This window comes from Amycolatopsis sp. 2-15, from assembly GCF_030285625.1.
Classification (GTDB): domain Bacteria; phylum Actinomycetota; class Actinomycetes; order Mycobacteriales; family Pseudonocardiaceae; genus Amycolatopsis; species Amycolatopsis carbonis.
This window is the reverse complement of record NZ_CP127294.1, coordinates 9,164,614-9,222,284: the sequence shown is the minus strand read 5'-3', so window position 1 is coordinate 9,222,284 and position 57,671 is coordinate 9,164,614. Positions and strand designations below refer to the sequence as shown.

Annotated in this window: 46 protein-coding genes and 3 pseudogenes (2 of these 49 only partly in view); 25 read left to right on the top strand and 24 right to left on the bottom strand. The window is 71.5% G+C overall.

All coding sequences use genetic code 11. The features are described from left to right. From gltB to QRX50_RS45445, 4 genes are all read left to right on the top strand, one after another. Positions 1 to 836, top strand: partial view of a glutamate synthase large subunit gene (gene gltB / locus QRX50_RS45460; RefSeq protein ID WP_285969238.1) — the 3' portion only. 3,706 nt of this gene lie to the left of the window's left edge; the window shows 836 of its 4,542 coding nt (coding positions 3,707-4,542); its start codon lies off the left edge, out of view; the stop codon is at positions 834 to 836. Next, a complete protein-coding gene (locus tag QRX50_RS45455; protein WP_285969237.1) occupies positions 829 to 2,337 on the top strand; it encodes a glutamate synthase subunit beta in 1,509 nt (502 codons plus the stop codon). The genes gltB and QRX50_RS45455 overlap by 8 nt, the downstream gene beginning before the upstream one ends. 322 nt (positions 2,338 to 2,659) lie before the next feature. After that, positions 2,660 to 3,805: a ScyD/ScyE family protein gene (locus tag QRX50_RS45450; protein WP_285969236.1), complete on the top strand. Its 1,146-nt coding sequence runs from the start codon at positions 2,660 to 2,662 to the stop codon at positions 3,803 to 3,805. Positions 3,806 to 3,986: 181 nt separating this feature from the next. Next, complete coding sequence (locus QRX50_RS45445) at positions 3,987 to 5,378, top strand: class II 3-deoxy-7-phosphoheptulonate synthase (RefSeq protein WP_285969235.1); 1,392 nt, start codon at positions 3,987 to 3,989, stop codon at positions 5,376 to 5,378. 4 nt (positions 5,379 to 5,382) lie between these two features. On the opposite strand, the pseudogene QRX50_RS45440 reads toward QRX50_RS45445, so the two are convergent. From QRX50_RS45440 to pknB, 5 genes and pseudogenes are all read right to left on the bottom strand, one after another. Continuing rightward, positions 5,383 to 6,641, bottom strand: a pseudogene (locus QRX50_RS45440) (wax ester/triacylglycerol synthase family O-acyltransferase). A 176-nt stretch (positions 6,642 to 6,817) separates the two neighbouring features. After that, the gene (locus tag QRX50_RS50560) at positions 6,818 to 8,488 is read right to left on the bottom strand and encodes a hypothetical protein (protein WP_434533209.1); all 1,671 of its coding nucleotides are present in this window, start codon (positions 8,486 to 8,488) and stop codon (positions 6,818 to 6,820) included. A gap of 3 nt (positions 8,489 to 8,491) precedes the next feature. After that, entirely contained in the window at positions 8,492 to 9,994 is a 1,503-nt protein-coding gene (locus QRX50_RS45430) for a flotillin family protein (protein WP_285969234.1), read from the bottom strand. Positions 9,995 to 10,041: 47 nt separating this feature from the next. Beyond that, positions 10,042 to 10,251, bottom strand: coding sequence for an NfeD C-terminal domain-containing protein (locus QRX50_RS45425; RefSeq protein WP_285969233.1), 210 nt, complete (start codon positions 10,249 to 10,251; stop codon positions 10,042 to 10,044). After that, positions 10,248 to 12,302, bottom strand: coding sequence for a Stk1 family PASTA domain-containing Ser/Thr kinase (pknB, locus tag QRX50_RS45420; protein ID WP_285969232.1), 2,055 nt, complete (start codon positions 12,300 to 12,302; stop codon positions 10,248 to 10,250). The genes QRX50_RS45425 and pknB overlap by 4 nt, the downstream gene beginning before the upstream one ends. 103 nt (positions 12,303 to 12,405) lie before the next feature. Between pknB and QRX50_RS45415 the strand changes: the two genes are divergently transcribed. Continuing rightward, the gene (locus tag QRX50_RS45415) at positions 12,406 to 12,774 is read left to right on the top strand and encodes an Rv2175c family DNA-binding protein (RefSeq protein WP_285969231.1); all 369 of its coding nucleotides are present in this window, start codon (positions 12,406 to 12,408) and stop codon (positions 12,772 to 12,774) included. A 141-nt stretch (positions 12,775 to 12,915) separates the two neighbouring features. Here QRX50_RS45415 and QRX50_RS45410 read toward each other — a convergent pair whose 3' ends face one another. The 5 genes from QRX50_RS45410 to merB all read right to left on the bottom strand — a co-directional run bounded on the left by QRX50_RS45410 (position 12,916) and on the right by merB (position 18,178). Further along, on the bottom strand, positions 12,916 to 13,704 hold the full coding sequence (locus tag QRX50_RS45410) for an LLM class F420-dependent oxidoreductase (protein ID WP_285969230.1): 789 nt from the start codon (positions 13,702 to 13,704) through the stop codon (positions 12,916 to 12,918). 3 nt (positions 13,705 to 13,707) lie between these two features. Beyond that, positions 13,708 to 14,631, bottom strand: coding sequence for a phytoene/squalene synthase family protein (locus QRX50_RS45405; protein WP_285969229.1), 924 nt, complete (start codon positions 14,629 to 14,631; stop codon positions 13,708 to 13,710). Next, the gene (crtI, locus tag QRX50_RS45400) at positions 14,628 to 16,106 is read right to left on the bottom strand and encodes a phytoene desaturase family protein (protein ID WP_285969228.1); all 1,479 of its coding nucleotides are present in this window, start codon (positions 16,104 to 16,106) and stop codon (positions 14,628 to 14,630) included. Before crtI ends, QRX50_RS45405 begins: the two co-directional genes overlap by 4 nt. After that, entirely contained in the window at positions 16,103 to 17,194 is a 1,092-nt protein-coding gene (locus QRX50_RS45395; protein ID WP_285969227.1) for a polyprenyl synthetase family protein, read from the bottom strand. Before QRX50_RS45395 ends, crtI begins: the two co-directional genes overlap by 4 nt. Positions 17,195 to 17,491: 297 nt before the next feature. Further along, complete coding sequence (merB, locus tag QRX50_RS45390) at positions 17,492 to 18,178, bottom strand: organomercurial lyase (protein WP_285969226.1); 687 nt, start codon at positions 18,176 to 18,178, stop codon at positions 17,492 to 17,494. A 101-nt stretch (positions 18,179 to 18,279) separates the two neighbouring features. Here merB and QRX50_RS45385 point away from each other — a divergent pair, with 101 nt between their 5' ends. The 3 genes from QRX50_RS45385 (at position 18,280) to QRX50_RS45375 (ending at position 22,311) form a co-directional block, all read left to right on the top strand. Further along, positions 18,280 to 19,164, top strand: a complete 885-nt coding sequence (locus QRX50_RS45385) for a methylenetetrahydrofolate reductase (RefSeq protein ID WP_285969225.1) — start codon at positions 18,280 to 18,282, stop codon at positions 19,162 to 19,164. Between the two features lie 42 nt (positions 19,165 to 19,206). Then, positions 19,207 to 20,892 (top strand): DUF885 domain-containing protein, encoded by a 1,686-nt coding sequence (locus QRX50_RS45380; RefSeq protein ID WP_285969224.1) that lies wholly within the window; start codon positions 19,207 to 19,209, stop codon positions 20,890 to 20,892. Positions 20,893 to 21,396: 504 nt separating this feature from the next. Continuing rightward, positions 21,397 to 22,311, top strand: coding sequence for a DMT family transporter (locus QRX50_RS45375; protein ID WP_285969223.1), 915 nt, complete (start codon positions 21,397 to 21,399; stop codon positions 22,309 to 22,311). Here the strand turns inward: QRX50_RS45375 and QRX50_RS45370 are convergent. Both QRX50_RS45370 and QRX50_RS45365 read right to left on the bottom strand, forming a co-directional pair. Next, on the bottom strand, positions 22,250 to 22,822 hold the full coding sequence (locus QRX50_RS45370; RefSeq protein ID WP_285969222.1) for a GNAT family N-acetyltransferase: 573 nt from the start codon (positions 22,820 to 22,822) through the stop codon (positions 22,250 to 22,252). The genes QRX50_RS45375 and QRX50_RS45370 overlap by 62 nt on opposite strands. After that, positions 22,819 to 23,343 (bottom strand): YbaK/EbsC family protein, encoded by a 525-nt coding sequence (locus tag QRX50_RS45365; RefSeq protein ID WP_285969221.1) that lies wholly within the window; start codon positions 23,341 to 23,343, stop codon positions 22,819 to 22,821. Before QRX50_RS45365 ends, QRX50_RS45370 begins: the two co-directional genes overlap by 4 nt. Before the next feature lie 220 nt (positions 23,344 to 23,563). Here QRX50_RS45365 and QRX50_RS45360 point away from each other — a divergent pair, with 220 nt between their 5' ends. The 7 genes and pseudogenes from QRX50_RS45360 (at position 23,564) to QRX50_RS45330 (ending at position 27,804) form a co-directional block, all read left to right on the top strand. Beyond that, positions 23,564 to 24,025 carry an SAV_6107 family HEPN domain-containing protein gene (locus QRX50_RS45360; RefSeq protein ID WP_285969220.1) on the top strand — a complete coding sequence of 154 codons (462 nt, stop codon included), beginning with the start codon at positions 23,564 to 23,566 and terminating at the stop codon, positions 24,023 to 24,025. Then, a complete protein-coding gene (locus QRX50_RS45355) occupies positions 24,015 to 24,782 on the top strand; it encodes a maleylpyruvate isomerase N-terminal domain-containing protein (protein WP_285969219.1) in 768 nt (255 codons plus the stop codon). The genes QRX50_RS45360 and QRX50_RS45355 overlap by 11 nt, the downstream gene beginning before the upstream one ends. A 58-nt stretch (positions 24,783 to 24,840) precedes the next feature. Further along, entirely contained in the window at positions 24,841 to 25,479 is a 639-nt protein-coding gene (locus QRX50_RS45350; protein WP_285969218.1) for a VOC family protein, read from the top strand. A 259-nt stretch (positions 25,480 to 25,738) separates the two neighbouring features. Beyond that, positions 25,739 to 26,266, top strand: a complete 528-nt coding sequence (locus QRX50_RS45345; protein ID WP_285969217.1) for a UbiX family flavin prenyltransferase — start codon at positions 25,739 to 25,741, stop codon at positions 26,264 to 26,266. A gap of 37 nt (positions 26,267 to 26,303) precedes the next feature. After that, positions 26,304 to 26,870, top strand: a complete 567-nt coding sequence (locus tag QRX50_RS45340) for a nitroreductase family protein (protein ID WP_285969216.1) — start codon at positions 26,304 to 26,306, stop codon at positions 26,868 to 26,870. Next, positions 26,855 to 27,571, top strand: a pseudogene (locus QRX50_RS50170) (2-oxoglutarate and iron-dependent oxygenase domain-containing protein); the annotation flags it as partial. The gene QRX50_RS45340 and the pseudogene QRX50_RS50170, both read left to right, overlap by 16 nt. A 5-nt stretch (positions 27,572 to 27,576) precedes the next feature. Then, on the top strand, positions 27,577 to 27,804 hold the full coding sequence (locus tag QRX50_RS45330; RefSeq protein ID WP_285969214.1) for a hypothetical protein: 228 nt from the start codon (positions 27,577 to 27,579) through the stop codon (positions 27,802 to 27,804). A gap of 20 nt (positions 27,805 to 27,824) precedes the next feature. On the opposite strand, the gene QRX50_RS45325 is transcribed toward QRX50_RS45330, so the two are convergent. The 7 genes from QRX50_RS45325 to QRX50_RS45295 form a co-directional block, all read right to left on the bottom strand. Further along, entirely contained in the window at positions 27,825 to 29,522 is a 1,698-nt protein-coding gene (locus QRX50_RS45325; RefSeq protein ID WP_285969213.1) for an NAD(P)/FAD-dependent oxidoreductase, read from the bottom strand. 60 nt (positions 29,523 to 29,582) lie between these two features. Further along, a complete protein-coding gene (locus QRX50_RS45320; RefSeq protein WP_285969212.1) occupies positions 29,583 to 30,938 on the bottom strand; it encodes a carboxylesterase/lipase family protein in 1,356 nt (451 codons plus the stop codon). Positions 30,939 to 31,074: 136 nt separating this feature from the next. After that, positions 31,075 to 33,828, bottom strand: coding sequence for an alkaline phosphatase family protein (locus QRX50_RS45315; RefSeq protein ID WP_285969211.1), 2,754 nt, complete (start codon positions 33,826 to 33,828; stop codon positions 31,075 to 31,077). A 4-nt stretch (positions 33,829 to 33,832) separates the two neighbouring features. After that, complete coding sequence (locus QRX50_RS45310; protein ID WP_285969210.1) at positions 33,833 to 35,191, bottom strand: ABC transporter permease; 1,359 nt, start codon at positions 35,189 to 35,191, stop codon at positions 33,833 to 33,835. Beyond that, the gene (locus tag QRX50_RS45305) at positions 35,188 to 36,099 is read right to left on the bottom strand and encodes an ABC transporter ATP-binding protein (RefSeq protein WP_434533208.1); all 912 of its coding nucleotides are present in this window, start codon (positions 36,097 to 36,099) and stop codon (positions 35,188 to 35,190) included. Before QRX50_RS45305 ends, QRX50_RS45310 begins: the two co-directional genes overlap by 4 nt. A 185-nt stretch (positions 36,100 to 36,284) precedes the next feature. Beyond that, on the bottom strand, positions 36,285 to 37,673 hold the full coding sequence (locus QRX50_RS45300; RefSeq protein ID WP_285969208.1) for an amidohydrolase family protein: 1,389 nt from the start codon (positions 37,671 to 37,673) through the stop codon (positions 36,285 to 36,287). Positions 37,674 to 37,794: 121 nt separating this feature from the next. Further along, positions 37,795 to 38,001, bottom strand: coding sequence for an IclR family transcriptional regulator (locus tag QRX50_RS45295; RefSeq protein ID WP_285969207.1), 207 nt, complete (start codon positions 37,999 to 38,001; stop codon positions 37,795 to 37,797). A gap of 128 nt (positions 38,002 to 38,129) precedes the next feature. On the opposite strand from QRX50_RS45295, the gene QRX50_RS45290 reads away from it, so the two are divergent. Then, entirely contained in the window at positions 38,130 to 38,996 is an 867-nt protein-coding gene (locus QRX50_RS45290; RefSeq protein WP_285969206.1) for a nuclear transport factor 2 family protein, read from the top strand. Between the two features lie 326 nt (positions 38,997 to 39,322). Here the strand turns inward: QRX50_RS45290 and def are convergent, their stop codons facing one another. Continuing rightward, a complete protein-coding gene (gene def / locus QRX50_RS45285; protein ID WP_285969205.1) occupies positions 39,323 to 39,823 on the bottom strand; it encodes a peptide deformylase in 501 nt (166 codons plus the stop codon). 860 nt (positions 39,824 to 40,683) lie between these two features. Then, positions 40,684 to 45,360: an ATP-dependent helicase gene (locus tag QRX50_RS45280; RefSeq protein ID WP_285974732.1), complete on the bottom strand. Its 4,677-nt coding sequence runs from the start codon at positions 45,358 to 45,360 to the stop codon at positions 40,684 to 40,686. A gap of 225 nt (positions 45,361 to 45,585) precedes the next feature. Here QRX50_RS45280 and QRX50_RS45275 point away from each other — a divergent pair, with 225 nt between their 5' ends. From QRX50_RS45275 to QRX50_RS45260, 4 genes are all read left to right on the top strand, one after another. Next, positions 45,586 to 47,436, top strand: coding sequence for an Hsp70 family protein (locus QRX50_RS45275; protein ID WP_285969204.1), 1,851 nt, complete (start codon positions 45,586 to 45,588; stop codon positions 47,434 to 47,436). Between the two features lie 75 nt (positions 47,437 to 47,511). After that, complete coding sequence (locus QRX50_RS45270) at positions 47,512 to 47,706, top strand: DUF3046 domain-containing protein (RefSeq protein WP_285969203.1); 195 nt, start codon at positions 47,512 to 47,514, stop codon at positions 47,704 to 47,706. Between the two features lie 246 nt (positions 47,707 to 47,952). Next, a complete protein-coding gene (recA, locus tag QRX50_RS45265; RefSeq protein WP_285969202.1) occupies positions 47,953 to 49,002 on the top strand; it encodes a recombinase RecA in 1,050 nt (349 codons plus the stop codon). Positions 49,003 to 49,431: 429 nt separating this feature from the next. Next, a complete protein-coding gene (locus tag QRX50_RS45260) occupies positions 49,432 to 49,959 on the top strand; it encodes a regulatory protein RecX (RefSeq protein WP_285974731.1) in 528 nt (175 codons plus the stop codon). 141 nt (positions 49,960 to 50,100) lie between these two features. On the opposite strand, the gene eda is transcribed toward QRX50_RS45260, so the two are convergent. The 3 genes and pseudogenes from eda to QRX50_RS45245 form a co-directional block, all read right to left on the bottom strand. After that, entirely contained in the window at positions 50,101 to 50,727 is a 627-nt protein-coding gene (gene eda / locus QRX50_RS45255) for a bifunctional 4-hydroxy-2-oxoglutarate aldolase/2-dehydro-3-deoxy-phosphogluconate aldolase (RefSeq protein ID WP_285969201.1), read from the bottom strand. After that, positions 50,724 to 52,648 (bottom strand): annotated as a pseudogene (gene edd, locus QRX50_RS45250) (phosphogluconate dehydratase). The gene eda and the pseudogene edd overlap by 4 nt, the downstream one beginning before the upstream one ends. A gap of 193 nt (positions 52,649 to 52,841) precedes the next feature. After that, a complete protein-coding gene (locus QRX50_RS45245; protein ID WP_285969200.1) occupies positions 52,842 to 54,068 on the bottom strand; it encodes a cytochrome P450 in 1,227 nt (408 codons plus the stop codon). A 193-nt stretch (positions 54,069 to 54,261) separates the two neighbouring features. Here QRX50_RS45245 and QRX50_RS45240 point away from each other — a divergent pair, with 193 nt between their 5' ends. The 5 genes from QRX50_RS45240 to QRX50_RS45220 form a co-directional block, all read left to right on the top strand. Beyond that, a complete protein-coding gene (locus QRX50_RS45240) occupies positions 54,262 to 54,618 on the top strand; it encodes a YciI family protein (protein ID WP_285969199.1) in 357 nt (118 codons plus the stop codon). Between the two features lie 6 nt (positions 54,619 to 54,624). Further along, complete coding sequence (locus QRX50_RS45235) at positions 54,625 to 55,881, top strand: RNA polymerase sigma factor (protein ID WP_285969198.1); 1,257 nt, start codon at positions 54,625 to 54,627, stop codon at positions 55,879 to 55,881. Between the two features lie 230 nt (positions 55,882 to 56,111). After that, the gene (locus QRX50_RS45230; RefSeq protein ID WP_220238087.1) at positions 56,112 to 56,399 is read left to right on the top strand and encodes an Rv0250c family protein; all 288 of its coding nucleotides are present in this window, start codon (positions 56,112 to 56,114) and stop codon (positions 56,397 to 56,399) included. Further along, positions 56,396 to 57,226 (top strand): succinate dehydrogenase subunit SdhC, encoded by an 831-nt coding sequence (gene sdhC, locus QRX50_RS45225; protein ID WP_285969197.1) that lies wholly within the window; start codon positions 56,396 to 56,398, stop codon positions 57,224 to 57,226. Before QRX50_RS45230 ends, sdhC begins: the two co-directional genes overlap by 4 nt. A 64-nt stretch (positions 57,227 to 57,290) precedes the next feature. After that, positions 57,291 to 57,671, top strand: partial view of a fumarate reductase/succinate dehydrogenase flavoprotein subunit gene (locus tag QRX50_RS45220; RefSeq protein WP_285969196.1) — the 5' portion only. It continues 1,539 nt past the right edge of the window; the window shows 381 of its 1,920 coding nt (coding positions 1-381); the start codon lies at positions 57,291 to 57,293; its stop codon lies beyond the right edge, outside the window.

Here is a 57,671-nt window from a genome sequence, read left to right as displayed (position 1 = left end):
AGCACGCCCTGGACCGCACGCTCATCCAGCTGGCCGAGGCCGCGCTGGAGGACGCGCACCCGGTGCGGCTCGAGCTGCCGGTGCGCAACGTGAACCGCACCGTCGGCACGCTGCTGGGCTCGGAGATCACCCGCCGCTACGGCGGTGAGGGCCTGCCCGAGGACACGATCCACGTGCTGCTGACCGGTTCGGCCGGGCAGTCGCTGGGCGCGTTCCTGCCTCGTGGCATCACACTCGACATGGTCGGCGACGCCAACGACTACGTCGGCAAGGGTCTCTCGGGCGGCCGCATCATCGTGCGCCCCGACCCGGAAGCGATCTTCGCCGCCGAGCGCCAGACGATCGCGGGCAACACGCTCGCGTACGGCGCCACGGCCGGCGAGATGTTCCTGCGCGGCCAGGTGGGCGAACGTTTCTGCGTGCGCAACTCCGGCGCCACGGTCGTCGCCGAGGGCGTCGGCGACCACGCCTTCGAGTACATGACCGGCGGCCGGGCCGTGGTGCTCGGCCCGACGGGCCGCAACCTCGCGGCCGGCATGTCCGGCGGAACCGCGTATGTGCTCGACCTCGATCGCGCCAAGGTCAACGGTGACATGGTGGATCTGTCCGTGCCGGGTTCCGAGGACCTGGCGTGGCTCAAGCAGATCGTGCAGCAGCACCACGACCTCACCCGCTCGGCGGTGGCCGCGTCGCTCCTCGGCGACTGGACGCGGCGCTCGGCGGCTTTCACCAAGGTGATGCCGCGCGACTACCAGCGGGTCCTCGACACGGCGACGGCGGCTCGTGCCGCCGGCCGCGACGTCGACGAAGCGATCATGGAGGCCGCTCGTGGCTGACCCGACGGGTTTCATGAAATACCGGCGCGAAGAGCCGAAGAAGAAGGCCAAAGAGGACCGTCTCGCCTCGTGGGGCGAGGTCTACGCTGACGTGGAGCCGGCCCAGCGCAACGAAACCGTGCGCGCGCAGGCCTCCCGCTGCATGGACTGCGGTGTCCCGTTCTGCCACTCCGGTGGCTCGGGCTGCCCGCTCGGGAACCTGATCCCGGAGTGGAACGACCTCGTCCGCCGCGGCGACTGGGCCGCGGCGAGCGACCGGCTGCACGCCACCAACAACTTCCCCGAGTTCACCGGGAAGCTGTGCCCGGCGCCGTGCGAGGCGGGCTGCGTGCTGTCGATCTCGCCGCTGTCGGGCGGACCGGTGGCCATCAAGCGGGTGGAGGCGACGATCGCCGACCAGTCGTGGGAAGCCGGGTACGTGCAGGCGCAGGTGTCCGAGGTGTCCTCGGGCCGGCGCGTGGCCGTGGTCGGCTCCGGCCCGGCCGGGCTTGCCGCCGCGCAGCAGCTCACGCGCGCGGGCCACGAGGTCACGGTGTTCGAGCGCGACGACCGTCTCGGCGGCCTGCTGCGCTACGGCATCCCCGAGTTCAAGATGGAGAAGAAGGTCCTCGACCGGCGCCTCGCTCAGCTGCGCAAGGAAGGCACGCGGTTCGTCACCGGCTGCGAGGTCGGTGTGGACCTCACGGTGGAGGACCTGCGCGAGCAGTACGACGCGGTGGTGCTCGCCGTGGGCGCGCTGCGTGGCCGCGACGACCAGACCACCCCGGGCCGGGAGCTGCGCGGTGTCCACCTCGCGATGGAGCACCTCGTGCCGGCCAACCGGTTCGTGGAAGGCGACGGCCCGCCGGCGATCGACGCGGCCGGCAAACACGTGGTCGTGATCGGCGGCGGCGACACCGGCGCCGACTCTTACGGCACCGCCACCCGCCAGGGCGCGCTGTCGGTGACGCAGCTGGACCAGTACCCGGTGCCGCCGACGAGCCGCGACGACGACCGCTCGCCGTGGCCCACGTGGCCCTACATCCTGCGCACCTACCCGGCGCACGAGGAGGCCGGCGAGCGGAAGTTCGCCGTGGCCGTGAAGCGGTTCGTCGACGACGGCGCCGGCAACGTCAAGGCCCTTGAGCTGCAACAGGTCCGCGTGATGAAGGACCCGGAGACGGGCCGGCGCGAGGTCGTGCCGACCAGCGACGAGGTCGAGGTGCTGCCCGCCGATCTGGTGCTGCTGGCGATCGGCTTCGAAGGCGTGGAGCGGATGGCGCTGCTCGACGGCCTCGGTCTTTCCCTGACCCGGCGCGGCACGTTGTCGTGCGGCGCCGACTGGCAGACCGAGACGCCGGGCGTGTTCGTCTGCGGTGACGCCCACCGTGGCGCGTCGCTGGTGGTGTGGGCCATCGCCGAGGGCCGGTCCGTGGCCAACGCCGTGGACGCGTTCCTCATGGGTGATTCGGACCTGCCGGCTCCGGTGCATCCGACGGCTCTGCCGCTCGCGGTGGTCTGAGCCCCGGTTCTCCAGGCCCCACGTTCTGCAGGCCCCCAGCGCAATGGCGCGCTGGGGGCCTGTTTTTCACCGGTGCCACCGCGCGGGTGATCTACCCGGTACACACGGTGGTTTCCACTGACCGTCGAGAGTGGAACGGTCACCGGAAGCGCCAGTTCGCGCTCAGCGGCGGCGGTTTTTGGCGCTCCCCCTTTTCACCCGGTTTATCAAGCGGAGACTTTTTGGTGCCGCGAGCGCAGAATCGGGCCGCTCGGCTGCCCCGGCCAGATCCACAGTGGATCACCGGCGGCCGGCTCGCCGGCCGGGCGGAGAAGGAGTCGCCATGTCCACATCCGTGCGTACGACACTGCGGACCGCAGCGGTCTGCGCCTCGGTCGCGGCCATCGCCGTCGCCGGGGCACCCTGGTCGAGCGCCGCGTCGGCCGGCTTGAAGACCGTGGCCACGGGCTTGAGCAGCCCGCGGCACCTGACGATCCACGACGGCAAGGTCTACGTGGCCGAGGCCGGCCGTGGGGGCAGCGGGCCGTGCGTGGACGGACCGGAGGGAAAGGCCTGCTTTGGCAAGACCGGCGCCGTTTCGATCCTCGACCACGGCAAGGTGAAGCAGGTCGTGAGGAACCTGCCGTCCGCGGCGGGAATCGACGGCAGCGGTGGTGGCGGCCCGTCCGATGTGGAGTTCGCGCGGGGTGGGATGGCGATCCTCACCGAAGACATCGTGATCGACCCGAAGACCGGCGCCAACCCGTTCGGCCCGCAGGGCGAAGCGCTCGGCAAGCTCCTCTTCGCCGAGGGCAAGAAGCTGAAGCTGGGACCGGACTTCGCCGCCTTCGAGGCCAAGAACAACCCCGACAAGGGTGCCGGTGCGGGAGACGCGCCGGTCATCGACTCCAACCCGTTCGGCATGACCCGCTACCGCGGCGGGTTTGCCGTGGTCGACGCCGCGGGCAACGACCTGCTCTACGTCGACGGCCGCGGCAAGATCAGCGTGCTGGCCGTGTTCCCGGTCAAGATGGCGCCCGCGCCGCCCGCGCTGGGTCTGCCGCCGGGCACGAAGATCCCGATGCAGGCCGTGCCGACGTCGGTCGTCGTCGGTCCTGACGGCGCGCTGTACGTGTCCGAGCTCAGCAGCGTCGGCGTCGGCGTCGCGCGCGTCTGGCGCGTCGTGCCGGGCCGCATGCCGAAGATCTACGCCGACGGGCTCACCGCGCTCACCGACCTGGCGTTCGACCCCAAGGGCCGGCTGCTCGTGGTGACCTTCGCCAAGGACGGCATCGCCGCGCCACCCTCGGACGGCGTGCTGACGCGGATCGAGAAGAACGGCAAGAAGACCGTGCTCGCCTCCGCCGGCCTGGCCCAGGCCACCGGCCTCGCCCTCGACGGCGACGACGTGTACCTCGCCAACCACGGCACGTCGCCGAGCACCGGCAAACCGTCCGGCTCGATCGAGAAGCTGACGCTGCGCAACTGAGGCCCGGCTCCGGGAGGACGGATTCGCGTTCTCCCGGAGCCCGCCCTCGGCGGTGAGCGAAACGTGAAGCAGATTTCTCGTCGCGGCGTCCCGTCGCGTTGTGCCTGCCAGGACGAACCGGACGTGTGACCCGCACCGCCCTCTCGGAGCCGCGCGGGTGGCGAACCCTATCCTGGGAGCCGTGAACTGGACAGTGGACGTTCCCGTCGACACGCTTCCCGAGCTCCCGCCGCTTCCGCCTCAGCTGCGCGAACGCCTCGACGCGGCGCTGGCGCTGCCCGCCGCCCAGCAGCCCGAGTGGCCGGATGTCGAGCTGGCCAAGCGGGTGCGGGGCGTGCTGGAGAGCGTGCCGCCGATCACCGTGCCCGCCGAGATCGACCGGCTGCAGAGCCGGCTCGCGATGGTGGCGCGCGGCGAGGCCTTCCTGCTGCAGGGCGGGGACTGCGCCGAGACGTTCGAGTCCAACACCGAGCCCCACATCCGCGCCAACCTGCGCACGCTGCTGCAGATGGCCGTGGTCCTCACCTACGGCGCCAGCCTGCCCGTGGTGAAGATGGGCCGCATCGCCGGCCAGTACGCCAAGCCCCGCTCGGCGGCCACCGACGCACTGGGCCTGCCCGTGTACCGCGGCGACATCATCAACTCGCTGGTGCCCAAGCCCGAGCTGCGCGTGCCCGACCCGGGCCGCATGATCCGCGCGTACGCCAACGCGGGCGCCGCCATGAACCTGGTCCGCGCCCTCACCGGCGCCGGCATGGCGGACCTGCACCAGGTGCACGACTGGAACAAGGACTTCGTGTCGGCCTCCCCGGCGGCGCAGCGCTTCGAGGCGCTGGCCAACGAGATCGACCGCGGCCTGCGCTTCATGAACGCCTGCGGTGTCACCGACACGTCGCTGCAGTCCACGGAGATCTTCGCCAGCCACGAGGCCTTGCTGCTCGACTACGAGCGCGCCCTGCTGCGCCTGGACAACGCCGATGCGGCCAACCCCAAGCTGTACAACCTGTCCTCGCACTTCCTGTGGATCGGCGAGCGCACCCGCCAGCTCGACGGCGCGCACATCGCGTTCGCGGAGCTGCTGTCGAACCCGATCGGCCTCAAGATCGGCCCGACGACCACGCCCGAGCAGGCGCTGGAGTACGTCGAGCGCCTCGACCCCCGCCACGAAGAAGGCCGGCTCACGCTCATCTCGCGCATGGGCAACGGCAAGGTCCGCGAGGTGCTGCCCGCGATCGTCGAGAAGGTCGAGGCCTCGGGCCACAAGGTCATCTGGCAGTGCGACCCGATGCACGGCAACACGCACGAGTCGTCCACCGGCTACAAGACCCGCCACTTCGACCGCATCGTCGACGAGGTGCAGGGCTTCTTCGAGGTGCACCACAAACTCGGCACCTACCCGGGCGGCATCCACGTGGAACTCACGGGCGAAGACGTCACCGAATGCCTCGGCGGCGCCCAGGAAATCTCCGACGTCGACCTCTCCGGCCGCTACGAAACCGCCTGCGACCCGCGCCTGAACACGCAGCAGTCGCTCGAGCTGGCGTTCCTCGTGGCGGAGATGCTGCGGGGCTGAGTTCCTACACGGTGTTCAGCAGCGCCGCGGTCGACTTCAGCACCGCGTCGCGCAGGCCGCCGAGGTCGGGCACGGCCTCGGCGTTCGCCTGGAGTCCGATGTGGACGCCGTCGCGGTAGGTCGCGACGGCGATGCCCACGGCGTGGCGCGGGGCGAGCGGCACGAAGGGGTACACCTGCGCCAGCGGCGCGCCCGCGAGGGTGAGGCGGGCGGGCGGCAGGGGCACGGTGGTCACGACCAAGTCGAACAGCAGCGGCGCGGCCAGCCCGGCTGTTTTCGTGCCGACGCGGTGCAGCATCGTGGGCACGCGGTCGGCCAGCAGCGGGAACGCGCCGGCGCCCGGGCCGGGCCGGCGGCCTTGTTACGCGTCATCGCGCGGCGCACCACGTGCAGGCGCTCCACGGGGTCGTCCTCGCCGATGGGCAGGTGACACAAGTAACCGGACAGTTTGTTACCGCCGAGCTGGGCGTTCGCGCGTCCGCGCACGCTCACCGGGATCAGCGCCCGCAGCGTGCGCCCGTCGGCGCGTTTTCCGCGGTTGACCAGCCACTCCCGTAGCGCGCCGGCCAGTACGGCGAGCACGACGTCGTTGCTCGTGCCGCCGTGCGCGCGGCGGATGCGGCGGAGGTCGGCGGTGGGCAGCCGTACGAACCCCAGCCGACGCTCGGCCGACGCGGGCGCCGACACCGGCGAAAGCGGCGGCCGCGCGGCGCGGACGAGCGACGTGGCGATCCCGGCCGTCTCCCCGGCGTGCGCGAGGCTGTCCTTCACACTGTTCTTCACGCTGTGCAGCGCCGAACGCGGCCGCGGGATCGGCGCCGGCCCGGACGCTCGGGCGAGGGTGCGATCCGCGACGGCCAGGCCGTCGAGCAGGCCGACAGTCACCGCGTAGGCGCCTTCGCCGTCGGTGAGGGCGTGGTGCAGCTTGAGCAACACGGCGAAATCACCCTGAGGCAGCCCGGTCACCACCGTCAGGTCCCACAACGGACGGCCTGTGTCGAGCGGCTCGGCGATCCACCGCGCGGCGAAGTCCGCGAGCGGGTCGGGGTCGTACAGCGTGCTCAGCTCGTGGTGGTGGATGTGGTGCACCGCAACGAAATCCGGATCATCCGACCACGTCGCGGAACCGGGTGGAAACAGCTCGGTCCGCATTTTTCGGCGCAGCTGCGGCATTTTCTCCGCGCGTTCGGCCAGCAGCGCCGTGAGCTCCGCGCCATCGGCTCGCCCGCGAGAGGTGAACACCAGTACCGCACCCATGTGCATCGGCGCGGTTTCGCTTTCCAGACACAGGAACGCGACGTCGAGCGGGCTGAGCGGGGTGCGAACCATCGCGACCGTCCTCGTGCGGCGGGGGCAGGGGTGGGATGCGCCCCACGACACCACCTTGACATGACGGGAGGGTGGTTACTGTGTTTCGCCGGCGCTAACGACCCGCGGTTTCACTCACCCGGGTCACGCCACCTCCACGCCCGGCCACCCCGCCCCGGCTTCTGCGGCACGTCCTTCACCGACCTCGACGGCTGCGGCAACGGCCGCGAGGGCTGGGGGAGCGGCGCCGGCGAGCGCGGCGGCTCGGAGGTCTGCGACGACGGACCCGCCGCTGCGGGTGTGGGCAACGCGACCGTGGGGCTGTCGCCGGTGTCGACGTTGCGCTCGGGCCGCGGTGCCGGTTCGGAGGACCGCTGCACTGCATCGGCTGCTCCGGACACGGGCAGCGCGACTGTCGGGCTGTCGGTGTTGTTCTGTGGCGACTCCACGGGCTCGGCCGGCGACTCCGGTGGCACGGGCTCGGCCGCCAGCCCCGCGAGACCCGCCGGCGGTTGTGCGAGGGGCGCGTTGCCGGAACGGCTGGTGGGGGTGCGCCGAGGAAGGGGGCCGGCAGTGCCGGGTGGGCGCGGCATCGGCCGCTCGGGGCCGAGCGCGACGTTGCGGCGGGGGAGCAGCGAGGCCCCGCCGGCCAAGCGCGGGAGCAGCACCGAGGGGGACCGTTCCGGCTGAAGCTCACCGGGTGCGGTCACCGGCTGGGCGGCGTTGTCGGAGCTGTTGTTCTCGGTGGTGCCGGTGGCGTTGGGGCCTGGGAGTGGTGCTGCGCCGCCGGGATTGCGGGGTGGTTCTGCCGCATGGTCTTCGGCAGCGCCGAGGGCGGTGCGGTGGGGAAAGGCCTCGCCGGGTGGGGTCACTGGCTGCGTGGTGTTCTGGGAGTCGCTGTTCTCCGTGGTGCTCGCGGCGTTGGGGCCTGGGAGTGGTGCTGCGCCGCCGGGGTTGCGGGGTGGTTCTGCCGCGCGGTCTTCGGCAGCGCCGAGGGCGGTGCGGTGGGGAAACGGCTCGCCGGGTGCGGCGCTGTCGGCAGCGTCGCGGCGGGGAAGCGGCCCAGCGGACTCCGGGCTTCGCACCGGCAGCGCGCCGTCAGCCCCGGAAGTCGCTGAAGCCCCGGAAGCCGCTGAAGCTGTCGAAGTCGAAGTCGACGCCACACCAGAACCCGCGACCCTCACATGCCGCAGTGCCACCCCGTTACCCGGCCGCTTCGGCAGCCCCGGCCACAACTCCCCGGCCTCCACCGCGGCGGCCCGAATCGCCGCGCCGTCGAGTTCCGTGTGCGTTTCCTCGATGTCGCGGTCGAGCCACTGGACCACGAGCGTGAACGGCCCGTTGCCCGGCAGCGGCCACACGAAGATCTGGTGGTCCAGGTGGAACTGTGTCCCGCCGCCGCCCACGGCGCGCAGGATCGGCTGGGCCGGCTCGGAAGCCGACGGCACCGAGAGGGACTCCGAGCTGGCCCGGCGCCCGTCCGGGTACAGCACGCCGACGAGCAGCGCGTTGTAGTCCGGGATCCGCCGGTGGTCGATGAGCGAGCCGCTGCGGCCCTCCTGCAGGCTGTCGCGCGAGTACACGGCCAGCCGCAAAGTAAGCGCCGACGGCCAGACCTCGATGCCGCGCAGGGCGACGATCGTGCGTTCGGAACGGCCGAGCGGCCGCGCCCACGGCAGGAGCGTCGGGACGATGTGGTCGTTCGGCGGGCCCATCCACGGACGGCCCTCGTAGCCGAACAGCTCCTGCTCCCGCACGGGGAACAGGGGGCGTTCACGAGGACCGTCCGTGAAGAAGCTCATGGGCTACTCGCGCGGGGAGAGGTCGCCGTTCGACAGCGCCTGCTCCGCACCAGTGCCACCCGACGGCTTCGAGGGGCTGCCCATGGCGTCCATCAGCTGGCGGGCCAGGCCGAGGCCCGTACCGCCGAGCGACAACGCCTTGGTGAACATGTCCGACATCCCGTCCGCGCCGTTCAGGACCACCATGTGGTCGACGTTACCGAACGCCTTCGCGCCGGCCTCGACGATTTCCGGCCAACGTTCGGCCAGCTGCTGTGCTACCACAGCTTCCTGGTTCTCCGCCAGTGCCGCCGCTCGCGCCTTGATCGACTCGGCCTCCGCCAAACCGCGAGCCCGAGCCGACTCCGCCTCGGCGAGACCCTGGGCCTTCGCGGCTTCGGCCTCCGCCAGACCGCGAGCCTGGGCGGCCGCCGCCTCGGCTTCACCGGTGGCGCGCGTGGCCCCCGCCGACGCCTCGGCCCGGGCCTTCGTGGCCTGCGCCTCCGCGTCGGCGGCCGTCTTCACGCGCGTCGCGTCGGCCGCGGCTCGCAGCTCGGTCTCCTTGGCCTCGGCCTGCGCGCGGGCGATCTGGGCGTCGCGGTCGGCGTCGGCCGTCGTGCGGGTCTCGTACGCCTTCGCGTCGGCCGGCTTGCGGACCTGCGACTGCAGCCGCTGCTCGGCCAATGCGGCCTCCAGCTCGGCCGCCCGCGTCTCCTGGACCACGACTTCCTGCCGCGCCGTCGCCTCGGCCAGCGGGCCCGACTGGCTCGCCTTCGCCTTGGCCTGGTCGACCTCGGCCTGGTAGCCCGCCTGCTTGATCTGGCTCTCCCGCATCGCGCCCGCCTTCTGCGCGGCGGCCACCTGCTCGGCCTGCGTGGCCTCCTGGTCGCGCTGCGCCTCGGCGATGCGGGCCGAAGCGGCGATGGCCGCGGCGTGCGGCTTGCCGAGGTTGAGGATGTAGCCCGACTCGTCGTCGATCTCCTGGATTTGCAGCGAGTCGACGATCAGCCCCAGCTTGATCATCTCCGTCGCCGACGACTGGCGGACCTCCCCGGTCAGCGCGTCGCGGTTGTGGATCATCTCCTCGATGGTCAGCCCGCCCACGATCGAGCGCAGGTGGCCCGAGAACAGCTCGTGAATGGTGTCGTTCATGCCCTTCTGCTGGTCGAGGAAGCGGCGGGCGGCGTTGGCGATGGAGGCGTAGTCGTCGCCCACCTTGTAGATCACCACCGCGCGCACGGTCACGGGCAGGCCTTGCTTGGTCACGCACGAAACCTGCAGGTTGACGCCGCGCGTGTCCAGCGAGAGCCGCCGCGCGGTCTGGAAGCCGGGGATCACGTTGACGCCCCGGCCGGTCACGATCTTGAACCCGAGGCTGTCGGCGGTCTCGGTGCGCTCCACCCGGATCCCCCACCCGGAGATGATGAGCGCTTCGTTCGGCTCCGCGACCTTGTACAGGATCCGCAGCAGCCCGAACAGCACGATCACGGCGACGACCGCGATCACGACGATGAGCCAGATTTCCATAACTCCTCGCAGCCCGATTTTCGGTTGTTGGTAGCTCTTCGACGCCGCTAAGGCTTCAGCGGTTGCCACCGTTCGACGTAAACCGTGCGCGGGGGTTCGAAATCCACCACAAGGACCTGCGTGCCGGACGGGAAGCTCATCTCGGGGTCGGCCGCGTAGGCGTAGAAGGCCTCAGTGCCACCGCGGACGCTGAGCAGCACCTCACCGATCAAGCCGGGGCCGACGGCGCCCGTGACGCGGCCTCGATTGCCGATCATCCGCCGAAGCCCCGGATCTTCACCTTGGTGCCCTTCGGCACCAGCGAACCCGGTTGCGGATCCTGCTGGAAGACGAAGTTGAAGCCGCCACCGTGCCCACGGCCCCCGCCGCCGCCCTGCTTGTCGACGTCGAGCCCGGCCTGCTTGAGGATCTGCTCGGCCTCGTCGAACTGCTTGAACCGCACGTCGGGCACCTGCACGGCGTTGGAGACGAAGACCTTCACCTGCTTGCTGCCCGGCGAGTTCGCCGGCGGGTCCGTGCGGGTGACGCCGCCGGCCGGGATCGTCTGCGAGAACTCCTCGCCGCCGTCCACCGGCTGGAACCCGGCCTGCTGCAGCAGCTGGAACGCCTCGTCCTTCGGCCGGCCCGTGACGTCGGGCACCGGCGGGAGCGGTTCCGGGCCCTTCGACAGGACCACGGTGACCTGGCCGCCGATGTTCACCGGCGTGCCGGCCGCGGGGCTCACGCTCACGACGGTGCCCTGCGGTGCGGTGTCGCTGAACGCCGGCGTGCCTTGCGCGACGGTGAGCTGCTGGCCCTGGATCGCCTTCGTCGCGTCGGCGAGCGAAGCGCCGACCTGGATGTTCGGCACCACCGGCTTGCCCTTGGACACGACGACGGAGACGTTCGCGTCCTTCTCCAGCTGCGTGCCCTCGGCCGGCGTCACCTTGACCACGGTGTTGGCCGGCACGGTGTTGCTGAACTCCTGGCTGTACTGCGGGGTCAGGTTCGCCGCGCGCAGCTTGTCGCCGGCCTCGGCCTGCGTCAGGCCCACGAGCTTCGGCACGGCCGACGTCGTGGGCGCCGACTCGCTGAGGATGAACGCGAACGCGCCGATCAGTCCGCCCAGCACCAGCACGCCCACCGCGATCAGGGCGAACATCTTGCGCCGGTCTCGCGGCTTCGGCTCGTCGGCCGGCGGCCGCGGGCGGCGCGGCGGAGGCGGCGTGGCCGGCGGGGGCACCGCGACCTGCTGCGTCGGCATCGGCTGGCCCGCGGGCGGCGACGGCGGCGGCCCGACCGGGACGGCCCGGGTCAGCGCCCGCGTGCCTTGCGGACCGGAGACGGGCATCGTCTGCTCGGTCACCGGGATGCGCGGCATGGTGCGCTCGGTGTCGGACATGCGGTCACCGTCCGGCGGCGGGGGCACGGGCACCGGCACGATCGGCAGGCCCAGCTCCGCGCGCACGGCCTGCAGCTCGGCCAGGAACACGCCGGCGTCGGCCGGGCGCAGTTCGGGGTCGCGGCGGGTGGCGCGCAGGATGAGGTCGTCGAGTGCGGGCGGCAGGTCCGGCCGCTGCTCGCTGGGGCGCGGCACGTCGTCGTTCACATGCCGGTAGGCGACCGACAAGGCCGTGTCGCCGGTGTAGGGCGTCTGGCCGGTGAGCATCTCGTAGAGCAGGATCCCAGCCGAGTACACGTCGCCGCGGGCCCCGGTGACGCCCGTGGTGACCTGCTCGGGCGAGAGGTAGGCGACGGTGCCGAGGATGACGCTCGAGCTCGTGGTGCCCGCGCTGGCGACCGCGCGCACCAGGCCGAAGTCGCCGACCTTCACCACACCGCCCGACAGGGCGCCGCTGCTTCGGCCGATGAGCACGTTCTCGGGCTTCACGTCGCGGTGCACCAGGCCGGCGGCGTGCGCGGCGGCGAGGGCCGACAGCACGGGCTCGGCGATGCTCAGCGCGAGGGCGACGTCGAGCTTGCCCTGTTCGGACAGCAGGTCGCGCAGCGTGCCGCCGTCCACGAGCTCCATCACGAGGAACGCGAGCCCCGCGTCCTCGCCGGGCGGGACGTCGAAGCCCTGGTCGTGCACGGCCACCACGTTCGGGTGATGCAGCTGGGCGGCCGAGCGCGCTTCGCGCACGAAACGGTCCACGAACGAGCGGTCGTCGGCGAAGCGGGGATCCATGATCTTGATCGCGACCGCCCGGTCCAGCCGGGTGTCCATGCCCCGGTAGACCGACGACATCCCGCCCCGGGCGAGCAGCCTGTCCACGCGGTAGCGGCGTTCGAGCAGCGTGCCGACGAGGCTGGGGTGCGTGCGTGTCACGGCTGGTTATCGTACGGAACCACGCCCGCGTGGGTGAGGTGAGGAGGCGGGTCACCCGGGCGTACCAGTCGGGAAACCGGTCGAATGTGGCACAGTGTCACGTGTGAGTGGGATTCCTGTCGCCGATGACGTCCTCGACTCCGCTGTCACCGTCCTTCCCCTGAACCAGGTGGCGGCCGTGCTCGGGATCTCGTCCAACAAAGTGCGCCAGATGCTGCGCGACGGTCACCTGATCGCCGTGCGCCGCAAAGGCGATCTGTATGTGCCCAGCGATTTCTTCGTCAAAGACGGAGTGGTCAAGGGCCTGGCGGGCACCATCACGGTGCTCGCGGACTCGGGGTTCAGCCGCACCGAGATGCTGCGCTGGCTCTTCGCGACGGACGACACGCTGCCGGGCATGACCCCCGTCAACGCGCTGCGGACGAGCCACGGCACCGAGGTGAAGCGGCGCGCCCAAGCCATGGCTTTCTAGACTTTTCGCCCGATTCGCTCCGCGCTGGTACGACCACGCGGGGTAGCCGAACGCGGCCTGCCACCGGGCACGCGTCCCTTGTCCGGAAACGCCCGAAGGCCTCCCCGCTCGTGCGAGGAGGCCTTCGGCGAACTTCGTGCGTCAGCCGTTCTGCTTGTCGCGCCAGGCGACCCAGGTCTTGAGGGCCGTGAGGTCGTAGTCGGGACCGCCGACACCCACGGTGAACGTGCTCACGCCCAGCTCCACGAGCTTCGGGCCGAGCTCGTCCGGGTCGCCCTGCACACCGCAGGAGCGCTCGATCTCGCCCGGGTCGCGGCCGAGGTCGGCGCAGTGCTGGTCGAGGATCTTCACCTTGCGCTCGACGACCTCGGGGTCGCCGAAACCGTGCCAGATGTCGGCGTGCTTCGCGACGAGCTTGAGGGTCTTCTTCTCGCCGCCACCGCCGATGAGCACGGGGATCTTGCGCGTCGGCGCCGGGTTCAGCTTGCCCAGGCGGGATTCGATGCGCGGCAGCGATTCGGCGAGGTTGTCGAGGCGGCCGCCGGCGGTGCCGAACTCGTAGCCGTACTCGTCGTAGTCCTTCTCGAACCAGCCCGAGCCGATGCCGAGGATGAGCCGGCCGCCCGAGATGTGATCGACGGTGCGGGCCATGTCCGCGAGCAGTTCCGGGTTGCGGTAGCTGTTGCACGTGACCAGCGCGCCGATCTCGACCCGGGACGTCGACTCCGCCCAGGCGCCGAGCATGGTCCAGCACTCGAAGTGCATGCCGTCGGGGTCGCCGTAGAGCGGGTAGAAGTGGTCCCAGTTGAAGACGATGTCGGCGCCGATGTCCTCGGCCGCCGAGGCGGTGCGGCGGATGGTGTCGTAGTCGGCGTGCTGCGGCTGGAGCTGGAGCCCGATCCGCAGCCGCCGGTTCGAAGCGGAAGTCATGGCTCAGAGCCTACGCACGCGGCCGCGGGCCCACACAGCGAGCAGCTGCGGCAGGGCCACGGCCAGGCGGCGGCCCTTGCCGACGACGGCGCGCCGGTTGAGCACGTCGTAGTCCAGCGCCTCGATCTCGTCGAGGATGCCTTCGTAGAGCGTGATCGCCGTGCGCACGCAGGGCCGGGATTCGGGACGCAGCAAGGGAATCCCGGCTTCGGCCCGCCGGTACACCGCGCGGGCGCGCGACACCGCGACGGCCAGCGCGCGCCGCACGCGCGGATCGGGCAGCCCGCGCCGGCGTGATTCCACCAGCAGTTCGCGGTCCACGCAGAACGCTGAAAGTTCTTCCGTGGGCAGGTAAAGCCGGCCGCGGTCGAGGTCTTCGCCGATGTCGCGTAAGAAGTTCGTGAGCTGGAACGCTTCCCCGAGCGCCGCGGCGCTGGGTTCGGCTTCCGCCAAGGGAACGACGGTGCCGAACACCGGCAGCATCTGCAGCCCGATCACGCACGCCGAACCGTGGACGTACTCCGCCAGATCCGCATACGTGGCGTACTCGGTGACGGTGAGGTCCATCCGCATCGAGTGCAGGAACGCGTCCACGAGCTCGCGCCGGACGCCGTAGCGGCGCACGGTGTCGGCGAGCGCGGCCAGCACGGGATCGGCCGGCGCGCCGCCTTCGTAGACCTCGTCGACCATCCCGGCCACGTCGTCCAGCGCGGCTTTGGGATCCGTACCCGGTTCCGGGTTGTCCACGAGCTCGTCGGCCATGCGCGCGAAGCCGTACAGCGCGTGCGCGGCGGGCCGGGCCCGCGCGGGCAGCAGCCGGGTGGCGAGGAAGAAGGTGCGGCCGTGGTGGGCGTTGATGCGGCGGCATTCGGTGTACGCGGCCCGCAGGTCGGGGTCCGAGATGCCGGCTGCGTCCAGTTCAGTCACCGGCCGGTGATCCTTTCCGCGGCGAGACGTCCGGAGATCAGCACCGGCGGGATGCCGACGCCGGGGGTGGTGCCGCAGCCGGCGAGCACCACGTTGCCCGCGGCCCGCACGAGGTTGGCGGGCCGGAACGGCCCGGTCTGGGTGAATGTGTGGGCCAGCGAGAACGGTGTGCCCGCGGACAGCCCGCGCGCGGCCCAGTCGGCGGGCGTCACGACCTCGTCCACGATGAACTCGTCGCCGAACCCGGTGAGCCCGCGGGATTCCAGTGTGCGCAGCAGTTCCGCGCGGTAGGCCGGGCCGACGCGCGGCCAGTCGATGCGGCCGCGGCGCAGGTTCGGCGCGGGCGCGAGCACCGACACGATCTCGCCGCCGTCGCCCGCCAGCCCCGGTTCCGTCGCGGTGGGGCGCGTGACGAGCAGCGACGGATCGCTCATCAGCCGGCCTTCGCGCACGATCTCGGCGAACGTCCGGTCCCAGGCACGGCCGAAGAAGATCGTGTGGTGTCCCAGCTGCGGCCACGACCGCTTCGCGCGCCCGTGCAGGACCACGGCCGAAGGCGAGTAGCGCAACGGAAGCACGCGGCTGGGCCGGGCGCCCAGCAGTCGGTACGCGGTGCCGAGCTCGGTGGCGAGCACCACCGCGTCGCACTCGATCCGCTCGCCCGAGCGGGTCCGGACGGCCCGCACCCGCGACGACACCCGCTCCAGCCACGCGGCTTCGGTGCCGAAGCACAAGTCGGCGCCCGCTTTCGCGGCGGCCGCGGCCATCGCGCGCGCAACCGCGCCCATGCCGCCGCGCGGGTAGTAGACGCCGCCGACGGTGTCCATGTAGGCGATCACGCCGTACGCGCCGAGCGCCCGCGCCGGGTCCAGCCCCGCGTACAACGCTTGGAACGAGAACAGCCGCCGCACGCGTTCGTCGCGCAGGAACCGCGCGACTTTCGGGCCGAGGCGCCCGAACCCGCCCAGCGCGGCGAGCTTCACCAGCTCCGGGCGCGCCAGATCGAGCGGTGAATCGAAGTTGGCGCCGATGAAGTGGTCCTTCTGCGCCGCGTACAGGTCGGTGAGCCACCGCCGCAACGCGCGGTAGCCGGCCGCCTCGCGCGCGCCCGCGAACGCGCGGATCTCAGCCTCCATCGCTTCGCCGTCGGTGCGCAGCGCGAGCGTGCTGCCGTCGGCGAAGCGGGCGTGGTAGGCGGGGTCGAGCTTCGTGAGCGGCAGCGTGTCCGCCAGCGATTCGCCGACGGCGTGCAGGGCCTCGTCCACCAGCTCCGGCATGGTCAGCACGCTGGCGCCGGTGTCCACGGCGTTGGCGCCGAAGTCCAGCTGCCCGGCGCGCCCGCCCGGCACCTTGCCCTGCTCCAGCAGCGTCACGCGGCGGCCCGCGCCGAGCAGGTGCAGCGACGCCGAAAGGCCGGCCAGGCCCGCCCCGACCACCACCACGTGGTCGGTGGGCCCGGAGACGGTTTTGGTCACGAGGTCCGCCGCGTCGCCTTGCCGACGAGGTCGGCCAGCGCGGCCGGAGCCGGCTCGGCCAGGTGCGCGCGCTCGAGGGCGGCCATCGCAGAGGCGGTGAGGTCGTCGATGCGGTGCTCCACGGCGCCGACCGCGCCGACGCTCGTCAGGGCTTCGCGCACGGCGTCCACGGCCGTGTCGGACAGGTCGGCCTTGCCGATGGCGTCGGCGATCACCTTGGCGGCGGTGCGGTCGCCGCGTTCGTCGGCCAGCCGCAGGCCCAGGGCCACGAGCAGGGTGCGCTTGCCCTCGCGCAGGTCGTCGCCCGCGGGCTTGCCGGTCACCGACGGGTCGCCGAACACGCCGAGCAGGTCGTCGCGCAGCTGGAACGCCACGCCGACGTCGCCGCCGAACTCCAGCAGCGTGTCGACGAGCCGGTCGTCGGCCCCGGCGAGCGCGGCGCCCAGGTGCAGCGGTCGCTGCACGGTGTACGCGGCGGTCTTCAGCCGGTCGATGCGCAGCGCGGCCTCGGGCGACGCGTCGCCGACGGCCTGCGTGCGGACGTCGAGGTACTGCCCGGCGAGCACCTCCGTGCGCATGGCGCGCCAGGCCGGGCGGGCCTTCGCCAGCGTCTGCGCGGGCAGCGGGGCCTCGGCGAACATGTCGTCGGCCCACGCGAGCGCCAGGTCGCCGACGAGCACCGCCGTGGCCAGCCCGAACGTCGCCGGCGAACCCAGCCAGCCGTGGTCGGCGTGCACCTTGGCCGACGCGACGTGCACGGTCGGGTTGCCGCGGCGCGAGTCGGAGGAGTCGATGAGGTCGTCGTGGATCAGCGCGCACGCCTGGATCAGCTCGAGACTCGCCACAACCTGCAGCGCGCCCTCGGCGGCTTCGCCGGACGCCGCCCCGCCGGCGCCGCGCCAGCCCCACCACGCGAACGTCGGCCGGATGCGCTTGCCCCCGCACAGCACGAAGCCCGACAGCACGTCGATGCCCGCCGCGACACTCGGCTCCGTGCGCACGATCTCGTCGCCCGCACGGCCGAGGAACGCGGTCAGCGCCCGCTCGACGTGGGCAGGCAGATCGTCGTCGAAACCGGGCACGTCCATGCCGCCATCATCCGGGGCGCGGGCCCGGCCGGTGCCGCCGGGTGCCCCCGATGTGGCGCACGAGACGTCTGCTGCCGGGTGTGCTCGGCCGGTCGTGGGTGCGCACCGCGGCAGCGACCGGCCTCGTGCTCGTGGCCGGGTTCCGGCTGTGTTCCGGGCTGGGCCGGCTCAGCGGAGGCGAGCCGGCGCGCGGGCTTCGGTCCGCCTGGTCGAGCCCGCGATCGGGTGGCAGGTTGTTGCCCTGGGTCGAGCCGCCGGTCGCTTCAGCCTTCGTGGTGGGGCGACCGGCGACCGGCCTCAGGACCGCCCCGTCCAGAACTCGCCGGGCAGCCCTGCGGCGGTGAAATACGCGGCGGCCTCGGCCGGTTCCCGGCGCCGGTAGCCGTGCTCCAGCCGTCCGGCGTACCAGCCCTCGGCCAGGCGCCACAGGGCCGGGAGGTCGAGCACGGTGCCCTTCGCCATGCCCGTGCGGTCGGTCCATTCGTCCACACAGGACTCGCCGCAGAACAGGCGCTGCACGGAACAGGTGTGGCGTACGTCGTCCCACATCCGGGCCGTCGGAACGGGGAAGTGGGCGACCTGCGGGCCGTCCGGCGGCGCTTCGCGGCTCACGACCAGCGCCGTGGGCTCGGTGCAGCACGGGCAGCGTGTGGCGACGAGCACTTCGGGCTCGGCGGGCACCAGGTGCGGGATCGCGAACGAGTCCCACGCACAACCGCCCCACCACAGTGTGCGCTCGCCCATCACGGAGAACCCCAGCGGAATCGCCGCGAACGGGTGGGCCAGCACCACGTGCTCGCACACGTCGAGCACCAGGTGACGGGCGTCGGCGAGGCGGTGCAGCGCCTGCTTGGCCACGGCCAGCGAGCCGTGCGCCGCGTCGGCCAGCTCCGGCGCCGTGGGCGCGCGTCCGTGGGTGGCGAAGGCCCGGTACACGGCCACTCGCACGTCTTCGTCCCAGGCGGTGTCGTCTTCGCGGCTCATCGGTGGCTCCTCGCCGGAGGGTGCGAATCCGACGGTACCCGTGGCCAAGGCCACGCGCCGGGGCTCCCAGTGTCCGGTTTCGCCCACTAACATGTGCGTTCATGACGTCGGTGATCGAGCGGTTGCAGGGGGACGGGCCCCGGTTCTCCATCGAGTTCTTCCCGCCCCGCGACGAGGCCGACGAGGCTGTGCTGTGGCGCTCCGTCCGGGAGCTCGAGCCGCTGGACCCGGCGTATCTGTCGATCACCTACGGCGCGGGCGGCTCGAGCCGCGACGGCACGATCCGCAGCATCGCGCGCGTCGCCACCGAGACCACGCTCTGCCCGATGGCGCACCTGACCGCCGTCGACCACTCGGTGTCGGAGCTGCGCAACGTGATCGGCTGGTACGCGGCCGTCGGCGTGCGCAACATCCTGGCGCTGCGCGGAGACCCGGCCGGCGAGGTCTACGGCGACTGGGTGCCGCACCCCGAAGGTCTCACCTACGCCGAGGAGCTGGTGGAGCTCATCCGCTCGCTGGGCGACTTCTGCGTCGGCGTGTCGGCCTTCCCATACGGGCACCCGCGGTCGCCGGACCTGGAGTCGGACACCAAGTACCTCGTGCGGAAGTTCCGCGCCGGGGCCGATTTCGCCATCGCGCAGCTGTTCTTCGAGGCCGAGGACTTCCTACGGCTGCGCGACCGCGTGGCCGCCGCGGGCTGCGACGCGCTGGTGCTGCCCGGCATCATGCCGTTGACCACGCCGCGCACGTTGCACACCACGGTCAAGCTCTCCGGCGCGCCCGCGTCGCAGCGGCTGCTCGACCGGCTGGAGCCGCTTTCGGACGACCCGAAGGCGTTTCGCGCGGCCGGGATCGACGCCGTCACCGAACTGGGTGAGAAACTGCTCGCCGAAGGCGTGCCGGATCTGCACTTCTACACGTTCAACCGGTCCAAGGCCACGCGCGAGGTGGTCACGCGCCTCGGGCTCGTGCCGGCGCGCGCGTAAGTCCGTATCCCTGGCCGGCCCCAGGCCGGTACGGTTCGGCCCATGGCTTCCACCGAACAAAGCGTGCACGGGATTTCCGACCGGTACGTCGACGACTACGCGGCCGTGGACCCGGTCGCGGCCACCATGCTCGGCGTCGCGGGATACGACGACCAGCTCACCGACTACTCGCCCGCCGGCCACGCCGCCCGGGCCGCGCTGGCGGCGAAGGCGCTCGCGGACGTCAGCGCCGCCGAGCCCGCCGACGCGGGGGAGCGGGTCGCGAAGGCGGTGTTCACCGAGCGCGTGGGCCTGGACGTGGAGATCCACGACACCGGCCTCGACGTCGCCGCGCTGAACGTGATCGCGAGCCCGGTGCAGGACCTGCGCATGGTGTTCGACCTGATGCCGATGGACACACCCGAGCAGTGGGCCGACATCGCGGCCCGCCTGAAGAAGGTGCCCGAGGCGCTCGCGGGGATGCGCGCGTCGCTGCTGACCGCGGCCGACGCCGGGCGCGTTTCGGCGCTGCGGCAGGTCGGCAAGGTCGCCGAGCAGTGCGACACCTACGCCGGCCTCGGCGAGGGGCCGAGCTTCTTCGCCGGCCTCGTGGGCAACGCGGGCGAGGTGGGTGCCGCGTTGTCCGGCGACCTGCAGGCGGGCGCCCGCGCGGCCGACGAGGCGTTCGCGGAGTTCGCCGGCTTCCTGCGCGCCGAGCTCGCGCCGAAGGCCCCGGCCAAGGACGCCGTGGGCGAGGACGTCTACCGGCTGTGGTCGCGGTACTTCATCGGCGCGGAGCTGGATCTGCGCGAGGCCTACGAGTGGGGCTGGCACGAGTTCGCCCGCATCGAAACCGAGATGCGCGCGGTGGCCGAGCGGATCCGCCCGGGCACGTCCGTCGCGGAGGCCGCCGAGGTGCTCGACGCCGACCCGCGCTACCGCGTGCAGGGCCGTCCGCAGTTCGAGGCCTGGATGCAGTCCCTGTCCGACGAGGCCCTGAAGTCCTTGCGCGGCAAGCACTTCGACATCCCCGACCGGCTCATGGCGCTGGAGTGCCGGATCGCCCCGCCGGGCGGCGGCGTCGGCGCGTACTACACCGGGCCGAGCGAGGACTTCACCCGTCCCGGGCGGATGTGGTGGTCGCTGCCGGCGGACAAGGACGAGTTCACCACCTGGCGCGAAGTGTCCACTGTGTACCACGAGGGCGTGCCGGGCCACCACCTGCAGATCGCGACGGCCGTGAACCAGGCCGCGTCGCTCAACAAGTACCAGCGGCTCATGACCTTCATTTCCGCCCACGGCGAGGGCTGGGCACTGTATTCCGAGCGCCTCATGCAGGAGCTCGGGTATCTGTCGGACGACGGCAACCTGCTGGGGATGCTTTCGGAGCAACTGTTCCGCGCCGCCCGCGTCGTCGTCGACCTCGGCATGCACCTGGAACTCGAGATTCCTCGCGGCACGGGCTTCCACGAGGGCTCGCGCTGGACCCCGGACCTCGGCCTGGAGTTCATGCTCACCCGCACCATCACCGACCAGGCCCACGTCCGCGACGAGATCGACCGCTACCTCGGCTGGCCCGGCCAGGCCCCCGCGTACAAACTCGGCGAACGCCTGTGGCTCGCCGCCCGCGACGACGCCCGCCGGCGGCTGGGGGATGCCTTCGACATCAAGCAGTTCCACACCCGCGCGCTGGAGATGGGCGGGATGGGGCTGGACACGTTGCGGGAGCAGCTGGCTTTGCTGAGCTGAGTTTCTCCGGTTCGCTGGCTCCGGGTCTCGGCCGCTCGCCGGTTTCGGCTCGACTTTCTCCGTGTTCAGCCAGCCGCTGGGAGTTCTCCTTGCGCAGCCCCGAATTCCCGAGTTGTCCACGGCTCCTCTGAGTTGTGGACAACTCGGCCCCAGCTCGGCTCGACGCCGGGTTTTGTCGGTGGGGGCCGATAGAATGGACATGGGGACGCCCCCCTCAGGGAGGGCGGGGGGTGTCTGCCGCGGGTGGTGGCCCTCCAATCGGGCTACCAGCACCATCTTCTGTTCCGCCGCCCCAAAATCCGTGGCGCCACCACCACTCCACCCCCTAAACTCCGCCCCGTGCACCGGATCTTCCTCGTCACCCCACCGCCCGCGCTCTGAGCGGGGTGGTGTCCGCCGCGGGTGAGTCCCCCAGGGACCCCGCGGCTGATCAGTGCTGCACAAAAGCGAAAAACCGCCCCGCGTCGTCGATGTCCGGAATCCTTCGACGCTGGAGCGTTGTCCATGTCTGTTGTCCTGTCCGAGCGCGCCCGCGGGTCGGTCGCGCTGGTTGTCGCCGGGGTGTTGTGGGGGACCGGGGGGTTGGCCGGGTCGTTGCTCGGGCAGCTCGCCGGGTTGCCTCCGCTGGCCGTCGCCGCGTATCGGTTGCTGCTGGGAGGGGCGGCGGCGATCGCGGTGTCCGGCAAGGGGATTCCGCGAACCCGCGCGCAAATCAAGCGGGTGCTTGTCGTCGGCGCGTTGTTCGCGTTCTTCCAGACGACCTACTTCGCCGCCGTCGCGCTCGGGTCCGTCGCCACGGCGACCATGACCACCATCGGCGCCGCACCCGTGATGCTCACCGTCGCCACGGTGGTCCGGAAGCGCCGGGCACCGCGGTCCTGGACCCTGCTGTCGGTCGTCGGCTCCCTGATCGGCCTGGTGCTGCTGTCCTGGACGCCCCACGCCGAAACCTCGAAAGCAGCCATCGTCCTGGCCCTCGCCGCGGCCGCCGGGTTCGCGATCCTCACCACCCGCCCGGTCGACGATCCCCTGGCCACCACCGCGTACGGCTGCCTCACCGGCGGCCTCCTGCTCACCCCGGCCGCCCTCACGCTGGGCATGGCGCTGCCCGCCCGGACCGACGTGCTGCTCGTCGCCGTCTACTTCGGCGTCGTGCCGACGGCGCTCGCGTACGCCGCGTACTTCAAGGGCCTCACCATGGCCCACCCCGTGCTCGGTGCGCTGTCGGCGCTGCTGGAACCGCTCACGGCGACGATCCTGTCCGTCGCCTTCCTCCACGAGCACCTGAGCCCGCAGGCCTGGGGCGGCGCGGCCCTGCTGACCGCGGCCCTGGCCGTCGGCTACTGGCGCCCGGAACCTAGTTCGGGTCGAGCGGCAGCGGACGGCCGAGGATCGCGAACGGACGCGGATCGCCCGTGAACTGGTAGTCGCGCAGCACGTCGACGAAGCCGGTGCGCCGGTAGAGCTTCCACGCCCGGCTGGTGCCTTCGGGCGTGGACAGCAGCACGTTGGCGTTGCCGACTCCGTCGAGCAGCCGGCGCAGCAGGTCCTCGCCGATCTGCTTGCCCTGGTTCTCGGGGCGCACGTGGATCTCGGTGAGCTCGAAGTAGTCGCTCATCCACCGCTCGGCCTCCTCGGGGCCGGAGCGGCGGGTGAGGCCGTGGCGCACCTGCTCGTGCCACCACTGCCCGGCGCGGCCCTTGTACCCGTAGGCGAGGCCGAGCAGCACGTCGTCGGCGTCGAGGGCGGCCATGCAGCGCCAGCCCTCGCGCAACGCGTGGGTGAGCCACATCGGCGCGCGCTGCTCGGCGGTGCCTTCGGGGTACTGCATGGCCTTCACGTAGATGGCCAGCGCTTCGGGCAGGCGTGTGCGGAACTCGTCCGCGGACAACTGCACGTATCGGGAACACCCGGAGGACATGGCGGTCACGGCTGTCCATCCTGCACTCCCGCCGCGAGCGCGCCCGGGGTGCCCCCGGTCAGCTCGACGAGCCCGTCGAACGTCGTCGGGAACACCGACTTCGGGTGCCCGGCCGCGGCCCACACCTCGTCGTAGGCGCGCAGGGCCGTGTCCACGAGCGTCACGAGCCGCCGGGGGTGCCCGACGGGGGCGACGCCGCCGATGGGCTGGCCGGTGTGCTCGCGCACGAAGTCCGCGTCGGCCTTGCCCACCTCGGCGAGGCCGGCGAGCGCGGCCAGGCGGGCCGGGTCGGCGCGGTGCGCGCCGGAGGTGAGGGCGAGCAGGGCCGTCTCCTCGCCGCCGGTCGTGCGGGCGCGGAACACGAGGCTGTTGGCGATCGCGCCGACCTCGACCCCGAGCGCTTCGGCGGCCTGGGCCGCGGTGCGGACCTCGGCCGGCAACACGCGCACACCCTCGGCGGCGGCCTGCTGGCCTGCTTCGCCCAGAGCGGCTGTGACCTTGGCGACGGCGGGATGGTCGAGGGAGCTCATGCCGTTATGAGACCACGCCGACGGCACCGTGTCCCGCACCACGTCCCCGGATTCCACCGGCGGGGTTGAGAGAACGCGGCACCGGGGGTTACTCTGGAAATCGTTCGAACAGACGTTCGACATCCGGTGAGTGTTCACCGGTCGGTGCCCGGCGAGGGGCGGGGGAAGCGCCCCGCAGCCGGGCACCGGCCGGACTCGCCCGAGCGGGAGGAGGGTCGTCATGTCCGTCTCGGTCGTGTCCCCTGACCCCGGGCAGCCTCAGCTGCCCCTGTCGCTGCGCCCGCCGGCACCCCCGGCGGCGGCCACCCTGCTCGCCCAGGCCAAGCGCGGCCTGGCCGACGCCGAAAACGAACGTGATCCCGCCGAGCGGTTCATCGGCGCCTACCTCTCGGCGCTGCGCGGTGCGGCGGCGGTGCTCGCCGTGCGCGGGCGGCCGCGCCGGGGTCGCGGCCGTCCGGCCAGCGGCTGGGTGCTGCTCGACGCCGTGGCGCCGGAGCTGCAGGAGTGGTCTGCCTTTTTCGCAGCCAACTCGGCCACGCGCGCGGCCGCCGAAGCCGGCATCACGGGCAAGGTCACGGCCGAGTCGGCCGCGAACTTGCTGCGCGCCACCGGTCTGTTCCTCGAGCTGGTCCGCCGGCTCGTCCACGGCCTGCCCATCTCCGGCGAAGCCCATGTCGCGTGAGCTCGGCCCGGTCGACCACGGCCGGTTGCTCGAAGTGCTGGAGATCGAAGCGCGCGTGCTGGGGGAGGTGGCGCACACGGCGTCGGCCGAGGCGCCGGTGCCCACGGCCCCCGGCTGGACGCTGGGGGAGCTGCTGCGTCACGTCGGCAGCGTCCACCGCGTCACCCTCGGCTGGCTGCGCGAGGGCCACAAGCCCGCGCAGTGGCAGCGCTTCCCGCACCAGGAAGAAACCGTCGCGGAGTACTACGCCTCGGGCCGCGACGCACTGATCGCCGAACTGGCCGCCCACGACCCGGCCGACCACGCCGCTACCTGGTGGTCCGCCGATCCCACCTACGGCTTCTGGCGCCGCCGCACGCTCCACGAAACACTCGTGCACCGCGTCGACGTCGAGCGCGCCGCGGGCGTCGACCACCCGGCTGTGGCCGCCGACCTCGCCACCGACGGCGTCGACGAGGTGCTCACCCTGTACTTCGGCCACAAGCTCGCCCTGCTCGGCCTCACCGGCACCCGCCACGGCACCGTCGGCATCCAGACCGGCGGACACAGCTGGATCGCCCGTGCCGGCCCCGAAACCATGGACGCGTGGCGCTGCTCGCCCGAGGAGGCCCGGTCCGCCGACGAGCTCGTCAGCGGCGACCCGGCCAACGTCTACCTCTGGCTGTGGGGCCGCGCCGCCCCGACCGCCGTTGTCTCCTCGCGCGGCCACGACCTGGCCGCCCAGCTCTGGGCCTTGCTGCGGCTGGCCACCCGCTGAACCGGAAAGTGGGGAAGCTTCCCCGGTTCCTGTCGGTGGCTCCCGCTACCTTCGTCCCATGACGACGCCGTCCGCCCTCACCGTCGATGCGGCGCGGCCCCTGGACCTTGCCGGGTTCTGGGCCGCGCTGCTCGGCTGGCAGCGGCACGGCCCGGTCGTGGGGCCCCCGGACGCCGACGGCTGCGAGTTCACCCTCGTCTTCGTCCCCGAAACGGCCGCCAAGACGCACAAGAACCGGCTCCACCTCGACCTGGCCGGTCGCACCCTCGACCACCAGCGCGAGGTGGTCGCCCATGCCCTGGCGCTCGGTGCGCGGCTCCTGGACGTCGGTCAGGGTGCCGTCCCCTGGGTGGTCCTCGCCGATCCTCAGGGCAACGAGTTCTGCGTCCTGGAGCCCCGCCCCGAGTATGCCGACACGGGCGCTCTCGCCGCGCTCGTCGTCGATTCCCATGATCCCGCTCGCCTCGCCGCTTTCTGGTCGGCGTTGATCGGGTGGCCGGTCACGTCGACCCGCCCGGAGATCACCGGCCTGCGCAGCCCTTCGGGCCGCGGACCGGCGATCGAGTTCCTGCTCTCGTCGGACACCAAACACGGCCGCAACCGCCTGCGCCCCGCCCTGGGCCCGCCGACGCCCGGCGAGCCCGGCGACGCCGCAGACCCCGAGGGCAACGAGTACTCGCGCACTCCTCGAGCCTGAGGAAAAGATCGAAAACAACTCCGAATCGTGGCCGGGATCACTTTCCGTCGCCTGGTCGGCCGAATCGCTTCCTGAAAGTGCACAGTTTCCGGGTACGGTCGGGAGGCTGCCTCGGCGAGTCGAGTTCGGGCTTTCCGAAAACTGATCCGCGAAGCTACTGTGGCCATCGATTTTGGTAAAAATTTTCAGGCTTCGAGGGATGGCTTGACGAACGAAGATCGTGATCGGAATGTCCGGGAGTTCGGGCGCGATTTACGGTGTGCGGCTGCTCGAGGTGCTGCGGACGGCCGAGGATGTCGAGACCCACCTTGTGGTCAGTGACTGGGCAGGAAAGAACATCGAGTGCGAGACCGAATACGACCTCGACTCGGTCAAGTCCCTGGCGGACGCCGTTTATGACGTCCGGGACATGGGCGCGGCGATCTCGAGTGGATCATTCCTGGTCAACGGAATGATCATCGCGCCCTGCTCGGTCAAAACACTTTCCTCGGTGGCGAACGCGTACAACGACAACCTCCTCACCCGTGCCGCGGACATTCAGCTGAAAGACCGGCGAAAGCTGGTTCTGCTGTTTCGCGAAACGCCGCTGAACCGCACGCACCTCAGGTTGATGCTGGACGTGACCGACGCCGGGGGAGTGGTCATGCCGCCGGTGCCGTCGATGTACCACGCCCCGAAAACCGTGGACGACATCGTGAACCACACCGTGCAGCGGGCGCTCGACCAGTTCGGGATCGAGAAGGGACTCTTCACGCGCTGGCGCGGCCTGCCCGCGCACGGGGCGTGACCGAGCGCTGGTGTCCGTCGAACAGGAGGGAAGTCGCGTGGAACTCGCCGAAGTGGTGCGCGGAAGACGCACGTTCCGGAAGTTCACCTCGGAGCCGGTGTCGCGTGAAGTCCTGGAGCGTGTGATCGAGCTGGGTTTCTGGGCGCCGTCGGCCGGTGACGCCCGGTCCCACGTCTTCGCCGTCGTGGGTGGTGAGAAGCGGAACGAGATCCAGGAGATCGTACGCGGTGCGATCGACGATGTCCGGCGCCTGGTGGAGAAGGAGTTCGCGGCCAACCGCCCGCTGGTGGAGGAGATCGTGGACTTCTACGTGGACTTCGGGTCGGCTCCGGTGCTGATCCTGGCCTACGCCGGCAAGTTCGTCGACGGCGAGGACGATGTCGCGAGTGTGTCCGCGGCGATCCAGAACGTGCTTCTCGGCGCGTATGAGGAAGGCCTGGGAACCGCGTGGGCCGGCCGCACGAGCATGTGTTCGGCCGAAATCAGTGCTGCGGTGGGCATCGCCGACCGCACGCTCGTGGGGATCCTCCCCATCGGATATCCGCGGGTCCTTCCCGGGCCGCGGGCGCAGAAAGAGGGGGACGTGCGATGGCTGGGTCTCTGAACTCGGTTTCCACAGTGGACCTGCGGGTGGGCGGCCGTGAGCGGGACGAGCTCGTCTCGAACCGCGTCGACGGTTCGTTCACCGAGCTCGGCCTCCTGCCGGCCACCGGGCACGGCGTCGGGACGGAGTCCCTGTCGCGGGCGTTCCGCGCGGCGCAGGACTTCTTCGACCTGCCGAAGGCGGAAAAGGAGTCGTTCGCCCCCGCGGCCGGCGAGTTCCTGGGCTACTCAGGGCTGTCGACGGTGCGCGGCTCGACGACGTCGAGCTCTCCGCCCGACCTCAAGGAACGCTTCGCGATCGGTTCGAGCGGCAGCGCGCCCTGCGACAGCACCACCGAAGCGGCGCGGCGCCACGATGAGCTGGTGGCCGCTCTTCGCACCCGCTACGACGAGATGGAGCAGCTGACCAAGCACGTGCTGCGCGCGTTGACCCTCCCCCTGGGGGTCGACGCGGACTACTTCACCGCCAAGACGAACCACAGTGCGAGCTACCTCGTGGCCATCGACTACCCCGCGCTCGGCGACGACGCCTGGGCCTCCGACCGGATCCGCGCGAGCGCGCACAAGGATCGCTCGTGCCTCACGGTCCTGGCCGTCGCGGGGGAAGAACCGTCGGGCTTGCAGGTCCAGCTACCCGACGGCACGTGGGAAGACGTCGCGGTCCCGCCGGACGTGCTGGCCCTCAACGTCGGCAGCATGCTCACCCAGTGGACCGGCGGCCGCTGGCCGGCGCCGATGCACCGCGTCCGCAACCCGCGCCCGGACGGGCGGCCGCTCGGCGGCAAAGCCTGGCCTTCTTCTTCAACCCGAACCCGGACGTCCTGCTCGCCCCCATCACCCCCGCGGACACCGCGCCACCGGCAACCGACGCGATCACCGTCGGCGAGTTCCTCCGCACGATGCTGGAGTCGCACTCGCGGGGAAGCCGGTCCTGAAGGCGGTCCCGACCGCGGCTTCACCGCCCGACAGGTTCCGCCGGCTCCTGCGGCCGCCCCCGCGGCCGCAGCGCCTCGGCCGCGAACATCCGGTGCAGCAGCTGGATCGCGACCGAACCCTCGCCCACCGCCGACGCCACCCGCTTCACCGAACCGTGCCGCACGTCGCCCGCCGCGAACACGCCGGGCAGGCTCGTCTCCAGTGGCAACGGGTCCCGCGAGAGCGGCCAGGCGCGCAGGTCCGGGCCCGTCACGACGAAGCCGCGGTCGTCCCGCTCGACTTCCGGCGGTAGCCAGCCCGTGTGCGGGTGCGCCCCGATCATGACGAACAACCCGTCGGCGGCCACGGTCTCCTCGCGCTCGGTCAGCCGGTCGCGAAGCACGAGGTGCTCCAGCCATCCGTTGCCCCCTCCACCGGCGATCTCGGTGGCGAGCCGCACCTCCAGCCGCGGGGTGGCCTCTATCTCCCGGGCGAGGTAGTGCGACATGCCCGCGCCCAGCGACCGGCCGCGGACCAGGAGCGTGACCTGCCTGGCGTACCGCGCCAGGTACAACGCGGCCTGGCCGGCCGAGTTCCCGCCGCCGACGACGTAGACCTCGCGGTCGGCGACGCCGGGCGCCTCGGACGCCGGACCGCCGTAGTAGACGCCGGCCCCGTTCAACGCTTCCAGAGCCGGCACGCCCAGCCGGTGGTAGGTGGCGCCCAGCGCGAGCAACACCGCGCGCGACCGCACCCGCGTGCCGTTGGAGAGCGTGATCGCGAGCTCGTCCTCGCGCCGCAGTTCGGCCGCTCGCTGCATGAACACGAACTTCGCCCCGAACACCCACGACTGGTCGTACGCCTGCTGCGCCAGCCGGCGGCCGCTGACGCCGCGGGGGAAACCGAGGTAGTTGCGGATCAGTGAGCTGGACGTCGCCTGGCCCCCGAGCCCGCCCTCGTCGACGACCAGCGTGCCGAACCCTTCCGACGCGCCGTACATGGCCGCCGACAGCCCGGCCGGCCCGGCGCCGACGATCACGAGGTCGAACTCCATGCGGTCCGGGTTGACCGGTGCGCCCGAGGCCACGGCGATGTCGGCGTCGGTGGGGTTGCGCAGGACCGTGCCGTCGGGGAAGACGACGATCGGGAGCTCGCCCGGCCCGGCCCGGGCGATGCGGGCGCGTCCTTCGCTCGAGTCGGCCAGGGAGAACGAGTGCGGGAACGCGCACCGCCCGAGGACTTCCCGCAGCTGGTACGCGCGGCCGGCCCAGGAGTCGCCGACCACGTGGATCGTGTAGGGCGACGTGCGCCGCAGCTCGGTCCATTCGAGCAGCAGGTTCGAGATCGCGTGGTGGAAGACCTCGTCCGGCGCGGCCAGCGGCCGGAGCACGTAGTGGTCGATGTGGCCACGTGCGATCGCGTCGAAGATCGCCTCGCCCGTGGCCCGGTCTCCCCATTCGCCCCACGCGATCAGCAGCCCGCGTTTCGCGTGCGGGTGCAGCCGGCGCGCCTGGGCCAGCAATTCGCCGCCCGTCGTACCGGAAAGCCGTTGACCGGCCAGCACGAGCGTGACGTCTTCGCCGGCCGCGGCGAGTTCTTCGAGCAGCGCCAACGCTTCCGGCGCCGAGGAAAGGCACACGACGCGGTAGTGGCGGGCGTAGCGGTCGCGTAGTTCCCGTTCGACGTCACGCAGCGCATCCGCGTTCTCGTCGACGGCGAGAAGCACGGCGCCGGACATGCACCCGACAGTAACGGCGATCCACGCCCGCGCGAACGCGTCGTTTTTCAAGGACGGCAGTCAGGCCCGGAACACGAACACCCCGCCGTCCTCGCCGTGCCGCGGCCACCCTGGGTCACCGGTCGCGGCGAACGCCACCCACGCCGCCTGCACCCGATCGGCCAGCTCGCGCGGCGGCGTCGGCCCTTCGAGACCGGACAACCCGAGGTTGCCGAACACGAACCCCAGCTCCAGTCCGTGCGCCGCGCCCACCCCGGGCAACGGCGAGGGCCACGCGAACTCGTACACGAACGCCGGCCGCGCCCGCGCGATCTCCGAGACCGGACGGCGGAACAGGGCGTCGGTCAGCACGTCGGCGTAGAGCTCGACCGGCGTGGTCCCTTCGGGAGTGGCTTCCACCGCGAGACCCAGCCGTCCCAGCAACTCCCTCACGTCGGAATGCGAGACACCGTCCGGGAGCGACGCGCCGGCCAGCGCCAGCAGTTCGTCGGCGTTGGTGCCGATCAGGAGATCCACCTCGCCGCCGCGCACGACGACGTCGAACGGCGGCTCGGCCAGCACGTCGGCGTCGACCACCGGCAGGAACGGCTGCGCGGCGGCCACGGTCGTCGCGCCCCAGCGAGCGGGGTCGAGGTCGGCCGTGAGGTCCGTGACGGCCGCCGTCGACAGCGCGGCGAGCTTCTCCGGCGCGACGCGCGCGAACCCTGCCGCCGTCGGCTCCACGCCGGCCGCGCGTGCGATCTCGCCGGTGACCAGAAGCGCGTCGGACGCGGAAAGCGCGGCCCGCGCGCTGGCGCTCTGCACGATCGCCCGCCGGAACAGGCCGCGGTCCATCGCCACGTGCGCCAGCGTCGCGCCCGCGCCCGCCGACGTGCCGAACAACGTCACCGCGCCCGGGTCGCCGCCGAACGCCGCGATCCCGGAGCGCACCCACTCCAGTGCCGCGACCTGGTCGAGCAGCGCGCGGTTCGCGACGGCGTCCGGCAAGAGCGCGAAGCCTTCCGCGCCGAGCCGGAAGTTCACCGACACGAACACGACCCCGCGCCGCGCGAACGCCGCTCCGTCGTAGATCGGCATCGCCGACGAACCGGTGACGTTCGAGCCGCCGTGCAGCCACACCAGCACCGGCAGGCCCGCCGCGTCCGGATCGGGCGTCCACACGTTGAGGTTGAGGCAGCCCGGCCCCTCGACCACCGGCTCCGCCAGGAACGAACCCGGCAACGGCACCGAAGGCGCGGTCGGTCCGAACTCGAGCGCGTCCCGCACGCCGTCCCACGCCTCGGGCGGGCGCGGAGCCCGGAACCGCGCCTCGCCGAACGGCGCGGCCGCGTAAGGGATGCCGAGGAATCGCGCGACGCCTTCGCGCACGCTGCCCCGCACCCGGCCGTACGGGGTGGTGACGACGGGATCGGTCATCTCTCCATCGTTACCAGTGCCCGGCCCGCACCGGGGCGCGGCTGCCCGAATCGCCAGGGATTCCTGTCCCGAACGCACGAAGCCCCCGGCCGGCGGGAAGCCGGCCGGGGGCCCGTGTCACTGATCAACCGGAAACTCAGCCGTCCGACTCGGCCGACGGGATGAACGCGCCCGGCACCTGGTCCGGTGAGAACACCTTGTTCTCACCGGGGTACGGGGTCTTGAACCCGTGCGTCTGATACCACGTGAAGTGGTTCATCTGCGCGGGGTTCGCGTAGTCCGCCGTCGCGTTCGGACCGGTCAGGCGCTGATTCTTCTGCCACGCCGACCACTGCGAAGCGACCTGCTGCTTGTCCGCCGGCACCGCGGTGTCGGGCTGGACGGAGGCGAACTGCGGAGCCACCACGTCCGGACCGCACGACGGCTGCGTCGCGAGGCCGCCCGTGAGCGAAGTGCGGTTCGCCACCGCGTTGAACGGCGTCAGGTTCGGCTTGGCCGTGAAGGCACTCGCCATCGGCGTGGCCGCGCTGTCCTTCTGGTTCATCGGCTGGATCCCGAGGATCTGCTCGATCGTGCGAACCATCGTGATCTGCGAGTAGTACGTGCTGTCCACGACCCCGTGCTGGGCATACGGGCTGATGATCTGGATCGGCGCCCGGTGCCCGTCGACGTGGTCCAGCCCGGCCTGGGAGTCGTCCTCGACCACGAAGATCGCGGAGTCCTTCCAGTACTGGCTGTGCGAGATCTCGTCGACGATCTCGCCCACGGCGAGGTCGTTGTCCGCGACCTGCGCGGCGGCGTTCGCGGGACCACCGGTGTGGTCACTGGAAAGCCAGAACATGTTGAGGTTCGCCGGACCGTTCTTCTCGAAGTCCTGCTTCCAGATCTGCTCCCGGTACACGTCCGGCACACTGGTGTCGAACTTCGGGAAGCCGTGCACCGACACGTCGTTGAGCGACGGGATCGGCGACGACGACACGAGCGGGTAGGCGCTGGGCTCACCCGTCGCGGCCATGTTCTTCGAGTCGCAGTACAGGTTCTGCCACGACGCGCCCGACGGCTTGGTCAGGAACTGCTGGAACTCGCCGAAGTCGCGGACGGTGTTGCCCGCGGCCTCCGCGCCCGACCACAGCGTGCCGGAGGCCTGGTGGCCCAGCACGTCGTCCTCGGTGTCGTAGCTGCGCAGGTACTCGCCGGCCGAGGACTCGGTGTACTCCGGGTCGTCGGCCTGCATGAGCCAGTTGTGGCCCTCGGCGGAGTTCGTGCCGATGTCGTACGTGTTGTCGTACAACCCGAACTGCTGCGCCAGCGCGTGCTGGTTCGGCGTCACGTTCTCGCCGAACTGTGCCAGCGCGGCGTCGCCGTTGCCCTGCGGGAGGTCACCGAGAATCTGGTCGTAGGTCCGGTTCTCCTTGACGAGCAGGAACACGTGCTTGATCGGCGATGGGTCGCCGAGTCGCGCGGGCACGGGAACCGGCTTCTTGTTCTTGCCGTTCGCCACCTGGACGGAGTTGTTCGTCCAGCCGTTCTGCTTGAACACCTTCGGCGTGTACGACTTGATCGTCCGGTCGTCGGGCAGCTGGAAGCGCTGCACGCTGGACGTCGTGTCGTGCGTGCCGTGCCCGGCGGCCGTGGTCGGGCGCTGGGCGTCGATGCCGCGGGTGTTGGACACGACGATGTCCTTGCCCACCGTGGCGATCGCGGTCGGGAAATAGTCCGTGGGCAGCAGGCCGATGTAGCTGGCCGGCTCCTTCGGGCTGGCATACTTGTAGACGGCGATCGCGTTGGCGCGGCCGAGCGTCACCAGCAGGTGCCCGTCGTTGGTGAGCGTGATGCCGTCGGGCTCGTACCCGACCGTGGCCTCGGGCCACGGCTGGGTCGCGATGGTCTGGGTGACCTTGTCCTTGCCCGAGTCGATCACGGACACGTTGTTGCTGGACGTGTTCGCGACGAACACCGTGCCGTTGCTGGCGTACACCGCGGTCGGGTGGAGCCCGACGTTGATGGTCGCCACGGCGGCGTCCGGCTTCGCGGTGTTGATCACCGAAACCGTGCCGGTGGTGGAGGCACCCGTGAACGGGTCGGCCGGCACCGGGGTGTTGTACGAGTTGATCGTCGTCTCACCGGGGCGCGGCATCCGGCCGCCCTCGTTGCTGACGTAGAGCTTGTTGCCCACCAGCACGAGGTCGCGCGGCGCGATGCCGGTGTTCCAGCTCTGCTGGACGACACCGGTCGACGCGTTGATGGCGACCACGCGGTTCTGGCCGTTCACGGCGGCGTACACGACGGCGCCGTCGGGCGAGAACACCGCCTGGGCGACCAGGGCGTGCTTGGGTCCGTCAGCGGGGATCTTGATCGAGACGGGGTTGGCGAGCGAGCCGTCGGCGTTCACCGAGAACTTGGTGTAGCCGTCGGTCTGGGCGAGCCACAGGAACTTGCCGTCGGGGGAGTACGACGGGCCTTCCTGGCCGACGTCGTTGCCGGCGATCTTGAGGTTCACCTTCGCCGAGGTGCCGATCAGCTGCTGGACCTGGTAGCTCTTGAGGTCGACGATCGTCAGGGCGGCGTCACCGTCGGTGGTCAGCGCGGCGAGGTGCGTGCCGTCCGGGCTGATCTTCGACGCCATGATCTTGCCGTCGTTCACGACCAGCCGGTCGCCGATCGGGTCGAGGTACTGGTCGCTGGAGACGACCAGGCCGTCCTTGGTGTTCTGGCCGACGTGCTGCTTGCCGAACTCCTGCGTCGACGCGGTGCCGATGCTGGAGCCCGTCACGACCAGAGCGAGAGTGGCGGTACCGGCGGTGGCGAGGCGGATCTTCCGCGATCTGCCGGCACCGGAAGAGCCGGACCCGGCTCTCCCACCACGCCTGCGGCGGCGTGTTACCTGCATGGAGTTATCCCTTCGGGGTGGAGGACAGCAGCTCGACGTTGGCGTCGAACTGCCACAGCGGGTTGGGTTGGTCCCCGATCGGGGTCCGCACCTGGAAGTAGCCGTTCACTTCCTTCGGTCCGTCGCCGTCGGCGACGAACCGCCCGTCCGAGGTGACGTCGAGCTGGTAGATGGCCTGACCAGTCGCTTCGACGCCGGGGAGGTGCCACGAGACGACGCAGCGCCAGTCGTTGCCGGGGCCTTCCTGGGCGACCAGGCCGCCGCCCTTCTGGCACGCCGACGTGACGCCGAGCTGCGCTTCGGTGACGGCGGGGCGGTGCAGCTCGTCGGTCTGCAGCCGGTAGAGGTGCGCGAACGTCGTCGAGAGCGACTGCTGCACCTTGTCCTGCGTGACGCCGGAGCCGAGTGAGGGGGTCGCGACGGCGATGATCGCGAAGGCGACCACGATCAGCCCGACCAGCGGCAGAGCGCCGGCGGTGATCGTACGGCGGGCCGAACCGTCGTAGCTCAAGTTGGTGAAGTCGCGGCGCAGGAACAGGAAGTAGGCCAGCGCGGTCGCCACGACCGTCCACACCAGACAGACGAGGATGCTGATCAGCAACGGCCCGGCCTGGGCGGGGCTCGTGAACAGGCCTTCCCACGCGATGAACGTGTAGGTCGGCAGCGCGAGGCGCAGGGCCACGGGCAGGGGCAGCAGCTGCACGACCGCCATTGCGAGCGCGACAACGGCGGGCAGCAGCAGGCCCATCGGCGACCGTCCCAACGCGACGGACCCGAGCAGCCCGACCGCGGCCAGCGCGAGCGTCGGCGCCAGCGCGCACACCCACGCGAGCAGGACCTGGCCGGCGGCGGCGCCGGGCGAGAGCAGGTGCCCGTCGAGGCCGACGAGCTGGCGGCCGCCGACCGCCACGAGCCCGCCGACCGCGCTGGACACGGCCAGCCCGGCCACGAGCACGAAGATCACGGTGAGGCTGGCCAGCGTCTTCGCCACGAAGATCCGCCGGTACGACCGGACGGCCACCAGCAGGTGGCGCCAGGTGCCGAGCCGGTCCTCGGCCGCGAACACGTCGCCGGCGACCACCGACGTGAGCAGCGGGAGCGCGTAGCTGCCGGCGAACCCGAGCATCACGAGCGAGCCGGCCCAGCCGGTGGCGTTCATCCAGCGGCCGAAGACGGTGTCCACCGGCAGGTCGCTCTGCTGGCTCACGGCGGCGACGAACAGTGCCGGGGCGATCCAGCAGGCGAGCACCAGCAGGCGAACGCGCCACTGGGAGACGAGTTTGACGAGCTCGAAGCGGTAGCCGCGGGCCACGGAGGCGGGGCGGACGTGGACTGCTTCGGGCTCGGTGAGGGTCGCGGTCATCGGGCGGACTCCTGCTGCCGGGCCCCGGATTCGGGCTCGGCCTCGGTTTCGGTCAGGGCGAGGAACGCGGCTTCGAGCGGCGAAACCACGGGGGCGAGCTCGCGAATGGCCACGCCGTCGCGGACGAGGCGCACCACGAGCTCGTCGAGGGCGGGCACGAGTGTGCGCACGACGAGGACACCACTGTCCTTTCCGGACTCGTCACCGAGCCGGATGCCGGGGGTCTCGGTGGCGAGCTTGCGCGCGGCCTCGCGATCGGAGGTCACCAGCCGGTAGTCGAGCTCCTGGTGCTCCGACGAGAGCTTGCCCAGCGGGCCGGTGAAGACGACGCGGCCGGTCGCGATGATCGTGACCTCCGAGCACAGCGCTTCGAGGTCGTCCATGCGGTGGCTGGACAGCACGACGGTGGCGCCTTCGGCCGCGAGGCGGGTGAGGACCCCGTGCACGTGCTTCTTGCCGGAGGGGTCGAGGCCGTTGGCGGGCTCGTCGAGCACGAGCAGGCGTGGTTTCGTCAGCAGGGCGGCGGCGAGGCCGAGCCGCTGGCGCATGCCGAGGGAGAAGCCGCGCACGCGGTCGTCGGCGACGTCGGTGAGCCCGACCTGGGCGAGCGCGTCGTCGAGGTCGGCCGTGTGGGTGTCGCCGCCGCGCAGGGCGGCCAGCGCGGCGAGGTTCTTCCGCGCGGTGAGCGAGGGGTAGAGGCCGGGGCCGTCGACGAACCCGGCGACGCCGCCGGGCGCGTCCAGGGTCCGCCCGACGGGCGAGCCGAGGATCTCCAGCCGGCCCTCGTCCGCGACGGCGAGGCCCAGGAACAGTCCCAGCAGCGTGGTTTTGCCCGCGCCGTTCGGCCCGGCCACTCCGTGAATCTGCCCCTGAGCGATGTCGAGATCGATTTCGTCGAGCGCGATCACTTCGCCGAAACTTTTGCTGATTCCCCGAGCCCGGACTGCGGCAGGTGTGTCCATGGTCCCTTTGCTTTCGTCGTGAAACGTGCGTCAGAAACTTAGGGACGGTAAATTAATCTCGAACCGGTGCCGGGTGAACGATCAGGGAACGGGGCCCGGACGAAACAAGTCGGGCTCGTGGATTGTCCGGGTTAAATCGTGATCTTGCCTTGGGTTAACCGTCGGCTTGCATTAGGGAGCCGGAACAGGGCTCGCGCGTGGTCCCTGCCGATCTTGCGGCGGTCGGGTTCGTTCAGGGGCGGGGAGTCGAACGAGCCGGCCCCGTGGTCGACGTTTTCGAACGGCCAGTCGGTGGAGAAGAGCACATGGTCGGCCCTCAGTTCCGAGATCGCCGCGAGCAAGGACTGGGTGTGGAAATTGCCGGAGGTCGTCACGTAGAAGTGCTCGGTGAAGTATTCGGTGATCGGTCGTTTCGCGGGATAGGGGAGCTCGGCGTTGCTCCATTTGTTGTAGTGGCGGATCCGCCAAAGGGAGTAAGGAAGTCCTTCGCCGAGATGGCCGAGAATGATGGTGACACCGGGATGGCAGTCGAGCAATCCCGACGCGGCCAGGCGCAGGGCGTGCACGGTCGTCTGCTGGCGAACGCCCAGGCCGGGCCGAGCAGTCATTCGTGGCCGGCGTACCCACGGGCGTCCTGCCGGAAGCGGATTGCGCGGGTGCAGGTAGAACGGCACGCCGAGCTGTTCGACCTCGGCCCAGAACGGGTCGTACTCCGGGGTGTCGTAGTAGGTGACGGTGCCGGCGTCGTCGAGTTCGGTGAAGCCGTTCACGAGCGCGCCGACGAACCCGAGGTCCGTGACCGTGCGGCGACGTGCTCGGCGAGGGTGTCGTTGGCGCGCCGGGCCAGCTCGGCGGCCTTCACCGCGTCCGGGATCCCTTGCACGGCAGGGGAGTTGAGCGACAGCAGTATCAGCTCGATGCCGTGGGCGTCCATCAGCCGCAGTCGCCGGCCGTCGAGGTCGAGCAGGCGGGCGCGCAGGGTGGGCCGCAGCGTCGGGGGCGGGTAGGGCTCGGAGTCGGATCGCGAACGGGAACTTCCACCCGTGCCCGAACGAGGAGAACCCGAGCCCGGTGCCCGGCCGGTAGATCAGCGGCGCGAGCAGGCCCGCGGCCGAGAGCGCGAGGACGGTGCAGAAAGTAAGCGCTTTCAGCAGGTTTCCGGTGTTCGTGGCGCGGAAGGGCAGCTTCGGGTACGCGAGCAGCGCGAAGACGAACACGAACGCGATCCCGTTGAAGTAGTGCATGAACTGCCCGGCGAAGTACGACGCGGCCGTGCCCTCGGGCGTCGCCGGTACGGCGACGTGCCCGTTGTGCAACGGCCACGGCAGCTCCGGCAGCCCGATGGCGGGCATGAAGTAGCCGGCGGTGGTGGCCATCTGCGTCGCGACGGACGCGGTGACCAGTAAGGCGCCGATGGGGTGGCGCCCCGACCAGTGGAACCACTCGCGGTCCGGGCGGAGATCGGTGAGGCCGCGCGGGGCGGCGCGCTCGGGCCGGGGAGTGACGATGCTCGTGGACACTCCTGGCTCGTTCACTTATGTACAGCGAGTTTACGAAAAGTGGATGACGGTGTCCGGGGGCTCCAGGGGTGGGCGCGCCTGGGCGCCTTTTCGGTGGTGTCGCTGAGAATTCGAGCTGGGATCAGCCGGCGGCGGGGCTGCGTCCGCCGAGCTCCACCGACGCGGCGGTGGTCGTGCGCAGCAGCTCCTCGGTGGCGCTCGCGACCTGCTCCGGGCCGGCGTGGCCGACGGGCATCGCGAGCGCGACGGCCAGCGGCAGCGGCGTGGCCTCGGAGAACACGGGGGCGGCGACCGTGGTGACGCCGGGGATCATGGCGTCCGTGGTCACCGCGGCGCCGGAGCGGCGGACGTCGCGGATGATGCGCGTGAGCTGGGCCGGCGAAGGGACTTCGGACGACGGTGCTGCCGCCGGGGACCGCGGGTGCGGCCTCGCGGGGCTATAGCTCGGGTGGGGGTGTGCGCCAGGTGCCCGGCATCGGCACGGTCATCGACACCTCGCACGCGACGCCCGGCGTCTCGCGGGTGCTCGGCGCGTACTTCCTGGCCAAAACCGGGAAACAACCCGAAGCGACGATGGCGCAGGTCAACCGCGCGCAGATGAACTACCTCGACGCGGTGACCGGCGAGGTCTGGCCGTCGTGGCAATCACTGCACGACCTCTTCGCGAAGAACATGCCGAAGTGGCCCGCCGACGGGAAGTCCTACGCCACGCGCATCCTCGGCGACGACCGCGGCGCCATCGTCTTCTTCTCGAACACCGCCGGCCTGTTCGCGCCTGGCGAGATCCGCGCGACCGGCGTGGTCAACCTGCGGGGCGGCAAGATCGCGCGCTGGGTCGACTACTGGGACGGCCGGCACGTCGGCATCGACTACGTGCGGCGCAAGCGCGAGCCGTTCCCCGCGGACTTCAAGGAGGGGACCGTCGGCGAGACGGCCGCCCCCGTGATGCGCCGCACGGTCGACGGTCTCGCCGGCGCACTGGCCACCGGCGCGTCGCCGCAACAGTTCTTCGCGGAGGACGCGGTGTTCGAGGACGTCACAGCGCACCTGCACCTCGTGGGCCCGGCCGCGATCACGCGCTTCCTGACCTCGGCGCGCGACCTGCTCCCGTACCCCGGCCCGGGCTCGGCCGTGCGCCACACCCTGGGCGGCGCACTCGGCGGTGGGTACGAGTGGACCTCTCGCGGCCCCGTTCCCCGCGGCGTCACCGCGCTCGAACTCGACGCGCGCGGCCTGATCACACGCGCGACCGCCGTCTGGGACGGCTCCTTCGCCGACGACGCGACCCTCGCCGCGCTGGCCCAGAAGGCGGTCGAGCACTGATGGCGGCCGGGGATCCGGATTGGTGCCGGTGAGGGTTTGGTTCGGGTTCGGTTCGGGAGAAGCTGGTTCGCCGTTCTTCGGCCGAACCCGCTTTCTCCCGCGCTGGCGGTGGTCCAGGTGTCCACGGCGCGGAAGCCGAGCGTCCGGCGAGCCGCGCACTGGTCGGGTCGATCGCCCGGCATCCCGAGCCCGAGGGTCACCACCTCGACCACACTCCCAGCGCGGCCGGCAGATCGAGCACGGCCGCGTTGAGAGTCTGAACAATTCCGGTGTTTCCGTTCGGGAAAACTATTCCACGACCCTGAACACATTTCGCCGACGGTTGCTCAGCGGTTCCAGAACCAGTCCTTGCCCCGCGCCTGCTTGAGCGCCTGCTTCTTGCGCTCGGGCGTCAGGCGGTCCAGGTAGAGCATGCCGTCCAGGTGGTCGGTCTCGTGCTGCAGGCACTGCGCCAGCACGTCGACTCCCTCGACCTCGATGGGCTCGTTGCGCAGGTCGACGCCCCGCACCACCGCGTGCTTGGCCCGCACGGTCGGGAACCACAGCTCCGGCACCGACAGGCAGCCCTCGTCGATCTCGTGCGACTCCTCCGACAGCGAGACGATCTCGGGGTTGATCACGTAGCCCGTCAGCCCGCCCACGTCGTAACTGAACACCCTCAGCCCCACCCCGATCTGCGGCGCCGCCAACCCCGCGCGCCCGTCCGGCTTCACCGAGTCCATGAGGTCCGTGACCAGCGCCTCGACCTTCTTGTCGAAGGTCGTCACGGGATCACAGACCGTCTTGAGCACCGGGTCCCCGAAGTAGCGCAGAGCGCGCATCGCCATGATCGAACGTCCTTCTTCCTGCCGAGTATCCGGACGAAGTCTAATGACCACCTGGTCCGCCCCAATCCCACCCGGCACCCACGCTGGTCAGCCCCGCCGTCGGGTCCCTCGGTCGTGTATCCCGGAACCCTTCGCCGCTCAGCCGTGCAACTGCGGCCTCTGCACGCCGGCCCGGGGCCCGGCCGCGCACCGCGTTCGGCGCCGGCCCCGACCTACGGTGGTCAGGTGCGCAGTCGGGGTCCTTCGACCTCGCCTTGCCGCTGAGACGGGGAGCCACCGCTCTCTCGACTCAGTCAGCGCTCGCGGTGGCCGAGCAGGCGCCCGCCGGACCCTGCGGCGGCGAGGTCCGCGGTCGGAGGGCCTTCGGTTTCGGCTTTTATGCCGCGGCGTTCGGGAGCGCGGCTGGAGTTCGTGGCATTTTGGAGAGCAGCCGGTGGTTTTTCGGCGTCAGTGGTTCTTCGCCGTCGCTCGGTTCTGCGGTGGTCGGGTGCGCGGTCGCAGGGCCTTCGGTTTCGGCTTTTGCGGCGCGGCGTTCGGGAGCGCGGCCGGAGTTCGCGGGCAAGGGAAGGCTGCCGGACAGCAGCCGCCGGCTCTTCGGTGTCGTCCGTTGGCTGAGATGCTCAAAGCGGTACGAGCGGCTCTTCGCCGTCGCTCTGACTTGAGGCGCGCGGCTGAGGGCCTTGCCACCGGTTCGGACCCCGCGGCACTCAGGCGCGTAGCAGCGACCCGTCGGCCTCGGTCGGCGCTCGCGATAGTCGAGCAGGTGCTCCGGGAACCCCGGCGGCAGCCAGGCGCAGTCGCGGGGCCTTTCGGTTTCGGATTCAGCCCGTAGCCCGCTGCCCGGGGTGGGCGCTGGGCACTCAAGCGCGCAATCGCAGTCCCTTCGGTGTAGCTCGGAAGCCGGCTTCCCGGAGGATGTCGGCGAGTTCCGAGGTGAGGGCTTGCTCGCCGTCGGCGCGTTGGACGGCCAGTTGACCCAGCCAGCCCTCGCGGACTGCCGTGGAGAGGCCCGCGGCCGCGGCTTGGAGGGGGGCGCGGTCCTCGGTGAAGCTCAGCAGCGAGCGGCCGCCGCGTTCGACGTAGAGGGCGGGGACGCCGTCGACGAGGACCGCGAGGGCGCCCGCCTTGCGGGCCGGGCGGTGCTTCGTGTCGCCGGTGGCGGCGGGCCAGGGCAGGGCCGCGCCGTAGGGCTGGGCCGGGTCGGCGGCGGCCAGCACCACCGCGCGGTCGCTGCCGGCCCGGGCCGGGGAGCCGGACCAGCCGTCCGTGCCGGGTGCGGGACCCGACAAGGCGCGCAGCCGGTCGACCGCACCCTTCGCCGCGAACTGTGCCGCGCCGAGGCCCTCCACCACGTAGCCGCGCACGACTTGCCCCGAGTCCTCCATGCCGCGCAACACCTTGTAGATCCCCGAAAACCCGCCCGTGACCCGTTCGGTGTCGAGCGCGCCGCGCGTGAGCACGCCGTGCCGTTCGAGGAACGCCTCGGTGCGCGCGTGGGCGCGGCGCGTCGGATCGGTCTCCCGGGCCGGCGTGAGAGCCCAGCGGCCCGCGACCGTCGGCGGACCCGTGCGCGACGGCATCGCCGGGCGCCCCGCCCGCAACCGCGCATACCGGCCGCGCGGGGCCTGCCGCCGCGGTTTGTGCGCGCCGTGGCCCGCGACCTGCGCGCGCAGCGGTGCCAGCGTGTCGCCCGTGACCAGCCCGGCCCACACCAGATCCCACAGCGCGCCCGCGATGTCACCGTCGTTCGGCGGCGACTCCAGCTGCGGCGAGACCCGGTCCACCAGCTGCCGGAAGAACAGCGCGCCACCCTCCAAAGTGGACAGCAGAGCCTCGTGCACCGGACTCGACGGCGCGTTCTCCTCGACCTCCGGCAGTAGCAGGTCGGCCACGTCCGTCGGCGCGAGCGCCAGCCACCCGTCCCCGCCGGACAGCGCGCCGCAGCCCGCCCACGTGACCTCGCCCGCCGTGGTGAGCTCGTCGAGCAACGCGGGGGAGTAGCCCGGCAACCGGCTCGGCAGGATCAGCGACTCCACGGCACTCGCCGGCAACGGCGCGCCCGCGAGCTGCTCGACCACCGACAGCACGTCGTCGGCCGTCGGCGCCGAGCGCAGCCGCGCGCCGATCCCGTGCCACGACGGCAGGAACCGGCCCAGCGCCGCGGGCTCCACGGGCTCGACCTCCGCGCGCAGCTTCGCCAGCGACGCCCGCCGCAGTCGCCGCAGCACCGCCGCGTCGCAGTATTCGAGCCCCACGCCGTGGGTGTCCGGGTGCCCGACGGGGCTCAGCTCACCCCGGACCAGCCGCCCCTGCCCGGTCATCCGCTCCAGCACGCCCGTGACCACGGCCGACCCGAGCCCGAACCGCGCGGCCGCCGCCGAAGCCGGGAACGGCGCGCGGATCCGCGCGTACCGCCCGAGCAGGTCGCCCAGCGGGTCCTCCACCGGTTCCGTGAACGCCTCGGGCACCCCCACCGGCAGCGCGACCCCCAGCGCGTCGCGCACGCGCCCGGCGTCCTCGATCGCCAGGTACCGTTCCTCGCCGGCGATCCGCACCCGGATCGCGCGCCGCGCGGCTTCCAGTTCCGCCAGCCACTCGGGCTGGATCCCCCGCTCCAGAGCCTCCACAGTGGACAGATCGCCGAGAAAGCGCAACAGGTCGGCCGCGTCCTCCGCCGAACGCGCGTGCCGCTCGGGATCCAGCCGCTGCAGCGACCGCTCCACTTCGCGCACGGCGTCCGGGTCGAGCAGCTCCCGGATCGCCTCCGTGCCGAGCAGTTCGGCCAGCAGCCCGGAATCCAGCGACAACGCGGCCGCCCGCCGCTCGGCCAGCGGCGCGTCGGTCTCGTAAAGGAACATCCCGACGTACCCGAACAGCAGGCTCCGCGCGAACGGCGACGCTGCCGGAGTCTCCACCTCCACCAGCCGCACGCGCCGCGCCCGGACGTCGGCCATCAGCTCCCGCAGCCCGCCCACGTCGTAGACGTCCTGCAGGACCTCCCGCATCGCTTCCAGCACCACGGGGAACCGTTCGTACTTCGCCGCCACCGACAGCAGCTGCGACGCCCGCTGCCGCTGCTGCCACAACGGGGTCCGGCGCCGCGGGTCGCGCCGCGGCAGCAGCAGCGACCGCGCCGCGCACTCGCGGAACCGCGCGGCGAACACCGCCGACCCGCCGACCTCCGCGACGATCAGCTGCTCGACCTCTTCCGGATCCAGCAGCACGTCGTCGGCGCCGATGGTGACCTCGCCGCCCTCGGCGTCGAGCGCGTCGGGCAGTCGCAGCACGATGCCGTCGTCGGAGTGCGCCACCTGCGCGTCGACCCCGCGGTTCTCCCGCAACCGCGCGGCGATCGCCAGCGCCCACGGCGCGTTGACCTGCGCCCCGAACGGCGAGTGCACCACGATCCGCCAGTCGCCCAGCTCGTCGCGGTAGCGCTCCAGCAGGATCGTGCGGTCGTTCGGCACGTGCCGCGTCGCCGCTTTCTGCTCTTCCAGGTATGCCAGCAGGTTGTCGCACGCCCGCTGGTCGAGGCCCGCCGCCGCGGCCCGGTCCCGCGCCGCCACGCTGTCCGAAGTGGACAGTTCTCGCACGAACGCGCCCAGCGCCCGTCCCAGCTCCAGTGGCCGCCCCGCCGCGTCGCCCTTCCAGAACGGCATCCGCGCGGGCTGGCCCGGCGCCGGCACCACGATCACGCGGTCGTGGGTGATGTCCGTGATCCGCCACGACGAAGTGCCCAGCAGGATGGTGTCGCCGACGCGCGACTCGTACACCATCTCCTCGTCGAACTCGCCCACGCGCGAACCGGGTTTGTCGTCGGCCCCCGGCGTCATCACCGTGAACAGCCCGCGGTCGGGGATCGTGCCGCCCGACGTGACCGCCAGCCGCTGCGAGCCCGGCCGCCCGTGCAGCTCACCGGTCACGCGGTCCCACGTGATCCGCGCCCGCAGCTCGCCGAACTCCTCGCTCGGGTACCGTCCGGCCAGCATGTCGAGCACCGCGTGCAACGCGTCGTCGGGCAACGCGGAGAACGGCGCCGCCCGCCGCACCAGCGCCGCGATCTCCGGCACCGTCCACGACTCGAGTGCCACCATCGCCACCACGTGCTGCGCCAGCACGTCGAGCGGGTTGCGCGGGTACTTCACGGCCTCGATCGCGCCCGCCGCCATCCGCTCCGCCACCACCGCGCACGACACCAGGTCACCGCGGAACTTCGGGAACATCACCCCGGACGACACGGCCCCCACCTGGTGCCCGGCGCGCCCGACGCGCTGCAGGCCCGACGCGACCGTGGGCGGCGCCTCGATCTGCACCACGAGGTCGACCGCACCCATGTCGATGCCCAGCTCCAGCGACGACGTCGCCACCACGCACGGCAGCCGCCCGGACTTCAGCTCCTCCTCCACGTGGGTGCGCTGCTCCCGCGACATCGACCCGTGGTGCGCCCGCGCGATCGTCGGCGCCGCACCGGTCGTGAGCCCGGACTGCCCGATCGCCTCGGCCGGGAACGCGTCGCCGGCCCGCAGCTCCGTCTGCTCGGCCGCCAGCTCGTTGAGCCGCGCCGTGAGCCGTTCGGTGAGCCGCCGGGAGTTGGCGAACACGATGGTCGACCGGTGCGCCTGGATCAGCTCCAGTACCCGTTCCTCGACCGCGGGCCAGATCGACGGCCGCTTCACCTCGGCGCCCGCGATCTCCTCCTGCGTGCCGATGCCGCCCTCGGAAGGCAGCTGCGACAACGACGTGAGGTTCTCCAGCCGCTCCATCGGCGACGGTGCCGGCCCGTCGAGGTTCGCCATGTCCTCCACCGGCACCTCGACGCGGACCTCGATGGTCTTCGCGAGCTTCGGCTGCACCACCGTGACCGGCCGCCCGCCGGCGAGGAAGGAGCTCACCTCGTCGACCGGCCGCACGGTGGCCGACAGCCCGATCCGCTGCGCGGGCTTCGGCAGCAGCGCGTCGAGCCGCTCCAGCGACACCGCCAGGTGCGCGCCCCGCTTGCCGCCCGCCACGGCGTGGACCTCGTCGACGATCACCGTCTCCACACCCGCCAGCGACTCCCGCGCCGACGAGGTGAGGATGAGGAACAGCGACTCCGGCGTGGTCACCAGCACGTCGGGCGGCGTCTTGCCGAACGACCGGCGCTCGGCCGCCGTGGTGTCCCCCGTGCGCATGCCGACCTCGATCTCCGGCACCGGCAGGCCCAGCCGCCGCGACGCCTGCGAGATCCCCGCGAGCGGGGCGCGCAGGTTGCGCTGCACGTCGACGGCCAGCGCCTTCAACGGCGAGACGTAGAGGATCCGGCAGCGCTTGCGCGGCTCGGCCGGCGGTGGCTCCACCGACAGCCGGTCGAGCGCCCACAGGAACGCGGACAGCGTCTTGCCGGACCCGGTGGGCGCCACCACCAGGGCGTGCTGCCCGGCGTGCGCGGCCCGCCAGGCCCCTTCCTGCGCCGCGGTCGGCGCGGCGAACGCCCCCTCGAACCACGTGCGGGTCGCGGGGGAGAAGAGGTCGAGGACGTCTGCTGCCACGTCCTCCATGATGCGCGGCACCCCCGACAGTTTCCGATTCCCGCCGTCGCGAACGGTCCACTCGCGGCGAACGCCCAGGTCACGGCGTCCTCGATCACCCGACCCGGCGACCCGGACGTGCACTGCGTCACGTCCGGGGCGACCAGCACAACCAGTTCTGCGGGTCCGCCCGCGCGGAAGCCCTTCGCATGGGAGCATCACCGCCGAGCGCAGCTACGGCGAAGGGGAGTGGGAGTGCGGATCCTGTCGGTGGACCTGGGGACGTCCAACACGGTCGCCGTGCTTTCCGCACACGGCAGGCCGCCGCGGGTCGTCGAGGTGGACGGCTCGGCCAACATGCCCTCGGCCATCTTCGCGGGCGAGGACGGCACGATCATGGTGGGCCGCGACGCCGAACGCCGCGCGCGCTTGGACCCCACCCGCTTCGAGCCCAACCCGAAACGCCGCATCGACGAGCAGACGCTGCTGCTGGGCACCGACGTCGTGCCCGTCAACGAAGCCCTCGCCGCGATCCTGCGCCGCGTGCTCGACGAGACCACCCGTCAGCTCGGCGGCGAGCAGCCCGACGAGGTCCGCCTCACCCACCCCGCGCAGTGGGGCCCGGTGCGCCGCAACGTCCTGCTGTCCTCGGCCCGGCTCGCGGGCATCGACGCGAGCGTGGTCCTGGTGCCCGAACCCGTCGCCGCGGCCGCGCACTTCGCGTCGTTCCCGGGCAAGGGGCTCGCGCCCGGGCAGGCGCTCGCGGTGTACGACCTGGGTGCGGGCACGTTCGATGTCGCCGTGGTCGGCGCGACGCAGAACGGCTACGTCGTGCTCGCCGAAGACGGCCTGCCCGACCTCGGCGGCCTCGACGTCGACCAGGCGCTGATGGTGCACGTCGGACGCGAGGTCTCGCACTCGGATCCCCAGCGCTGGCAACGCCTTCTGCGCCCGGAGTCCACGGCGGACCGGCGCACGCGGCGCGCGTTGCAGGAGGACGTGAAGGCGGCCAAGGAGGCGCTGTCGCGGCACCCGCAGACCGAGGTGCCGATGCCGGAGCCGTTCAAGGACGTGCTGGTCACGCGCGGCGAGCTCGAAGGACTGGTGCGCCCGGCGATGCTGCGCAGCGTGGAGCTGCTCGCGCGCACGCTGCGGACGGCCGGGCTGACGCCGGACCGCCTCGCGGGCATCTACCTGGTCGGCGGGTCGAGCCGGCTGCCGCTGGTCGGCTCGATGATCGCGGAGAAGATCGGCGTGGTGCCCGCGAGCCTCGACCAGCCGGAAACGGCCGTGGCGCTCGGCGCGCAGCACGTGGCGCGCGACGGGCTGTCGATGCGGACGCAGAACGTGGAGGGCCAGGTCGCCGCGGGTGCGCCCGCCTACGCGCCGGGCGGGTATCCGCCGCCGCCCCCGCAGCAGCCTCCGGCCGGGTACGCGCAACCGTCGTTCCCGGCGGGGCCGGCGCCGTCGAACTTCCCGACGTACTCGCCGGCCGCCGCCGCTGCTGGCGCTGCGCCAGCGAAGAAGAAGAGCCGTACCAAGCTGTGGATCGGCGTCGCGGTGGCGGTGGTCGTGGTTCTCGCGGCGGGGCTCACGGTGTTCCTGACGTCGTCCTCGTCGGTGCAGACCTACACCGCGGACCAGTGCCGCACGCCCGGGCCGGCCGACGCCCAGGGCCTCACCGGATGCCTGCGCCAGCTCGCGGGGAAGATCGCCGACACCGGCGGCTGCCGCCCCGGCATGGGCAACGGCCCGGCCGCGCCGGCGCAGAGCCTCGGCGCCACCTCGACGTGCGCGGCGCCGGGCCGCGCGGGCTCGCAGGTGACGTACGTGCAAGGCACGTCGGCCGCGGTGCTGAAGCAATACACGGACGGGCTGCTCGCCTCCGCGGGCGGCGACCGCGTCGAGGCCGCGTGGAAGGGCAACGGACTGGAGGGCCGCTACTCGTCGGCGGCCGGGCAGAACGCGGCGGTGCTGGTGTTCACGGTGTCCGACCGGCCGCTCGCCGGGTTCATCTACCAGGTCAATTCCGCAGGTCAGGGCGCTGCGCCGACCCCGGGGACGCTGGCGGACTACTTCGAGCAGAGCGTGCAGCCCGGCGAGTGAGAAGTTTTCGTTCGCTGCCACGGCGCGAACGGGCCGTTCGCGCCGCCGGCCAGGCCGCGAGTTAGCATTCTCCCGATGCGTATCACGGTGTTCCGGCGGCTCATGGCGGACGAGTTCGGTCGCGGGCGGGCCGAGGTGCTGGCCCAGGACCACGTGCTCAGCGGGCTCGGGGGGAAGACCGTCGACCAGGCTCTGGCGGCGGGGATCCCGGCGAAGCAGATCTGGCGTGAGGTGTGCGAAGCCTTCGACGTTCCGTCGGAGCGGCGCTGACCTGCGGTTTCCTTGTTCGTCCCGGGGAAGGGGAGCTCGAAAGGGCGAAAATCCTAGCGGACGGGCGTGTCGCCGCAACCCTCGAACACCTGTTCGTCTACAGTGTTGTGCACACCGGGGGCCGGCGATCCACAGATCGGTCGCTGTGCCGGGAATTGTCGGTCCCTCCCCGTAGCGTCGGACCGGACAGAGCTTGATCTGGACAACCGAACAAGCCACACAGGCCAACCAGCGAGGTGGACCCCAATGCCAGCAGCACCCGACAAGGACAAGGCGCTCGAGCTCGCCCTTGCCCAGATCGACAAGCAGTACGGCAAGGGCTCGGTGATGCGTCTCGGCGAAGACGGCCGTCCGCCCGTCGCCGTGATCCCCACCGGCGCGATCGCCCTCGACGTCGCGCTCGGCATCGGGGGGCTGCCCCGCGGCCGCGTCATCGAGGTCTACGGCCCGGAGTCCTCCGGTAAGACCACGGTCGCCCTGCACGCGGTGGCCAACGCGCAGCGCAACGGCGGCATCGCAGCGTTCATCGATGCGGAGCACGCGCTGGACCCGGAGTACGCCAAGAAGCTCGGCGTGGACACCGACGCGCTGCTGGTCTCCCAGCCGGACACCGGTGAGCAGGCACTGGAGATCGCGGACATGCTGATCCGCTCCGGCGCGCTCGACATCCTGGTCATCGACTCCGTCGCCGCGCTCGTGCCGCGCGCCGAGATCGAGGGCGAGATGGGCGACTCGCACGTCGGTCTCCAGGCCCGCCTGATGAGCCAGGCGCTGCGCAAGATAACCGGTGCGATGAACAACTCCGGCACCACTGCGATCTTCATCAACCAGCTGCGCGAGAAGATCGGCGTCATGTTCGGCTCACCGGAGACCACGACCGGTGGTAAGGCGCTGAAGTTCTACGCCTCGATCCGGCTCGACGTGCGCCGCATCGAGACACTCAAGGACGGCGGCGAACCGGTCGGCAACCGCACCCGGGTCAAGGTCGTGAAGAACAAGATGGCCCCGCCCTTCAAGCAGGCCGAGTTCGACATCCTCTACGGCCACGGCATCTCCCGCGAGGGCTCGCTCATCGACATGGGCGTTGACCAGGGCATCCTGCGCAAGTCCGGCGCCTGGTACACCTACGAGGGCGACCAGCTCGGCCAGGGCAAGGAAAACGCGCGGAAGTTCCTGCGCGACAACCCGGACATCGCCAACGAGATCGAGAAGCGCATCAAGGAAAAGCTGGGCATCGGCCCGCAGCTCGACGCCGAGGTCGTCGAAGCGGCGGTTCCGGCGCCGGTCGACTTCTGATTCCGGGCGGGGTGTGCTTCTGCTCTGGCGGGAGTGTGCTCGCGGAGGGCGCTCGCCGGTGAGCATCCGCCGTGCCTTGTGGGGGTCGAACCCCCACGCCCCCGCCAGGGGCAAGCCCCCTGGACCCCCGGCGGGGTTGCGTTGGTGAGGTTAAGTCGCGGGGGAGGGACGGTGTGGCGTGCTAGTGGGGCGCTTGCCGGTTTCTTCCGCCGGTGTGTTGTGGGGTCGGATCCCGAGCCTCGCCAGGGCAAGCCAGGTGAACCCTGGCGTGGCTGCGGCGGCGAGGTGAAGTCGCCTGCGTGGACGGGTCGGCCGCCATGGAGTGGGGCGACCCCCGTGCGGTGGGGGAGTGGTGCTTCGTCGGGCGGAGAGGGCTTGGCGGGGCGGAGTGCGTGAGGGAGGAAGGGCGTAGTGGCGAGGGCGCCGAAGGTGGAGCCGGCGGAGCTGCCGCCGGAGGAGCGGGCCAAGAAAGCCAAGGAGATCTGCTTCGATCTCCTGGCGGCGCGCCCGCGGACCGTCGAGGAGCTGCGGCAGACGCTGCGGCGCAAGGGTTTCGACGACGACACGATCGAAACCCTGCTCGGCAAGCTCGACCGCGCCGGCCTAGTCAACGACGCCGAGTTCGCCGAGATGTGGGTCAAGGCCCGGCACGCCGGCCAGGGCCTCTCCCGCACGGCCCTCGTCGCCGAGCTGCGGCGCAAGGGCGTCGACGATGAGATCGCGACCCAGGCCGCCGGCGAGGTCGACCGCGAGGCGGAGGAGCAGCGGGCCCGCGAGCTCGTGCGCAAGCGCCTCGGCTCACTCGGCAACGTCGACGAGCAGACGGCCATCCGCCGGCTGCTCGGCTTCCTCGGGCGCAAGGGTTACCCGCAAGGCCTTGCCTACACGGTCATCCGCGACGAACTCCGCGAGTTCGGCGCCGAATCCAGCCTGCTGGACGACGCCACCATCGACTGACCCCGCGCCCCGGCGCCGCGAAACCCATACCTGGAACCCGGAGTTCGAAAGACCCGGAGGTTCCCACGGCGCAGCAGCCCGAAGAGGCACTGTCGCCCTGCCGTTCCCCACCCCGCACGGGGAACGGCAGAGCAAACCGGCTCAGCCGCGCAGCGCGGCGGCCTCCGTGGCCAGCTTCTCGACCATCCCGAAGTCCTTGGCCGCCAACAGCTTCGCCGGCGTCAGCCACGAACCGCCGATGCAGCCGACGTTCGGCAGCGCCAGGTACGACGGGGCCGAGTCCACGGTGATCCCGCCGGTCGGGCAGAAGCGCAAGTCCGGCAGCGGACCCGTCAGCGACTTCAGGTAAGCCACGCCACCGCTGGCTTCCGCCGGGAAGAACTTCAGCGCCGTCAAGCCACGCTCCGCGAGCCGCATCGCCTCGGACACCGTCGCGGCGCCCGGCAGGAACGGCAGCCCGGTGGCGAAGCAGGCGTCGAGCACGGCGTCGGTGCAGCCGGGCGTCACCAGGAACTTCGCGCCGGCGTCGGCGGCCTGCGCGGCCTGGGCCGGCGACGTCACGGTGCCCGCGCCCACGGCGATGTCCGGCACCTCCGCGGCCACGCGCTCGATCGCGGCGAGGGCAACGGGCGTGCGCAGCGTCAGCTCGATCACCCCGATCCCGCCGGCGAGCAACGCGCGCGCGGTCGGCACGGCGTCGTCGACGTCGTCGATCACGACCACGGGCATCACGGGCGAAAGGGCGAGCAGGTCCGAACCGGTGGTCACTGACCGACCTCCTGGGTTTCCAAGGTGTGCAACGGCAGTCCGAGTGTGCCCCGCCCGGCGGGCGCGTCGCGGAGCAGGTCCAGCTCGGCCGTCAGCGGGCCGAACACACTCGCGCCCTGGTCGGCCGGACCCACCGCGCGACGCAGCGCGCCGAACAGCTCCCGCCCGGTGCCTGCCACGAACGCCGGCGGCGCGTCCAGAAGATCCCGGCGCGCGAACTCTTCGGCGTCGACAAGCACATCGAGCGTGCCGGAGCGGGCGTCGAAGCGGACGACGTCACCGTCGGCGATCCGGGCGATCGGCCCGCCCACCGCGGCCTCCGGCGTGACCTGGATGGCCGCCGGGATCTTGCCCGACGCGCCCGACATGCGTCCGTCGGTGAGCAGTGCGACCTGGAAACCGCGGTCCATCAGCACACCCAGCGCCGGCGTGAGGCCGTGCAGCTCCGGCATGCCGTTGGCCTGCGGCCCCTGCTGGCGCAAGACCACCACGACATCACGGTCCAGCTCGCCGGCCTCGAACGCGACCGTGAACGCCTCCTGCGACGTGAACACCCGCGCCGGCGCCTGCACCACGCGGTGTTCCGGCGCCACGCCGACACCTTCGTCACGGCCCGGCCGAGGTTGCCGGCGACCATGCGCAGCCCGCCGTCCGGCGCGAACGGCCGCCACACCGGGCGCAGCACGTCCTCGTCGAGGCTGCGGGTGGGCACGTCGCGCCACACTAGCTCGCCGTCGGACAGGATCGGCTCCTGCGTGTAGCGGCGCAGCCCGAACCCGGCGACGGTCTGCACCTCCTCGTGCAGCAAACCGGCATCGAGCAGCGTGCCGACCAGGAACTGGATGCCGCCGGCGGCGTGGAAGTGGTTGATGTCCGCGCTGCCGTTCGGGTACACGCGCGCCAGCAGCGGCACGACGGCCGACAGGTCCGAGAAGTCGTCCCACGTCAGCTGGATGCCCGCCGCCGCGGCGATCGCGACGAGGTGCATCGTGTGGTTGGTCGAACCCCCGGTGGCGAGTAGCGCGACGATGCCGTTCACGAACGCTTTTTCGTCCAGCACCCGGGAAACCGGCGTGTAGGACGCGCCGCGCGACAGCTCGACCGCGCGCCGGCCGGCCTCTTCGGTGAGGGCCTGTCGCAGCGGTGTGCCGGGCGGCACGAAGCTCGCGCCGGGCAGGTGCAGGCCCATCACCTCGACGACCATCTGGTTCGAGTTGGCCGTGCCGTAGAAGGTGCACGTGCCGGCCGAGTGGTACGACGCCGCCTCCGCGTCGAGCAGGTCCTCGCGCGTCGCGAGACCCTCGGCGTAGAGCTGGCGGACGCGGGCTTTTTCCTTGTTGGGCAAGCCGGAGTTCATCGGCCCGGCCGGCACCAGGATCGCCGGCAGGTGCCCGAACGACAGCGCGCCGATCAGCAGCCCGGGCACGATCTTGTCGCACACGCCCAGCAGCAGCGACGCGTCGAACAGGTCATGGGACAGCGCGATCGCCGTGGCCATCGCGATCACCTCGCGGCTGAACAGCGACAGCTCCATACCCGGCCGGCCCTGCGTGACCCCGTCGCACATCGCGGGCACCCCACCCGCGAACTGCGCCACACCGCCCGCCGCACGCACCGACTTCTTCAGCCACGCGGGGTACTCCTGCATCGGCTGGTGCGCCGACAGCAGATCGTTGTAGGAAGACACGATCGCGACGCCCGGCGCGCGCAGCTCACGCAGGGCCGCCTTGTCCACGCCGTCCATCGCGGCGAACCCGTGCGCGAGGTTGCTGCACGCGAGACCGCGGCGCACCGGGCCTTCTTCGTGGGCCGCGGCGCTGCGCGCGAGGTGGGCGGCGCGCGTTTCCGCGCTGCGTTCGACGATGCGGGCGGTGACCTCGGCGACGACGGGGTGCACCGCCGGGTCGGGTGTGCTGCTCATGTCCGGCTCCCGGCTCACTCTGTGGTGGGGTCCTGCGTGGTGGGGTCCGCGCGACGGCAGCACTGGCGTCTCAGGAACGTGACGGCCACCACGGTAGCCGGTGTCGGGCGGGTTATCAAAATCGATTCAGTAAACCCCGGGAAAACAGCGAGCCGCACCCCGCGTGTCGGGTGCGGCTCGCTTGTATCCGGGTTCACGGGGCCGTGGTCGTCCAGGTGACGGGCAGCTCGTGGACACCGTAGATGTTCATGTCCGTCCGGAGTTTCACCTGGTCAGCGGGGACGGCGAGCCGCAGCGTCGGGAAGCGCCGCAGCAGCGCCGCGAACCCGGCGCCCATCTCGATGCGGGCCAGCTGCTGGCCGAGGCACTGGTGCACGCCGTGGCCGAACGCCAGCTGGCCGCGCGAGTTGCGGCGGATGTCCAGCGTGTCGGGGTTCTCGAAGCGCCGCGGGTCGTGGTTGGCGGCCAGCGTCGAGACGACGACGGTCGAGCCGGCGGGGATCGTCTCGCCACCGAGCTCGAGGTCTTCCGTGGCGTAGCGGAAGTTGATGTCGACCACAGACAGGTATCGCATGAGCTCCTCGACGGCCCCGGGCAGCAGCTCCGGGTCGGCGCGCAGCTCGGCCAGCTGCTCGGGGTGCTCCAGCAGCGCGAACGTGCCGAGCGCCAGCATGTTCGCCGTCGTCTCGTGGCCGGCGAGCAGCAGCAGGAACGCGATGCCGGTGAGCTCCTCGATGCTGAGGTCCTCCTGCCGGGCCAGGTCGGACAGGATGTCCTCACCCGGCTCGGCGCGTTTTCCCGCCACCAGAGTGCCGAGGTACGTCGTCAGCGCACCGTAGGCCGCCATCTTCTCCTCGAGCTCCTGCTCCTTGACCAGGAACTTCGCCGAATTGGCCTGGAAGTCGGCGCGGTCCTCGTACGGCACCCCCAGCAGCTCGCAGATCACCAGCGACGGCACCGGCAACGCGAACTCCTTGACCAGGTCCACCGTCGGCGTCAGCCGCGCCATCGCGTCCAGCTGCCGCTCCACGACCTCGGCGATGTGGTCCTCCAGCTGCTTCATCCGCTTGACCGTGAACGCGCCGGTCAGCTTGCGCCGCAGCCGCGTGTGATCCGGCGGGTCCATCGCGATGAACAACCCGGGCACCTGCGGCGACGGCTCCGTGGCGGCCGGCATCCCGGGCGTCTCGTAAGGCACGTGCATGACCCCCAGGTCCTGCCGCGAACTGAAGCGGGTGTCGGCCAGCAGCTGCCGCACCTCGTCGTACCCGGTGACCAGCCAGCCCTCGTGCCCGTCCGGGAAGAGCATCGGGCTGACCGGCCGCGCGTCCCGCAACCGCGTGATCTCCCGCGGCGGATCGAACGGTCCCGCGTCGCGCTCCATCGGCAACCCCTGCGGGACGGAAACCGTCTGGCTCATGGGACTTCCTTTCATGGTGGTCTCGGGGACCACTGTGGCCGCCCCACCTGACACCGGCCTGATACGGCTCTGACACCGGCGCTCTTACCCATAAAATCGACCGGCCGGGCGCCGGACAATCGATTCGCGGCCGGCTCGTTCGTCGTAGAGGCAAGCGGGCCGGACCGGGCCCCGAGGCGATGGGATGTGTCAGATGGTGAAGTACCTGCTCCTCATCTATGGGGACGAGCAGATCTGGGAAGCGGGCTCCGCAGAGGACCGGAAGGAGATCGAAGCGGGCCACGCGGCGTTCGTCGCCGCAGCCGGTGACGCGGTCCTCGCCGGCCACGAGCTCTTGCCGACGGCGACGGCCATGAGTTTGCGCGGCAGCGTGGCCGGCCGGCCGGCGCCGACCGACGGACCGTTCCTGGAGAGCAAGGAAGTGCTCGGCGGCTACTACGTGGTGGAGGCACCCGACCTCGACGCCGCGATCAAGCTCGCCGAGCGGCTGCCGGAGCTGACGGTGGCCCACAGCGGGGTCGAGATCCGGCCGATCAACGAGCCGGGCTAGCGCGAGTTGACCGAGAACAGCGACGTCACAGAGGCCGTCGCGCAGGCGCACCGTCACGAGTGGGCCAGAGTGCTCGCCGTGACGGTGCGCGTCGTGCGTGATCTCGACCTCGCCGAGGAGTGCGTCCAGGACGCGTATGCCCAGGCTCTGCGGAACTGGGCGGTGAACGGTGTCCCGGCGCGGCCGGGTGCCTGGCTGACCACCGTGGCGCGCAACCGCGCGAAGGACCTCGTGCGGCGGGAGTCGGTGCTGCGCTCGGCGTTGCCGCTGCTGGTCATGGACGACGTCGTGGCCGGGCCGGAGGACGGGGCGGGCCCGCACGCGGTCGGCGACGACCGGTTGCGGCTCGTCTTCACCTGCTGCCATCCGGCGCTGTCCCGCGATGCCCGGGTGGCGCTGACCCTGCGACTGGTGTGCGGCCTGTCCACCACCGAGGTGGCGCGCGCGTTCTTGGTCCAGGACTCCGCGATGGCGGCCCGGATCACGCGGGCGAAGAAGAAGATCAGTGCTGCGCGGATCCCGTACCGGATGCCCGCACCCGGTGATCTGCCCGAACGCGTCGGCTCCGTCCTCGACGTCGTGCACCTGGTCTTCACGACCGGTCACGCCGCGCCGGTCGGCGAGCGGCTCGTCCGGCGCGACCTCGTCGACGGCGCCATCCACCTCGCTCGCACGCTGCACGAGCTGCTGCCGGACAACGGTGCCGTCGCCGGTCTGCTGGCGTTGATGCTGCTCACCGACGCCCGCCGGGACACCCGCGTCTCCGAGGCCGGGGAGCTGATCCTGCTCGCCGAGCAGGACCGGTCGCGGTGGGACGTCCGGCAGATCGACGAGGGCACCGCGCTGCTGACCGAGTCGCTGCGCCGCGCGGGCCCGACGAGCTACTCGGTCCAGGCCGCGATCGCCGCGGTGCACGCGGAAGCTCCGACGTGGGAGGACACCGACTGGGCGGAGGTCGTCGGGCTCTACGAGGTGCTGCGCCGGTTGTGGCCGTCGCCGGTCGTCGAGCTCAACCGCGCGATCGCCGTCGGGTTCCGGGACGGCCCGGAGGCCGGCCTCGCCGCGCTCGCGCCCCTGCTGGCCGAGCCGGCCCTGGGGACCTACACCTACCTGAGCGCGGCCCGCGCCGACTTCCTGCGCCGCCTCGGCCGGTGGGCGGAAGCGGCGACGTCCTACGAGGAGGCCCTGACGATGACCGACAACGACGTGGAGCGCGCTTTTCTGGTCAAACGCCGCAACGAGGTCGCCACCCACCTCGACTGATCAGCCCTGTCGATCCCGCGCCACCACCCGCCGCTGACCAGCGCACCCACGGCTTACCGACGGCCTGGCTCCACGACACGGCCCCGAGAGGGGTCGACTCCCAAGGTCAAGAGGCAATACGCTAGGGAATGTGCTACTTGTCACATAGCACAACGCGAGGCAGAGTCGTACATGGCGAAAGTGATCGTCACCCCGGCTCCTGTCAGCCCCACCGAACAGGGAGGCTCCCGATGTCCACCACAGAGCTCGCCGAACTGCGGCGCACCATCGGCCAGTTGCGGCAGTGCGTGGGCGCCCTGCGCTCTCGGTACGGCGACGCGTCGGCGGTGCGCCGGCTGGCCAACGATGTCGAGCGGCTCGACATCGACACCGCTGAGCTGGACGGCCACCCGCACGCCGTGCCGGCGCAGGCGAAACCCGTGGACCGCGTACCGGTTCCGGACACTCCTTACGATCCGGCGTTGTGGCAAGGCGCCGATGACGAAGGCGTTGGCGGCTACAAGCGCGACCAGCGGTGAGCGCCCCCGCTGACAACGACGTCAGCCGGGCCCGCACCGGTGTCCGCTCTCCGGGGCGGGCGCTTCTGGCCGACCGGACGTTGCGCACCGACCGGTGGTGGCTGCAACCCCTGCTCACCGTGCTGGGGCTCGCGACCTTCATCGTCTATGCGACGGTCCGCGCCTTCGTGCGCACCGCGTACTGGGTGCCCGACTACCACTACCTGACGCCGTTCTACTCGCCGTGCGTGTCCACTTCCTGCGTCGAAGGCTCGAGCCACTTCGGGCACTGGTTCGGCGACTTCCCGAGCTGGATCCCGCTCGGGGCGCTGGTCCTGCCGTTCCTGCTCGGCTTCCGCCTGACCTGCTACTACTACCGCAAGGCGTACTACCGCTCGGTCTGGTTCTCGCCGCCCGCGTGCGCCGTGGCCGAGCCGCACGGGAAGTACTCCGGCGAGACGAAGCTGCCGCTGATCATCCAGAACGTGCACCGCTACTTCTTCTACGTCGCGGTGATCGTGTCGCTGGTCAACACCTACGACGCCGTGGTCGCGTTCCAGAGCCCCAGCGGGTTCGGCTTCGGGCTGGGCAACATCATCATCGTCGCCAACGTGGTGCTGCTCTGGGCGTACACGATCTCCTGCCACTCGTGCCGGCACGTCACCGGCGGCCGGCTGAAGCACTTCTCGAAACATCCCGTCCGGTACTGGGTCTGGACGCAGGTCTCGAAGCTCAACACCCGGCACATGCAGCTCGCGTGGACCACGCTCGGCACGCTGGTGCTGACCGACCTCTACGTGATGCTCGTGTCGAGCGGAGCCATCGCGGATCTGCGTTTCGTCGGCTAGCGTCGGCACCCTCTCTCCGGCAGTAGAAAGACAACGGCGTCCAAGCTCCGAGGTGGCTCTATTCATGACCGAGGTCGAACGGCACAGCTACGACGTGGTGGTGATCGGTGCCGGCGGCGCCGGTCTGCGCGCGGTGATCGAGGCGCGCGAACGCGGTTTCAGCGTCGCCGTGGTGTGCAAGTCCCTGTTCGGCAAAGCCCACACCGTGATGGCCGAAGGCGGCTGCGCGGCGTCGATGGGCAACGCGAACTCGAACGACAACTGGCAGGTGCACTTCCGCGACACCATGCGCGGCGGCAAGTTCCTCAACAACTGGCGCATGGCCGAGCTGCACGCGAAGGAGGCCCCGGACCGCGTCTGGGAGCTGGAGACCTACGGCGCGCTGTTCGACCGCACGGCCGACGGGCGGATCAGCCAGCGCAACTTCGGCGGCCACACCTATCCG

Excerpts from the sequence above, each read along its gene's own strand:
- QRX50_RS45450 (WP_285969236.1), top strand. The coding sequence starts at position 2,660 with ATGTCCACATCCGTGCGTACGACACTGCGGACCGCAGCGGTCTGCGCC.
- QRX50_RS50560 (WP_434533209.1), bottom strand. The coding sequence starts at position 8,488 with ATGAGCTTCTTCACGGACGGTCCTCGTGAACGCCCCCTGTTCCCCGTG.
- QRX50_RS45430 (WP_285969234.1), bottom strand. The coding sequence starts at position 9,994 with ATGGAAATCTGGCTCATCGTCGTGATCGCGGTCGTCGCCGTGATCGTG.
- QRX50_RS45425 (WP_285969233.1), bottom strand. The coding sequence starts at position 10,251 with ATGATCGGCAATCGAGGCCGCGTCACGGGCGCCGTCGGCCCCGGCTTG.
- QRX50_RS45410 (WP_285969230.1), bottom strand. The coding sequence starts at position 13,704 with ATGACTTCCGCTTCGAACCGGCGGCTGCGGATCGGGCTCCAGCTCCAG.
- QRX50_RS45395 (WP_285969227.1), bottom strand. The coding sequence starts at position 17,194 with ATGGACGTGCCCGGTTTCGACGACGATCTGCCTGCCCACGTCGAGCGG.
- merB (WP_285969226.1), bottom strand. The coding sequence starts at position 18,178 with ATGAGCCGCGAAGACGACACCGCCTGGGACGAAGACGTGCGAGTGGCC.
- QRX50_RS45385 (WP_285969225.1), top strand. The coding sequence starts at position 18,280 with ATGACGTCGGTGATCGAGCGGTTGCAGGGGGACGGGCCCCGGTTCTCC.
- QRX50_RS45380 (WP_285969224.1), top strand. The coding sequence starts at position 19,207 with ATGGCTTCCACCGAACAAAGCGTGCACGGGATTTCCGACCGGTACGTC.
- QRX50_RS45375 (WP_285969223.1), top strand. The coding sequence starts at position 21,397 with ATGTCTGTTGTCCTGTCCGAGCGCGCCCGCGGGTCGGTCGCGCTGGTT.
- QRX50_RS45365 (WP_285969221.1), bottom strand. The coding sequence starts at position 23,343 with ATGAGCTCCCTCGACCATCCCGCCGTCGCCAAGGTCACAGCCGCTCTG.
- QRX50_RS45360 (WP_285969220.1), top strand. The coding sequence starts at position 23,564 with ATGTCCGTCTCGGTCGTGTCCCCTGACCCCGGGCAGCCTCAGCTGCCC.
- QRX50_RS45355 (WP_285969219.1), top strand. The coding sequence starts at position 24,015 with ATGTCGCGTGAGCTCGGCCCGGTCGACCACGGCCGGTTGCTCGAAGTG.
- QRX50_RS45350 (WP_285969218.1), top strand. The coding sequence starts at position 24,841 with ATGACGACGCCGTCCGCCCTCACCGTCGATGCGGCGCGGCCCCTGGAC.
- QRX50_RS45325 (WP_285969213.1), bottom strand. The coding sequence starts at position 29,522 with ATGTCCGGCGCCGTGCTTCTCGCCGTCGACGAGAACGCGGATGCGCTG.
- QRX50_RS45320 (WP_285969212.1), bottom strand. The coding sequence starts at position 30,938 with ATGACCGATCCCGTCGTCACCACCCCGTACGGCCGGGTGCGGGGCAGC.
- QRX50_RS45315 (WP_285969211.1), bottom strand. The coding sequence starts at position 33,828 with ATGCAGGTAACACGCCGCCGCAGGCGTGGTGGGAGAGCCGGGTCCGGC.
- QRX50_RS45310 (WP_285969210.1), bottom strand. The coding sequence starts at position 35,191 with ATGACCGCGACCCTCACCGAGCCCGAAGCAGTCCACGTCCGCCCCGCC.
- def (WP_285969205.1), bottom strand. The coding sequence starts at position 39,823 with ATGGCGATGCGCGCTCTGCGCTACTTCGGGGACCCGGTGCTCAAGACG.
- QRX50_RS45280 (WP_285974732.1), bottom strand. The coding sequence starts at position 45,360 with ATGGAGGACGTGGCAGCAGACGTCCTCGACCTCTTCTCCCCCGCGACC.
- QRX50_RS45270 (WP_285969203.1), top strand. The coding sequence starts at position 47,512 with ATGCGTATCACGGTGTTCCGGCGGCTCATGGCGGACGAGTTCGGTCGC.
- recA (WP_285969202.1), top strand. The coding sequence starts at position 47,953 with ATGCCAGCAGCACCCGACAAGGACAAGGCGCTCGAGCTCGCCCTTGCC.
- QRX50_RS45245 (WP_285969200.1), bottom strand. The coding sequence starts at position 54,068 with ATGAGCCAGACGGTTTCCGTCCCGCAGGGGTTGCCGATGGAGCGCGAC.
- QRX50_RS45240 (WP_285969199.1), top strand. The coding sequence starts at position 54,262 with ATGGTGAAGTACCTGCTCCTCATCTATGGGGACGAGCAGATCTGGGAA.
- QRX50_RS45230 (WP_220238087.1), top strand. The coding sequence starts at position 56,112 with ATGTCCACCACAGAGCTCGCCGAACTGCGGCGCACCATCGGCCAGTTG.